Raw genomic sequence first — 57,671 nt, forward strand, 5'->3', positions numbered from 1 at the left:
CCGACGGCACCCTTCGGACCCGGTGACACCACCCCCCAGGTCATCCCGTCGACAGGGGGACACAGTCATACCGGGCCCGGAGGCCAGCGGCCCTCTTGCAGGACCGCGAAAAAGATAACGGGGGCGGGGTCGCTCCGGTGGTTCGGCGGGAGGGGTTCGGCTGTGGTGGTGGGGCCGGGCGAAGGCGGTTCGGTGCGGGCGGTTCGGCGGTGGGGCCCGTTCAACTGGGCTGCGGAACAGGCCGGTTGAGGACAGCTCGGGGGGCCGGTCCGATCGGACATAGAACGTGGGATGTCCCTCGCGCGGAACGTATAGCCGGTGGGATGGGACGCCAAGAGGCGCGCGACCGGTGGAGTGAGGGGCGGCGCGGGGTGGGGTGAGGGTGTGCGGGGTGGGGCGCGTGTGATGTGCCGTGAGCGCGGCGTGCGGTGTGGGGCGGGCGGTCAGCGCTCGCCGGGGGTGACGAGGCCGGACTCGTAGGCCACGATGACGAGTTGGGCCCGGTCGCGGGCGCCGAGCTTGCCCATGATGCGGCTGACATGGGTCTTGGCGGTGAGCGGACTGAGGCCCAGCGCCTCGGCGATGCCGGTGTTGTTCAGGCCCCGGGCGACGAGGGTGAGCACCTGCCGTTCGCGCTCGGACAGCCCCTCCGGCCCGCCCGCCGCGCCCGTCGGCGCCTCGGGGGCGGAGAGGAAGCGCGCGATCAGCCGGGAGGTCGGTCCGGGCGAGAGCAGCGCCTCCCCGGCGGCCACCGTCCTGATGGCGTCCAGGAGTTCGGCCGGCCGGGTGTCCTTGACCAGGAACCCGGAGGCCCCGGCGCGCAGCGCGTCCACGACATGCTCGTCGGTGTCGTACGTCGTCAGGACCAGCACCCGTACCGCGGCGAGGCTCGCGTCCGCCGCGATGATCCGGGTCGCCTCGATGCCGTCGAGCCCCGGCATCCGGATGTCCATCACGACCAGATCGGCCTTGGTGCCGCGGGCGAGTTCGACCGCCTCGGTGCCGGTACCGGCCTGCGCCACCACCTCCATGTCCGGCGCCGAGGCGACGAGCATGGCGAAGGCGGCGCGCACCAGGTGCTGGTCGTCGGCGAGCAGCACACGGATGGGGGTGGTCACGGTCCCTCCACGGGGAGTGCGGCCGGGGAGCGGCTCGGCGGCGTCGAGGCGGGGCGGCGGTCGGCGGCGTCGAGACGGTGCGGCGGGGCGGGGCGGCCCGCCGGGTCGGGGTGGCCGGACAGGACGGGGTGGGCGGACAGGACGGGGTGGCCGGACAGGACGAGGTGGCCCGGCGAGGCGGGGGCTCCCTGGCCCGGCCGGGTGGCGGGCGGGGTCATGGGGTGGCGTCCGCCGCGGGGAGGGGCAGGGCGGCGCGGACGGCGAAACCGCCCTCGCTCCGGGGTCCCGCGGTGAAGGCCCCGCCGACGCTGCGCGCCCTCTCGCGCATGCCCGTGAGCCCGAACCCCCTCCCCTTGCGGGCCAGTTGACCGCCCCGGCCGTCGTCGGAGACCGCCACATGCAGGGTGCCGTCCGCGGAGTGCAGCTCCACCCGCACCGAGGGGCCGGGCCCCGCGTGCCGTACCGCGTTGGTGAGCGCCTCCTGCACGATCCGGTAGGCGGTGGCGCCCACCGAGGGCGGGACCCCGTCGGCCCGTACCGACACCTCGACGGTGGCGCCCGCCGTACGCGCCGCACGGGCGAGGTCGGCGACCCCGTCGAGACCCGGCACCGGGCCGCGGCCACCGCCCGGATCCGAGCGGCGCAGCACCTCCAGGGTGGTCCGCAGCTCCCCGCGGGCGGTGCGGCAGGTCTCGGCGATGTCCTCCAGGGCGCCGACCACGGCCTTGCGGTCCAGGCGCGCGGGGTCGGCCTCCAGGACGTGGGCGGCGACCGAGGTCTGCACGCCGATCAGGGTGATGCTGTGGGCGAGCAGGTCGTGCAGGTCGCGGGCGATGCGCAGCCGCTCCTCGGCGACGCGGCGCCGGGCCTCCTCCTCGCGGGTGCGCTCGGCCCGTTCGGCGCGCTGCACGAGCGAGGCGACGTACTGCCGGTAGACCCGGACGTCGATGCCGAGGAAGAGCATGGCGAGGATCCAGCCCGAGATGCGCAGCAGTTGCAGGCCCTCGTGGGCGTTGTTCGCGCTGACGACCGCCACCACCAGGGTGAGCACGCCGAGGGCGACGAAGAGGGTGCGCAGCGGCCTGCCGGTGACGGCGACCGTGTAGAGGATCACGCAGGTCTGGAACATCGAGGCCGCGTGGGAGTTGTCCATCGCGTGGTACGGCGCCACGCAGGCGACCAGCCCGGCCACCGCGAGCACCGGCCGCTGCCGCCGGACCGCGATCAGCAGGGCACTGGCGAGGAGCAGCACCCAGCCGAGCGCGTCCGGGCGGCGTCCCGAGTCGCCCAGCGTGCCGAGCAGGACGGAGAGCACACAGGCCGCCAGCGCGAGGAGGCAGTCGTTGCGCAGCCGGTGCGGGGCGCTCATCGGCTCCCGGGTGGCGACGGCGAGGATCCGCTCGGTCAGCCGCGGCCCGGCGCCCGGTGCCTTCGGGGGATCGTCCACGACGTCCGCATGGTCCACATCGTCCACGGGGTCATCTTCCGTCAGAGGGTTCGTCCGGTTCGGGGCGGGGGTTCGTCCGGTTCGGTCCCGGGGTTCGTCCGGTTCGGTACTGGGTTGCAGCGGGTGGGTTTCGTGGTTCCAGCGGGTGGGTCCGCGGCTCCCGTAGGCGGTAGGTGGGTCCGTGCTTCCAGCGGGTGCGGGGCGTACGGGAGTTGAGGAGGTCGCGGGAGGTGGGAGGGCCGTCCCCGGGCGGTCGGTGGCGCACCCCGGGACGGCCCGGCGGCGGGTCAGCCGCCTGCCGGGACGGCCCGGGGAGTCGTCGTACGGATCACCGGGCCGACGGTACGGATCGCCGGGCCGAGGCGCGGACCAGCGGGCCGCCGCACGGACCAGCGGGCCGAGGCTCGGGATCAGCGGGCCGCCGCGCCCGCGGTCTCGGGTTCGCGGGGCGGGTCCGCCTGCCGGGGCGGCTTCGAGAGGGCGCCCGGCCACCAGAGCTTCCGGCCGAGCAGCAGGCTCGCCGAGGTCACCAGATAGGTGCGCACCAGGAAGGTGTCGAGCAGCACGCCGACCGCGATCACGAAGCCGAGTTCGACCAGTTGCACCATCGGCATGCTGGTGAGCACGGCGAAGGTCGCGGCGAGCACCAGGCCCGCGGAGGCGATGACGGCCCCGGTGGTGCGCAGCGCGGTGAGCGCGGCGGCGGCGGGTTCGGCGCCGCCCAGCGACTCCTCCCGCATCCGGTGCATCAGGAAGATCCCGTAGTCCACCCCGAGCGCGACCAGGAAGACGAAGGAGAGCAGGCCGAGCCCCGGATCGGTGCCGCCGAAGCCGAACAGCGGCCCGAAGACGAGCCCCGCGATGCCGAGCGAGGCGCCCCAGACACCGACCACCGCGACGGTCAGCAGCACCGGGGCGACCAGCGAGCGCAGCAGCACCGTCAGGATCAGCAGCACGGAGAGGAGGACGAGCGGGACGACGATGCGGGTGTCCCTGGCGTTGGTCTCCGTCAGGTCGATCTGCTCGGCGCTCGGGCCGCCGACATAGGAGCCGTCGAGGGTGTCCCGCAGCCGTTCGATGGTCCTGGTCTCGGCCGGGCTCTGCGGCGCGCCCTCGGCGACCACGGAGATCTCGGTCCACCCCTGGCCCGCCCGGGTCGTCCTGGCGGTGTCGACGCCCTCGGTGGCGCGGATCTCGCGCAGTGAGCGCTCAGCCCGCCCGCTCGGGGTGAGCACGGTGACGGGCTGGGTGCTGTGCTCGGGGTAGGCCTCGGCGAGCGTCCGCATCGCGGTGACCGCCTGCGGCCGTTCGGTGAAGGAGTCCTCCTGCTTGAGCTCGCCGGGAAGTGCGAAGGCGCCGAGGGCGAGCGCGCCGAGCAGGGCGCCCCCGGTGGCCAGCACGGCGAGCGGGCGCCGCCCGGCCGAGGAGCCCATCGCGGCGAAGAGGCCGCGCCGCTCCTTCGGCCGGCTGCCGAAGGCGGGCACCAGCGGCCAGAACACCCGGCGGCCGAGCAGGACAAGGAGCGCGGGCAGCAGCGTCACCATCGCGACCAGCGCGCAGAGCACCCCGACGGTGCCGAGCGGGCCCATGCCGCGGCTGCTGTTGAGGTCCGCGGCGAGCAGGCAGAGCAGCCCCGCCGCCACGGTGCCGGAGGAGGCGAGCACGGCGGGTCCGCAGCCGCGCAGGGCCGCCCGCATCGCCTCCTGAGGGCGCTCGAAGCGGCGCAGTTCCTCGCGGTAGCGGGAGACGAGCAGCAGGGCGTAGTCGGTACCGGCGCCGAAGACGAGGATCGTCATCACGCCCGAACTCTGACCGCTGATCGGGGTGCCGAGGAACTGGTGGAGGCCGTAGGCGACCGCCATCGACAGGAAGTCCGCGATTCCGGCGACGACCAGCGGGACCAGCCAGAGGAAGGGGCTGCGGTAGATGAGGATGAGCAGCAGCGCGACGACGGCGACCGTGGTGTAGAGCAGCGGGCCGCCCAGGGAGGTGTAGACCTCGGCGGCGTCGGTCGCCAGCGCCCCCGGGCCGCTGACGTCGACGCTCAGCCCGTCACCGCCCTCGGTGATCTTCCGCACCCCGTGGACGAAGTCGTCGCGCGCCTCCTCGTCCGTACCCGGCGCGGTACTGCCGACCGGGTACATCAGCGTGGCGCCGTCCTTCGACGGCACCGGCCCGGGCCTGCCGGTCAGCTCGAAGGTCTCCGCGATCCGCTCGACCTGCCCGGCGGCCCGATCCCGGTCGGCCGCGGTCAGTCCGCCCTCGCGGTGGTAGACGAGCACCAGCCGGGTGGTCTCGCCGCCGGGCAGCCGGTCCTGCATCTCGGCCACCTGCGTCGAGTCGGCGCTCGCGGGCAGGTAGTCGACGGCACGGTCGCGCTGCACGTCGGCCAGCTTGCCGCCGAAGGGCCCGAGCACGGCCAGCGCGGCCACCCACAGGCCGAGGACCACCCAGGGCACGGCCCGGCGTCGTGAACTGTTCTTCGCGGCCCCCATGGTGCGGGCCTCCCTCCACCCTGGCGGACTCGGACCCGTCCAGCCTCCCGGCCCCCGCACGCCGATTCCTCGGGCTTGAGAGCGAGTACGGGCGTACTACGGGGGTGGGCCGAAGGGCGCCGGTACTCCCTGGGGAGTAAGGCGGGAGGGGAACGGCGACGGGTGCCGGGGCGGCGGCGCGTGCCGCGTCCACCACGGGTGCCGGGGCGGCGGCGCGTGCCGCGTCCGCCGCGGGCGCGGGGGCGAAGGCGCCGGGTCAGGACGGGGTGCGGGCGGCGGTGAGCAGTCGTTCGACCTCGTCGGTGGTGATGGTCAGCGACTTGCCCACGGCACCGAGCACATCGCGCTCGGCCGGGGTGTACGGCCCGTCCGCGAGGGCGATCCGGGCGCCTTCGAGGAGGATCGACTCCCGGCCCGGCGCGGCGAGGAAGGGCGTCAACGGGGCCAGCGCCTCGTGGAGTTCCACCGAGAGGCTCGCGCAGCCGTCGTCGCAGCCCCGGCTCATCGCGCCGGTCTCGGCGGTGAGCGCCTCGACGAGTGCGGTGAGCTGCAGGGCCGTGCAGTTCTCCACCCCGGCGTCGTTCAGGGCCCGAACGGCGGCCTCCAGGGCGGGAGTCGAGGTCCCCCCGGCGGCGAGTGTGGACAGGGTGACGGTGTGCACGGCGTCCCGCAGCATGGCCGTCAGCCGGTGGGTCGTCGGATGGTCGAGCACCTCGGTACGGAACTGCTCCATGCACGCCGCGCACTCGATCACCGGACCGCTGCGCCCCCGCGGCAGCGTCGGGATGCCCAGCACGGCGATGAAGCGGCGGCCCGTCCGGCGCTGATAGTTCCGGTCCCCGCCGCAGCCGGGACAGAAGAACTCGCCGTCACCCACCGTATTCCAGACGGTGTGCGTCCCGACGAGGCGAGAGATCAGCTCGGCAGGGGCTCGTCCCCGTCCTGGCAGCACGTCCACCTCCGTAACACCGCGAACACGCTCCCTTGCGCTCCGCTGCGACGCGCCGACTCCGCCCGGCGGATGATCCGCATGCCGAGATGACGCGCTGGCGTGATGTTAGCCACACCACCCAGTCGGCGTCAGCCCCTTGGGCCGAGAGCTGGCCGAGACCTGCCCGGCGGGCACCCCGTCCCCCGGGCGTCACAGGGACGCCCGGGGCCCCGAAGCCGCGGGTCAGCCGCCGTTCCGGGCCGCGCGGTTGACCGCGGAGACCACTGCCTTCAGGGAGGCGCGTGTCGTATTCGCGTCGATGCCGATACCCCAGAGCACCTTGTCGCCGATCGCGCACTCGATGTACGAGGCGGCCAGCGCCGAAGCGCCCTCGCTCATCGTGTGCTCCTGGTAGTCCAGCAGCCGTACGTCGATGCCGATCGACTGCAGTGCGTCGAAGAAGGCGGAGATCGGACCGTTGCCCGTACCGCTCAGCACCGTGTGCGCGCCGTCGACCTCGGCCTCGACGGTCAGGGTGTCGGCACCGCCGCCGCTCGTGCCGCTGGTGGCCTGGCCGCCGTCGCGTACCTGGATGCGGCCCCAGGGGTTGTCCGGGTTGGGCAGGTACTCGTCCTGGAAGACGGACCAGATGGCCCCCGGGGTGACCTCGCCGCCCTCGGCGTCCGTCTTCGCCTGGATGATCCGGGAGAACTCGATCTGCATCCGCCGGGGCAGGTCCAGATGGTGGTCGTTCTTGAGGACGTAGGCCACACCGCCCTTGCCGGACTGCGAGTTGACCCGGATCACGGCCTCGTAGGAACGCCCCACGTCCTTCGGGTCGATCGGCAGGTAGGGGACCGCCCACTCGATGTCGTCGACCGTCCTGCCCGCCGCCGCGGCGCGGCGCTCCATCGCCTCGAAGCCCTTCTTGATGGCGTCCTGGTGGGAGCCGGAGAAGGCGGTGTAGACGAGGTCGCCCGCGTAGGGGTGGCGCGGGTGCACCTCCATCTGCGTGCAGTACTCGGCGGCGCGGCGGATCTCGTCGATGTCGGAGAAGTCGATCTGCGGGTCCACGCCCTGCGAGAACAGGTTCATGCCCAGGGTGACCAGGTCGACGTTGCCGGTCCGCTCGCCCTGGCCGAACAGGCAGCCCTCGACGCGGTCGGCGCCCGCCATCACCGCGAGTTCGGCGGCGGCCACCGCGGTGCCCCGGTCGTTGTGGGGGTGCGCCGAGAGGCAGACGAACTCACGCCGGCTCAGATTGCGCGACATCCACTCGAAGCGGTCCGCGTGCGTGGAGGGCGTCGAACGCTCCACGGTGGCGGGCAGGTTGAGGATGATCTCGCGGCCCGCCTCGGGCTGCCAGACGTCCATCACCCCCTCGCAGACCTCCAGCGCGAAGTCCAGCTCGGTGTCGGTGAAGATCTCGGGGCTGTACTGGTACCCGAACTCGGTCCGCTCGTCGAGCAGCTTCTCCGCGTACTCCATGACCAGCCGCGTCCCGTCCACGGCGATCTGCCGGACCTGGTCCCGGGAGCCCCGGAAAACCACCTCGCGCCAGACCGGAGCGGTGGCGTTGTACAGGTGCACCGTCGCCCGGCGCGCGCCCTTCAGCGATTCCACGGTGCGCTCGATGAGTTCCTCGCGCGCCTGCGTCAGGACCGAGATCGTCACGTCCTCGGGGATCGCCTCGTCCTCGATGACGGAGCGGACGAAGTCGAAGTCCGTCTGCCCGGAGGAGGGGAAGCCGACCTCGATCTCCTTGTAGCCCATGCGTACGAGCAGATCGAACATCTCCCGCTTGCGTACGGGCGACATGGGGTCGATCAGCGCCTGGTTGCCGTCGCGCAGATCGGTGGACAGCCAGCGCGGGGCCTTGGTGATGCGCCGCTCGGGCCAGGTTCGGTCGGCGATGTCCACGGCCTCGTAACCGCGGTACTTGTGGATCGGCATCGCGGTGGGCTGCTGGAAGTGGTGCGCGGTGGTGAGCGGCGTACGACGACCGACGGGCTGGTCAGCGGGGTTCGACATGATGCGTGGGGCTCCTCATTGGTCCACAGGGGGCCGGCCGACGGGTCGTAGCGCAACACCGAACTCCGCGGGGAGGGGGTCGGCCTCGACTACAGGCCCTCGCCGCGGCAGCTAAGGAGAAGCAGCCCAAAACGCATGATGGCTGCACTGTAACCGAACGGTGCCGCCGCAAGGCGATGCGTTTCAGTATGCGGGACTGCCGCCACGTAAAGGCCATCGCGTGAGTTATCACTCCATTTCGCCAATCTTCTTCGCTTCTGGTGACTGAACCACCACTCACTGTCACAGTCCTTGTATGAACACTCACCGCGACATCACGCCCGTCTTCTGCACGATCGTCCCGCCGCACCTGCTGGACGCCCTCTCCCGGCACAGCAACGCGACCCTCGCCGACGTCGCCCGCCGCACCCTCGAACGCGACACCCTGGAGCGCACCCGCCGGAGCCTCACCGTGGCCGCCGGCCCCCAGGCGACGGCCGCTCCAGCCGCCGAGGCCGACCCGCCCGACCAGCCCGAACGCTCCATCCACGACGCCGCCCACGGCACCGCCCTGCCCGGCCGCAAGGTCCGCGGTGAGGGACAGCAGCCCGTGAAGGACGCCTCCGTCAACCGCGCGTACTCGGGTCTCGGCGCCACCTTCGAGCTGTACCTCAAGGCCTACCACCGCTCCTCCATCGACGGCCGCGGCCTCCCCCTCGTCGCCACGGTCCACTACGACCGCGAGTACAACAACGCCTTCTGGAACGGCGACCAGATGGTCTTCGGCGACGGTGACGGGGAGATCTTCCTGGACTTCACCCTCCCTCTCGACGTCATCGGCCACGAGCTGACGCACGGCGTCACCCAGCACACGGCGAACCTCACCTACGCCGACCAGCCCGGCGCCCTCAACGAGTCCATCTCGGATGTCTTCGGCTCACTGATCAAGCAGTACGCCCTGGGCCAGACCGCCTCGGAGGCCGACTGGCTCATCGGCGCCGGGCTGCTCGCCCCCGGGGTGAGCGGCAAGGCACTCCGCTCGATGAAGGCCCCGGGCACCGCCTACGACGACGATGTCCTCGGCAAGGACCCCCAGCCCGGCAGCATGAAGGACTACGTCCGCACGGAGGACGACAACGGCGGCGTCCACATCAACTCCGGCATCCCCAACCGCGCCTTCTACCTCCTGGCCGAGGCACTGGGCGGCAACGCCTGGGAGCGGGCCGGGCAGATCTGGTACGACGTCCTCACCGGCGGCGATCTGGCCTCCGACGCGGACTTCACCGCCTTCGCCCGCCTGACCGCCTCCGCCGCGCAGACGCGCTACGGCGGCGGCGCGGAGCAGGAAGCCGTCCTCAAGGCCTGGTCGCAGGTGGGGGTATCCACCGGCTGAGCCATCGGCCTCCCTCCGCTCCGGCGCATCCTCCTCCCGCCGGGGCACTGCTCCCCCGGGGCCGTTCCGCCGCGCGAACGGCCCCGGGCGGGCGGTTCGGGTTCAGGTTCGGGACGGGCGGCCCCGGGGCAGGTGCCGGACGCTCCGCGAAGGCGCGGCCGGAGCTGGGAAATATGGCGGACAGGAAGCGGCGGAAGAGATTGGGGGTAGAACACCTTCCATGCGCATTCAGGTAAAACGCACAGGGGGGTTCGCGGCCATCGTGCGCGAGGCCCAGGTCGACACCGGGGATCTCCCGGACGCCGAGGAGTGGAAGGCCCTGGCGGACGAAGCGCTGGCCGCCTCCGGAGAGAGTCCCTCGGCGGGGGTCCCGGACGGTTTCCACTACGCCCTGACCATCGGCGACCGCACCGTCCACTGCGCCGACCCCGGCCTCACCGAGGCCCAGCGGAAGCTGATCTCGCGGGTGTTGAAGGAGGGGGCCTGACCACCGCGGCTCAGCCCGTCTCTCTGCGGATCCCCTGCGCGGCCGTCGCAGGATCCGCGGAGGCCACCACGGGCCCGTCTTGCGTCTGACTCTTGCCATGAACTTCAGCATCTGTTGTGCCTCTCCTCTTCGCAGGGTTCGTGGCCGGTGTCCGGCCGGTGGTGTCGGCGGGGACTTCCCTCGCCGGTGTCTTCCTGGGACGTGAGCGTCACCTCGACCCTCCGCCCCGGTCCCGCTCCTCCCCCGTGCCCGGCTCGGCGCCCGTCCGCGGGAGCCGGGAAAGGGGAGGGATTGCGGGTTGCCACGGCCCCGGTCAACTCCGCTGTCGGGAGCGGTGCTTCCGTGGTCGTGGTGCCAGACTCACCCGCTCACCGCGGAAGTGGGAGAGGACTCCCGATCCTGGGATCGGCAGTCCCTGGATAACTCTCCGTGCCCGGGTGATGCTGTCCTCGTGAACCGACTCGATCGACCTCAGCTCGCAGACTTCCTGCGCCGCGGACGTGCCCGTCTCACGCCCGCGGCCGTGGGGATGGAAGCGGGCGGACGGCGCCGCACCCCGGGGCTGCGCCGTGAGGAGGTGGCGCAACTGGCCGGGATGTCCGTCGACTACTACATCCGCCTGGAACAGCGCCGCGGGCCCCGTCCCTCGCGGCAACTGCTCACCTCGCTCTCCCGCGCCCTGCGGCTGACGGAAGAGGAGCGTGACCATCTCTTCCATCTCGCGGGCGAGCAGCCGCCACGCCCCGGCCACACCGATCTGCATGTCCGCCCGGGACTGCTGCTGATACTCGACCGGTTGCACGACACACCCGCGCAGATCGTCACCGACTACGGAGAGGTGCTGGCCCAGAACCACATGGCCGCCGCGCTCACCGGCGACATCACGCAGCGCCCCGCCGAGGACCGCAATCTGGTCCGGCACTTCTTCACCGACCCGGAAGCACGGCAACTGATCCCGGAGGGAGACCGAGCAGACCGCGCTCGTACCCATGTCGCCTGCCTGCGGGCGGTCACCGCGGCGAGACCGGACGACCCCGGGCCCGGGCGGCTGGTCGCCGAACTACGCAAGAAGAGCGAGGAGTTCCGAAGACTCTGGCAGTCCCATGAGGTCGCGGCGCGGCACACCGCGAGCAAGCGGTTCCAGCATCCGATGGTCGGCCTCTTGGAGCTGGACTGCGAGGTCCTGCTCAGCCAGGGCGGCGACCAGCAGTTGATCGTCCACACCGCGCGCCCGGGAACCGAGTCCTACGAAAAGCTCGAACTGCTGCGAGTGGTGGGCTGCCAGGACATGGACGCCGACCTGCTGGAGTCGTCGGCGCCCTGGGACGAGGAGTACGCGGCGTACGAGGACTTCGAGGAGGACGCGGGGTACGAGTGGGTGCGGGCCGCGAGAAGCACCGTCCCGGAGCTGGGAGAGGACGCGGAAGGCAGCAGCCCGACACAGGAGCAGAGGGAACGACAGCAGGGCGAGCGGGGGCAAGGCGAACGGGGGCAGCGCGTCCCGGCGCAGGCCGAGCCTCGGGAAAGGAGGAGTCACATAGCCGCGGACGGATGAAGCGCAGGGATGAGCGGCGGTCCGTCGACCCGTTCGGGGATCAGAAGCCGAGTCGCCTCAGCTGCTTGGGATCGCGCTGCCAGTCCTTGGCCACCTTCACATGGAGGTCCAGGAAGACGGGGGTGCCGAGCAGGGCCTCGATCTGCTTGCGGGACTTCACGCCGACATCCTTCAGGCGCTTTCCCTTCGGGCCGATGACGATGCCCTTCTGGCTCGGGCGCTCGATGAAGAGGTTGGCGTGGATGTCCAGCAGGGGCTTGTCGGCCGGCCGGTCCTCGCGCGGGAGCATCTCCTCCACGACGACGGCGATGGAGTGCGGCAGTTCGTCGCGCACGCCCTCCAGAGCGGCCTCGCGGATGAGTTCCGCCACCATGACCTGCTCGGGCTCGTCGGTGAGGTCGCCCTCGGGGTAGAGGGTCGGCCCCTCGGGGAGCAAGGGCACCAGCAGATCGGCGAGAAGGGAGACCTGCTGACCCCCGACCGCGGAGACGGGGATGATCTCCGCCCACTCGAAGCCGAGTTCCTTGCCGAGCTGGTCCACGGCGATGAGCTGCTCGGCGAGGGCCTTGGGGTCGACGAGGTCCGTCTTGGTGACGACCGCGACCTTCGGGGTGCGCTTGATCCCGGCCAGTTCCTTGGCGATGAAGCGGTCACCGGGGCCGAGCTTCTGGTCGGCGGGAAGGCAGAAGCCGATCACGTCGACCTCGGCCCAGGTGGTGCGGACCACGTCGTTCAGGCGCTCGCCCAGCAGCGTACGGGGCTTGTGCAGGCCGGGGGTGTCCACCAGGACGAGCTGGGCGTCCGGACGGTGCACGATCCCGCGCACGGTGTGCCGGGTGGTCTGCGGACGATTGGAGGTGATGGCGATCTTCTGACCGACAAGAGCGTTCGTCAGGGTGGACTTGCCCGCGTTGGGGCGTCCCACAAAGCAGGCGAAGCCGGACCGGTGGGGGGAATCGGACGGCTCGGTGGGGTCGCTGTGAACGCTCATGGCGACCATTGTCCCTGATCCCGGGAGCCGGTCCGACCTGTGAGATTGCGGAAACGCTGACGCAATGCGAAACACGGCGGAAACACCGATGTGTGCGGAGCGAAATGCGGGGCGGTGACTCTCTCAGTCTCCCCGACCCTCAGGAGACCGACAGTGAAGACCGTGCACCTGGCCGCAGGCCTCGACAGCGGCGACACCGCCTGGCTGCTCGCGGCCACGGCGCTGGTCCTGCTGATGACCCCCGGCCTGGCCCTCTTCTACGGCGGGATGGTCCGTACCAAGAGCGTGCTCAACATGCTCCTGATGAGCTTCGTCTCGATCGCGCTCGTCACCGTGGTCTGGCTGCTCGCGGGCTATTCGCTGGTCTTCGGTGACGATGCCTTCGGGGGGCTGATCGGTGATCTCGGCCACCTCGGCATGGCCCACATCGGGCCGGACGACGTGTCCGGGACGGTGCCGACGATGCTGTTCAGCACCTTCCAGCTGACCTTCGCGATCATCACCGCGGCGCTGATCAGCGGGGCGGTGGCGCACCGGACGAAGTTCGCGGCCTGGCTGGTGTTCGTGCCGGTGTGGGCGCTGCTCGTATACGTTCCGGTGGCGCACTGGGTCTGGGGGCCGGGCGGCTGGATCTCGGGGCGTCTTGGTGCGCTCGACTTCGCGGGCGGCCTTGTCGTGGAGATCGCCTCGGGGGCTTCGGGGCTGGCGCTCGCCCTGGTGCTCGGTCCGCGGATCGGCTTCCGGAAGGACGCCATGCGTCCCCACAACCTGCCCCTGGTCATGCTGGGCGCGGGACTTCTGTGGTTCGGGTGGCTCGGCTTCAACGGCGGTTCGGCGCTCGGGGCCAACGGCCTGGCGGCCGCCTCGCTGCTCAACACCCTCGTCGCCGGCTGCACCGGGCTGCTCGGCTGGCTCGCCGTCGAGCAGGTGCGGGACGGCCATCCGACCACCTTCGGTGCCGCCTCGGGTGCCGTGGCCGGACTGGTGGCGATCACCCCGGCCTGCGGGACGGTGGGCATCCTCGGCGGGGCCGTGGTGGGGCTCGCCGCGGGCGTGGTGTGCTCGTACGCCGTGGCCTGGAAGTTCCGCTTCGGGTACGACGATTCGCTGGACGTGGTGGGTGTGCACTTCGTCGGCGGGGTGGTGGGCACCCTGCTGATCGGGCTGTTCGCGACCGAGGCGATGACCGGCGGCGCGGAAGGGCTCTTCTACGGCGGCGGTCTCGGGCAGTTGGGCAGGCAGGCGGTGGCGGTCGTGGTGGTGGCCGCGTACACCTTCGGGGTGACCTTCCTCCTCGGCAAGGCGATCGACCGGCTGATGGGCTTCCGGGCCTCCGCCGAGGAGGAGATGACCGGACTCGACCAGACCGTGCACGCGGAGACCGCCTACGATCACGGCGTGCTGGGCCACGGTGCCCCGCACAACTCCCCGGCGGTCACGAAGGACAGGAGCCCGTCCGCATGAAGCTCATCACGGCGATCGTCAAGCCCTTCCGCCTCGACGAGGTGAAGAGCGCCCTCCAGGAACTCGGCGTGCACGGAATGACCGTGACCGAGGCGAGCGGTTACGGACGTCAGGGCGGGCACACCGAGGTGTACCGGGGAGCGGAGTACAAGGTCGACCTGGTACCGAAGGTCCGTATCGAGATCGTGGTCGAGGACGCGGACACGGAGGCCTCGGTGGACGCGATCGTGCGCGCCGCGCAGACGGGACGCATCGGAGACGGCAAGGTCTGGGTCGTGCCGGTCGACTCCGTGGTCCGGGTGCGCACGGGCGAACGCGGCCCGGACGCCCTCTGATCCGCCGCCCTCCAGCCTGCCCGCCCTCTGGCCTGCCCGGCGACTGGTCTGCCCGCTGAGTCCCGGCCGACGCCCCGCAGGACGGTCAACCCGCGGTGACCACGTCCCTGACCTCGCCGTCGGTGCCGGCGACCAGCACGGGAGTGTCGGCGCCGCCCAGGTCGCGTACCGCGGCACGGTCGGCGTCCGCGGCGGCCGGTGCCTCGGTGACCACGGCCGCCGCCTCCAGCGAGGTGGCACCGGAGGCGACCGCCATGGCCACCGCCGTCTGCAGGGCGCTGAGTTGCAGGGAGTCCAGGGACACGGTCCCGGCGACATAGGTGCGGCCGGTCTCGTCGCGTACCGCCGCGCCCTCGGGCACGCCGTTGCGGGCTCTGGCCGAGCGGGCCAGGGTGACGATCTTGCGGTCCTCGGGGTCGAGCGCGGTGCTGTCGGTCATGTGCCGAAGCATACGAAGCGGCGGGAACGGCTCGCGCGGCGGCCGGCCGACGAGGTGAACGCTCGTATCGCAGGCCCTACGAGCCGAGGAACTCCCGGGCTCCGCGCAGGCGGGTGCGCAGGTGGGACTGGGTGGCGCGGCTGTCGAGGCGGACGTCGAGGGCGCCGGGGAGCGCGGAGTCGGCGCGGCGGGCGGAGGGGAGCCGGGAGGGGTCGAGTCCCTCGCGGCGGGCGAGGAGTACGCCGAGGTCGTGGCGGCTCAAGGCGTCTGCCCCGGCGAGGTGGAACATCCCGGACGCCTCGGACACGGTGAGTTCGCGCAGGGCGGCGGCCAGATCCGTGACGTGCACCGGGCAGCGGATGTCGTCGGTGAACAGGGCACCCGAGCGTGGATCGGCGGCCAGGGCACGGACCCGGCGCTCGGGTGCGGAGCGGCCGTGGCCGACGATCAACGAGGTGCGCGCGACGGCGGCGTCCGGGACGAGGAGTCGCACGGCGGTCTCGGCGGCCGCCTTCGCCGCGCCGTACGGGGTGACCGGATCGGGGAGGCAGCTCTCGTCGTAGTGGACCCGGGAGCCGGAGAAGACGGCGTCGCTGGAGACGTGGACCAGGCGGCAGGCGTGTTCCGCCGCGGCCAGGGCCACCCGTACCGATCCGTCCGCGGTGACCGCCCAATCGGCTTGGCCGCTCGTGACGTTGAGGACGGCGTCCGGGGCCACCTCGGTGAGCAGTGCGTCGAGACCACCGGGGAGGCGGAGGTCGAGCCGGTGCCAGGAGGCGCCGGGGATTTCGCGGGGGCGGGAGTGGTAGGTCGCGGCGGTCCGCCAGCCCGCGGCGAGGGTCTGGCCCACCAGTTCCGTTCCGAGGAAACCGCTGCCGCCGATGATCAGGACTCTCATGGGTCCCCACCGTAGGTCGATCGGTGGGCCGGTCGGCGGGGCCGCTCAGGGGAAACCGAACGGCCGGGCCCGTCAGGGCGGTCGGCCGGGCTCCTCAAGGGGGAACAGCCCGGCCCGTCAAGGCCGGTCGAGTCGCAGCCGCTCCGCGCGCGGCAGTTTGGCCACCACCAAGTCGTAGGAGTCCTCGATGAGTTCGCGGAGCTGGCGGTCGGGAAGCGGTCCGACCGTCACCGTGTTCCAGTGCCGCTTGTTGAGGTGGTAGCCGGGGACGATCTCGGGGTGGCGCTCGCGCAGCCGTACGGCCTCTTCCGGATCGCACTTCAGGGAGATGGTCAGCGGCTCCGCGTCCAGGGCGCTGAGCGCGAAGACCTTGCCGAGCACCTTGAAGACCGAGGTCTCCGGGTTGAACGGGAACTCCTCGGCCACCGCGTTGAAGGAGAGGCAGAAGGCGCGCAGTTCGGCGGGGTTCATGTGCTGGACTCCTCGGTCGCGGGGACCGTCTCGACGGCGACCGGCTCCACCAGTACGGTCACGATCTTGTTCCGGCGCCCGGCCGCCGCCTCCGCGGTCAGCCGCAGGGCCCGGCCGTCGGGCAGGTCGACCACCGCGCTCGCCCCGGCGATCGGCACCCGGCCGAGGGCCTTGGCGAGCAGGCCGCCGACGGTCTCGACGTCCTCGTCGTCGTAGGCCTCCAGGCCGTACAGCTCGCCGAGGTCGCCGATGTCGAGGCGGGCGGTGACCCGGTGGCGGTCCTCGCCCAGCTCCTCCACGGGCGGCAGTTCGCGGTCGTACTCGTCGGTGATCTCGCCGACGATCTCCTCCAGGATGTCCTCGATGGTGACGATGCCCGCGGTGCCGCCGTACTCGTCGATGACGACGGCGACGTGGTTGCGCTCCTGCTGCATCTCGCGCAGGAGGTCGCCCGCGTTCTTGGTGTCGGGGACGAAGGAGGCCGAACGCATCGCGGTGGAGACCAGCTCGGACTCGGCCTCCCGGTTGATGTGGGTGCGGCGGGCCAGGTCCTTGAGGTAGACGACGCCGACGATGTCGTCCTCGCTCTCGCCGGTCACCGGCATCCGCGAGAAGCCGGAGCGCAGGGCGAGGGTGAGCGCCTGGCGGATGGTGCGGTAGCGCTCGACGACGACGAGGTCGGTGCGCGGCACCATCACCTCGCGCACCAGGGTGTCCCCCAGCTCGAAGACGGAGTGCACCATCCGGCGCTCCTCGTCCTCGATCAGGGACTCCTTCTCCGCGAGGTCGACCAGGGCGCGCAGCTCCGCCTCGGAGGCGAACGGGCCGCGCCGGAAGCCCTTTCCGGGGGTCAGGGCGTTGCCGATGAGGATCAGCAGGGGCGGGATGGGGCCCATGATCCGGGCCAGCGGCAGCAGGATGTACGCCGCCGCGGTGGCCGTGTTCAGCGGGTGCTGGCGGCCGATGGTGCGCGGGGAGACGCCGACGGCGACATAGCTGACGAGCACCATGACCCCGATGGCGAGCAGCAGCGCCTGCCAGGTCTTGTCGAACTCCTCCAGACAGGCGTACGTGACGAGCGCCGCGGCGGCCATCTCGCAGGCCACCCGGACGAGGAGGGCGACGTTGAGGTAGCGGGTGGGGTCGGCGGCGACCTGGGCGAGCTTGGCGCTGCCCCGCCTGCCGACGCGAGCCGCCTCCTCCGCGCGGAAGCTGGAGATGCGGGCGAGCCCGGCCTCGGCGCAGGCGGCGAGCCAGGCGACGACGACCAGGAGGACCGCGCCGAAGATCAGCTGGGTGTTCATGGCCTCAGGAAACGGTCGGGGCGGGCGAGGGACCGGTCAGGCCCCGGTCGGCCCGCCAGCCGTCGACGATGGCCGCCTGCAGGGAGAACATCTCCGCCTTCTCGTCGGGGACTTCGTGGTCGTAGCCCAGCAGGTGCAGCACCCCGTGGACGGTCAGGAGCTGGAGCTCCTCGTCCATGGAGTGCTGCGTCGGGGCCTCCTCGCCCTGCCGGGTCGCGACCTCCGGGCAGAGCACGATGTCGCCGAGGAGTCCCTGCGGGGGCTCGTCCTCGTCCTTGGCGGGCGGGCGCAGCTCGTCCATCGGGAAGGACATGACATCGGTGGGTCCCGGCAGGTCCATCCACTGCAGGTGCAGCTGCTCCATCGCCTCGGCGTCGACCACGATGACCGACAGCTCGGACAGCGGGTGGATGCGCATCCTCGCGAGGGCGTAGCGGGCGATGTCGAGCACCGCCTGTTCGTCCACCTCGGTGCCGGACTCGTTGTTGACGTCGATCGACATTGCCGCCTGGTCTACTTCCCGTCGCGCCGGGTGTGCGTGCCGCCCGGCGTGCTCGTCTCGCTGTCGTACTTCTCGTACGCGTCGACGATACGGCCCACCAGGCGGTGCCGGACGACGTCGTGCGAGGTGAGGCGGGAGAAGTGGACGTCGTCGACGCCTTCGAGGATGTCCTGGACCTGGCGCAGGCCGCTCTTGGTGCCGCTCGGCAGGTCGATCTGGGTGACGTCACCGGTGATGACGATCTTCGATTCGAAGCCGAGCCGGGTCAGGAACATCTTCATCTGCTCGGGGTTGGTGTTCTGGGCCTCGTCGAGAATGATGAAGGCGTCGTTGAGCGTGCGTCCGCGCATGTACGCGAGCGGGGCGACCTCGATGGTGCCCGCGGCCATCAGCCGGGGGATGGAGTCGGGGTCGAGCATGTCGTGCAGGGCGTCGTAGAGAGGGCGCAGATACGGGTCGATCTTCTCGTAGAGGGTGCCCGGCAGGAAGCCGAGGCGCTCGCCGGCCTCGACCGCGGGGCGGGTCAGGATGATGCGGTTGACCTGCTTGGACTGCAGGGCCTGCACCGCCTTGGCCATCGCCAGGTAGGTCTTGCCGGTGCCCGCGGGGCCGATGCCGAAGACGACGGTGTGCTTGTCGATGGCGTCGACGTACCGCTTCTGGTTGAGCGTCTTGGGGCGGATGGTGCGCCCGCGCGAGGAGAGGATGTTCTGGGTGAGCACCTCGGCGGGGGTCTCCTGGGCCTCGCCCGCCTCGCCGTTCTCGCTCGCCCTGAGCATGGCGATCGAGCGTTCCACCGCGTCCTCCGTCATCGGCTGCCCGGTGCGGAGCACCAGCATCATCTCGTCGAACAGGCGCTGCACCAGGGCGACTTCCTGGGCCTCGCCGACAGCGCTGATCTCATTGCCGCGGACGTGGATGTCCGTGGCGGGGAAGGAGTCCTCGATCACGCGCAGAAGGGAGTCCCCGGATCCGAGCACCGTGACCATGGGGTGCTTCGCGGGGACGGTGAACTGGGCTCGTGCCTGTCCCCGCGCGGGGTCGTGAGCTGTGGGTGACTGGGTCATGGGCCGGCTCTGTAGGCCTGCTCATCCTCCTCGGTGCCGGGCTCGCGCCCGCCTGACAAGGTCGTGTGCTGCTGTTCCCAGCCTACGACGGGCCACCGACAACGCCGAGGGCTTTTCGCGCGCCCGCCCGTGAACCGGCCGGGTGTGCGAGGGCCCGCGCACGCTCCGTGGCCGCCCCCCCATACGTCCGGGCACGTCCGGCCGCACAGCCGATACGCCTCAGTCGCCCGGCCGGAAGCCGATGGTGGGGACGGCCCGGCGCAGCGGCCAGGGCCGGGAGCCGCCGGTCGCGGCGGGCAGCAGCTCCTCCAGGAAGGCGTAGTGCTCCAGGACGCCCGGGTAGCGCGTGCCGCGCGAGCGCACATGGCGCCACCAGGCGGCGACCTCCGCCCAGCCCGGCGCCGAGAGCGAGCCGCCGAACTCCTGCACCGAAAGGGCCGCGGTCAGCCCGGCGAAGGCGAGCCGGTCGGCGAGCGGCCAGCCCGCGAGGGTGCCGGTGACGAACCCGGCGACGAAGACGTCCCCGGCGCCGGTCGGGTCGAGCGCCTCCACCGCGAGGGCGGGCACCCGGGCGGTCTCCCCGGTGCCCGCGTCCACCGCGTAGGCGCCCTCCGCGCCGAGGGTGACCACGGCGAGCGGGACGCGTTCGGCGAGCAGATGGGCGGCGGCCTCCGGGGAGTCGGCGCGGGTGTAGCGCACCGCCTCCTCGGCGTTGGGCAGGAAGGCCTCGCAGTGCTCCAGGTCGGTGAGCGCGTCCAGGTCCCAGCGCCCCGAGTCGTCCCAGCCGACGTCCGCGAAGACCCGGGTGCCGTGCCGGGCGGCCTCCGCGATCCACGGGGCGGGGGCGCCGTCCGCGAGCGCGGCGACGGCGGCCCTGGCGCGGGGCGGGCAGCGCGGGGCGGGCTCCCCGGGCGGGGGCTCGTGGCCGTGCGAGACCATGGTGCGCTCGCCCTCGTAGGCCATGGAGACGGTGACCGGCGAGTGCCAGCCGCGCACCCGCCGGGAGGGGCCGAGGTCGATCCGCTCGCCCTGGGCGAGGGCGTCCCAGCAGTATTCGCCGTAGTGGTCGTCGCCGAAGGCCGCGGCGAGGGTGGTGCGCAGGCCGAGCCGGGCGAGCGCGGTCGCCATGTTGGCCACGCCGCCGGGGCTGGAGCCCATGCCGCCCGCCCAGGACTCGGTGCCCCGCACGGGGGCGCTGGCCAGGCCGGTGAAGATGATGTCCAGGAAGACGGTGCCGGTCAGATAGACGTCGCAGGGCGGGTCCTGGGGCGTCCGCAGACCGGCGAGCGGATCGAGACCGCCCGGTGCGGGCGGCCGGCCCTTGTCCTGCGTCGTCACGGTGTGCTCCCCCTGATGGTCCGGGTCCGCACAGTGTGCCTGATAGGCGGCGTGGGCCGGCCGGCACGGGCCCGGGTATCTTCCGCGGCATGAGGCTCACGATTCTCGGCGGCGGCGGTTTCCGCGTCCCTCTGGTCTACCGGGCGCTGGCGGGCAGCGAGGTGTCCGGGGTGACCCTGTACGACACCGACCCCGGGCGGATCGCGGTGATCCGCTCGGTCCTCGGCGAGCTGCCCGCCGGGCCGCCGGTGCGGGTGGCCCGGGACCTCGACGAGGCGGTGCGCGGCGCCGACTTCGTCTTCTCCGCGATGCGGGTGGGCGGCACCGCGGGCCGGGTGCGCGACGAGGCGGTGCCGCTGGCCGAGGGCGTCCTCGGGCAGGAGACGGTGGGTGCGGGCGGCATCCTGTACGGGCTGCGCACCATCCCGGTCGCGCTGCGGGTCGCGGAGCGGGTGGCCGCGCTCGCGCCCGGGGCCTGGGTCATCAACTTCACCAACCCGGCGGGCATGGTCACCCAGGCGATGGCCTCGGTGCTCGGTCCGCGCGTGATCGGCATCTGCGATTCGCCGGTGGGCCTGGTCCGGCGCGCGGCACGGGCCGCGGGCGCCGACCCGGACACGGTGGCGTACGACTACGTGGGCCTCAACCACCTGGGCTGGCTGCGCTCGCTGCGGGACGCGGCGGGGCGCGAGCTGCTGCCCGGTCTGCTCGCGGACTCCGCGGCCCTCGGCTCCTTCGAGGAGGGCCGCCTGTTCGGCGCCGAGTGGCTGCGCGCGCTGGGCTCGCTGCCCAACGAGTACCTGCACTACTACTACTTCCGGCGCGAGACGCTGGCCGCGGTGCGCGCGGCCGGGGAGACCCGCGGCGCCTTCCTGGAGCGCCAGCAGGGCGAGTTCTTCGACCGGGCCGCGCGTGAGCCGGACCGCGCCCACGCCCTGTGGGAGGCGACCCGGCGCGGCCGCGAGGAGACCTACCTCGCCGAGAGCCGGGCCGCGAGCGGCGGCTGGCAGCGCGACAGCTGCGATCTGGACGGCGGCGGCTACGACCAGGTGGCGCTGGCGCTGATGCGGGCCATCGCCCAGGACCGCGGGACCCGGCTGATCCTCAATGTGCGCAACGGCGCCACGGTGCCCGCGCTCGACCCGGAGGCGATCATCGAGACGGTCTGCGAGGTGGGCGCGGACGGGGCGCGCCCGCTGCCCTCGGCCGCGCTCGGCCCGGCCGAACTCGGGCTGATGCTCCAGCTCAAGGCGGTGGAGACAGCGACGGTGGAGGCCGCCCTCTTCAAGGACCGCGAGGCGGCGCTGCGTGCCCTCGCCCTGCATCCCCTGGTGGACTCCCCGGCGGTGGCGGCCCGGATCCTGGAGCGCGCGGCAGAACGCCCCTGAGCTGCGCTTTCCCACCGATCCTGACCGGGATCACGGGTCCCGGCGGGCGACCGGGGCGCGCTACGCGGAGCGGGGCGCGTGTCCGGACGCCAGGCGCATATGCCGCCGCGGGGCGTACGCGGCGGCGCACGGCGGGAGCACCGCGCCGGTCAGCAGGCGGCGACCTGCACGGACTCCGCGGTACGGAGCGGGCCGCCCGGCAGCGTGAAACCGCGGGACCGGCCACCCCTGCCCCATACGGACCGCGACCATCTGGCCGAACAATGCCCCCGTCGCGATCCCCGGCGGACGGCGACCGGACTGGGGCGGACCATCCCGCCGAGGCACGCTCATACACCCTCTGAACTGGGAAAATCCTCTACACCCAGCCACCCTCGCAGCGGGGGAATCCCGCATTTCCGGGCCGCAAACCTGATGTGACGCAGATCACACAGCATCGATCGCTTCGCCACTCTGCGTGATTGATAGAACTTTGGCCCGCGGTCCCGTCAGCCGACGCCACCGCACCCCATCCCCCACCCCCACTCCGCATTCTCCGTTCCGCACCATCCCTCTCGCTTCACGCTCGACCCTCTCCGCGCCGTCGCGCGCCCTTCGCGCCCCCCGCACCCCTCCACCCCGCCCTCCATCCGCACGCCCAGGGAACGCCCGTGTCCTCCCGCCGCACCACCTGGCCCCTCATCGCCCTCTTCGCCTCCGGCTACCTCGCCTCGTATCTGCTGCCCGGCATCGTCACCAGACTGATCGACGGCCTCGGCCTCGCGCCGACCCAGGCCGGGCTCATCGGCAGCGCGCTGCTGCTCAGCTCCGCGAGTGCCGGTTTCGTACTGGCCTCGCGCATCGAGCGCCTCGGCCCGGCCCGGCTGGCCCGCGCGGGACTGCTGCTGTGCGCGGGCGGATACGGTGCCGCCTGCCTGAGCCAGGGGCTGCCGCTGGTGGTCGCCGGGTCGATGGCGGGCGGCCTCGGCTCGGGCACCGCCATCACGGTGGCCGCCTCCCGGATCGCCGGGCTCGGGGATCCGCACCGCGCCTCCACCACCGGGCTGCTCTGCGTCTCCGCGCTGGCCGGGAGCGTCTTCCTGACCATCCCCTATCTGGGCGGCGGCCACGGGCTGCCCTTCGGCGCCCTCGCGGTGAGCGCGCTGCTCACCCTGCCCGTCACGGGACGGCTCGGCGGCCCGGCACCGGCCGCGGACAGCGCACCGGCGGCCGCGGGCCCGCTGCCCTACCGCCGCTCGGGCATGGTCCTCGCCGGGGCGATGCTCTGCTGGTCGATGGCCCAGAACTCGCTCTGGGGCGTGAGCGGGCGGATCGGGCTCGACCAGGCGGGCATGAGCGAGGTCGCCGTGGGTGCCGTCTTCGCGGCGGCCCTCGGCGCCGGTCTGCTGGGCGTCCTCGGCGCGGGCGCGCTCGGCACCCGCCTCGGCCGGGCGCTGCCGATGGGCGCGGGCACCGCACTGATCGGCTGCTGCATAGTGGTCACCGCCTGCTCGACGACCCCCGCGGCCTTCGCCTCGGGCCAGATCACCTGGAACGTCCTCTACCCGGCCGTCCTCTCCTATCTGATCGGGGTGGCCGCCTCCCTGGACACCCGGGGCCGCTGGGCGGTCCTCGCCGGTTCGGCCTCCGCGCTCGGCACCGCCTTCGGCCCCGTGGTGGGCAGCGGGCTCTCCGCGCTCGCCGGGTACCGGGGCATGGGACTGCTGCTCTGCGCGGGCCTGTTCGTCCTCGCCGCTCCGATGACCGCCGTCACGCTGCACACCGCGGGCCGCCCCCTGCTGCCGGGCGCGCGGCGCCGTCGCACCACCCGGGCCCCGTACGCGACCACGGCCGCGGCGGCGGTCCCGGCCGGGCTCGCCGAGCGGGACGTGCGGGAGATCCCGGCCCCGGCCCCCTGGCACGAACCGGGTCCGGGCGCGCTCGACCCCGCGGGCGACGAGTCGGGCACCGGCGAGGCGGTCCCGGCAGGGCGCTGAGCGGCAGCGGGCGGGGGCCCGTCGCCGTCGGGAGTGCGGCACAGCTGAGGGAGCCTCTCTCCAGTTGTGCGCAAAAAACGTAGATCTCGTGGTCATGCACTCGCGGATGCGCGACAATCTGCGCACATCTGGCTGTGCCACGGGAGTCCAGGGGGGACGATGGCCGTCGACGAGCAGAGGATCGCCCGATTCCTCAACCGGAGCGAACTGCGTACGAAGATCGCGAACGTGCTGCGCGGTGCCGGTTTCAAGATCGTGTGGGTGAACGAAGAGGCCGAAGGGAAACGCTGGTCTCTCTTCCTGAAACTCCCCCAGCGCCTGCGAGATCTTTTCGGAACCGCGCGGGAGGTCCTGGTGTGGGTGGTGGAATCCCCCGAGTTCCAGGCCAGAACCGTGACGCAGGCGGAGCGCATCATCAGCGAGGAGCGGCCCCGGCTCTGCGAGGACTTCGCCATCGTCGTCACCCTGGACTCCGACACGATGCGCCATGTGTCGGAGACGGCCGAAACCCTGGACACCCTCTTCCTCGGATTCGACGCGGAGACCTTCTCCGCCTGCGCTCCGTACGGGCCGTCCGACTTCATCGAGGCCATGCAGCGCCGACTCTACGTCCGGGATCTCTACGATCTGCCGTCCGCCGTCACCCGGGCCGAGGACTTCTTCGGCCGCCGCGGAATGGTCAGCGAGATCGCGACCAGTCTGCGGCGCGGAGGCCGGCACGTGGGACTGTTCGGCTTACGCAAGATCGGCAAGACGTCCATGCTCTACAAGCTGCGGTCCACCCTGCAGACGAACGGGGACTCCTATATCGGGCATGTGGACGTCGAGAGGATCGACGCCATCGAGCCCTCGGCGGAGAATCTCCTGTGGAGCCTCGGGGAGTCGATCTACGATTCCCACCGCCATATCCGCAACATCACCACGCTCCAGCTCTTCGGCAAGTACAAACTCTTCTCCTCGATCCCGGAAAAGGGCGCGGTCTTCGAGCTGTTCGACCATGACATCAGGGAGATCATCGAGAAGACACGCCGCTCGATCATCATGATGCTCGACGAGGTCGAGCTGCTCTCGCCGTCCACTCCGGGATCCGAGTGGGGTTCTTCCTTCGTACGGATCTGGCGGCTGCTGCGCGGACTGGATCAGCAATTCCCCAACAGGCTGAGCTACTTCGTCACCGGGACCAACCCCAGCGCCTTCGAGGTGAGCAATATCGGTGGGCGCGAGAACCCGGTCTACAACTACTTCAAGGTGCAGTACCTGCGCCCGCTCGCCAAGGACGAGGTGGAGAGTCTCCTCGTCACCCTCGGGAACAAGATGGGCCTCAAGTGGGAGAGCGCGGCGCTGGAGAGGCTGGCCAGCGCGACCGGCGGACACCCGGCCCTGGTCAGATCCCTGGCCTCGATCATCCACTCCGCCCGGCCCCCGGAGGGCGACGTCAAATTCAGTGTCACGCAGGCGGATGTCGCCTCCGCCATCGACAGATTCCTCGTGGAGAAGAGTTCGCTGCTCAGCCAGATCGTGGCGATCCTGGAGGAGCAGTACAAGGACGAGTACTACCTCCTGGAACTCCTGGCACGCGGCAGGATCGGAGAGTTCCGGGAGTGCGTGACGGCGTTCCCCAAGGACACCGCCCATTTGGTGGGGTACGGAATCTGCGTGAATCCCGAGAGCTGCACGAGTCTGGAGATCGAGATCCTGCAGACCTTTCTGCAGAAGCAGAAGGAGGGGAGAGCCGCCGAGTCGTCGAGCAGACATCTGTCCCCCGGCGACCGGGTCGACGGCTATGAGGTCATCTCCTCCATAGGCGCCCCGGGCGGATTCGCGAAGGTCTACGAGGCCCGCACCTCCGCCGACGGCGAGCGGGTCGCGCTCAAGGTGTTCGACAACGGCCTGCTCAGCGCTCTGCAACGAGAGGTCGAGCCCCTCCAGGAGATCGACCACCCCAACGTCGTACGCGTCCTCGACCACGGGAAGAGCGGCGAGGGGGCCGTCTACATGGTGATGGAACTGCTGAGCGGCAAGCCGCTGCGGCACTTCTGCACCAGGTCCACCAGGGCCGGCGAGGCGGAGTGCATGAAGTGGCTCGGCGACATCCTGTCGGCGATGCGGGCATTCCACCCGAACGATCTCCTCGTGGAACAGCTCCGGCGGCACACCGAGATCAGCGCCCATGACCTCATGCGTCTCGAAGAGGCACGTCATGGATTCATCCACCGGGACATCAAGCCGGAGAATGTCATCATCTCGGAACGCGGTGCGGTGCTGATCGATTTCAATATCTCGGTGCGGGCCTCGGAGCAGATCCTCACGCGCAGCGCCACCCCGGGCTATCTTCCGCCGGACGGTCTGGGTATCGCCTGGGATGTCGATGTCGACCTCTATCAGCTCGGAGTCACCATGCTGCAGGCCGCACTCGGTTCCGAATACTTCGAGGGGGCGGCGGAAGATCTGCGCCTGGCGGCCAAGGAGGAGTTGTCGGTCAACCTGGCGAAAATCCTGCTGCGTATGACGAATCCGGTACGCGAGAGCCGGTACGCCAGTGCCACTCAGGCGTGGATGGAAGTCAGCAGGCAGCCGCTGTGACCTGGCGCGGGCGCACGCCGGCAAGCACACGTACGGCCGGGCGGGGCGGCGGCGCCCCGGTCTTCACCGCCGCTTCGGCAGCGGCACCCGCATCAGGTCGGCGGCGACGGTGAGTTCGCCCGTGAAGCCCGCGCGGCGGGCCTCCGCGCCGAAGGCCTCCGGGTCCGGGTAGCGCTGGCTGAAGTGGGTGAGCACCAGATGGCGCACGCCCGCGTCCCGGGCCGCCCTCGCGGCCTGGGCGGCGGTCAGATGCCCGTATTCGGTGGCGAGTCGCTCGTCCTCCTCCAGGAAGGTCGACTCAATGACGAGCAGGTCGCAGCCCTCGGCGAGGACGGCGACGGCGGGGCACAGCCGGGTGTCCATGACGAAGGCGAAGCGCTGGCCGCGCCGGGGTTCGCTGACCTCGTCGAGGTGGACGCCGCGCAGGCTGCCCTCCCGCTGGAGCCGGCTGATGTCGGCGCCCCGGATGCCGCGTTCGGCGAGGGCGGCGGGCAGCATCCGGCGGCCGTCCGGTTCGACGAGCCGGTAGCCGTAGGCCTCGACCGGATGCGAGAGGCGGTGCGCGTGCAGGGTGTACGCGCCGGTGGCGGCGAGCGGCCCGTCGGCGGCGACGGGGGCCTCGGTGAGCGCGACGGTCTCGCGGTAGGCGGTGGCGTGCCGGAGCCGGTCGAAGTAGCGCTGGCCGCTCTTCGGGTAGTGGGCGGTGATCTCGTGCGGCACCCGGTCGAGGTTGATGCGCTGGATCACCCCGGCGAGCCCCAGCGAGTGGTCGCCGTGGAAATGCGTGACGCACAGCCGGTTGAGGTCGTGCGCGGCGACCGAGGCACGCAGCAGCTGCCGCTGGGTGCCCTCGCCGGGGTCGAAGAGCAGGCCCTCGCCGTCCCACAGCAGGACGTAGCCGTTGTGGTTGCGCTGCCGTGTCGGGACCTGGCTCGCGGTGCCGAGGACCACCAATTCACGTACGGACACGGGGAGTTCGATCCTTCTGCTGCGGTCAGGGCCGGGGGTGTCTCAGCCGGGCGGCCACTGCAGTCCGCGCCCGGCCAGCACATGGGCGTGGGCGTGGAAGACGGTCTGGCCGGCACCGGATCCGGTGTTGAAGACGATGCGGTAGCCGCTGTCGGTGACCTTCTCGTCCTCGGCGACGTTGCGGGCCTCGGTCAGCACGTCGGCGGCGGCCTGCGGGTCGGCGGCGGCGAGCGCGGCGGCGTCCGGGTAGTGGGCCCGCGGGATGACCAGGACGTGCGTCGGGGCCTGCGGGTTGATGTCGCGGAAGGCGACGGTGTTCTCGGTCTCGCGTACCACCGTCGCCGGGACCTCGCCCGCGACGATCTTGCAGAACAGGCAGTCGGCCTGCGGTTCGCCCGACATCCGGGTACTCCCTCACCCTCGGCTGATCGTTGCCCGGGAATCGTAGCCGCCGCCCGGGGCCGGTCCGCCCTCCGGGCGTGGCGGACCGGCCCCGGGGCCGCGCGTTCAGTCCAGCGGGGGCAGCTCGGGCGCGGTCTTCGCCGGGTTCTGCTCCAGGGCGGCGAGGGCGATCCGGACGGCCTCGTCGAGCTGCGGGTCGCGGCCCGCGACATGGTCCTGTGGCGCCATGACGACCTCGACGTCCGGGTCCACGCCGTAGTTCTCCACCTGCCAGCCCGAACCCTCCACCCAGAAGGCGTACTTGGGCTGGGTGACCAGGGTGCCGTCGACCAGGTGGTAGCGGCTGTCGATGCCGATGACGCCGCCCCAGGTGCGGGTGCCGACGACCGGGCCGATGCCGAGCGCCTTGATCGCCGCGTTGACGATGTCGCCGTCGGAGCCGGAGTGCTCGTTGGCGACGGCGACCACGGGCCCGCGCGGGGCGTCGGCGGGATAGCTCTGCGGGCGGCGGCCGCGCGGCAGATCCCAGCCGACCACCCGGCGGGCGATCTTCTCGACCACCAGCTGCGAGGTGTGCCCGCCGCGGTTCTCCCGCACGTCGAGGATCAGCCCCTCGCGGGCCACCTCGACCCGCAGGTCCCGGTGGATCTGCGCCCAGCCCGGGGCCTGCATGTCCGGTACGTGGAGGTAGCCGAGCCGCCCGCCGGAGAGCTCGTGGACACGGGCGCGGCGGCCCGCGACCCAGTCGTGGTAGCGCAGCGGCTCCTCGTCGTGCAGCGGGACGACGACCGCGTGCCGCGGGTCGCCGCCGTCGGCGGGGCCGACCATCAGCTCGACCGGCTTGCCCGCGGTGCCCACCAGGAGCGGCCCGGGACCGGTGACCGGGTCGACCGGGCGGCCCGCGACGGCGAGCAGCCGGTCGCCGGGGCGGACCGCGACGCCGGGCGCCGCGAGCGGGGCGTACGCGCGGGGGTCGGAGGTCTCCGAGGGCAGGATGCGGTCGATGCGCCAACTGCCGTCCTCGTGGCGGGAGATGTCCGCGCCGAGCAGTCCCTGCCTGCGCTCGCCGCTGCCGCCGCCGAAGGGGCTGACGACATAGGCGTGCGAGGTGCCGAACTCGCCGTTCACCTCGTAGAGCAGGTCGACGAGGTCGTCGTGGGTGGCGACCCGGTCCAGGACCGGGCGGTAGCGGTCCAGGACGGCGTCCAGGTCGAGGCCGCCGAGGTCGGGGCGCCAGAAGTGGTCGCGCATCAGCCGGGCCGCCTCCTCGTACATCTGCCGCCATTCGGCGGCCGGTTCGAGGGTCTGGCGGATACGGGAGAGGTCGACGGTGAGGTGGGCGTCGCCGTCGTCCTCGTGCGGGGCGCGGCGGTCGCTGGGCACCACCTTCAGCTTGCCGTCGCTCCACAGCAGGATCCGCTTGCCGTCGCCGGAGACCGCGAAGCGGTCGACGTCCAGGGCGAGGTGCTCCACCCGCTGCTGGGCGAGGTCGTAGCGCTCCAGCTCGGTCTTGGGGTCCGGGTCCTCGGGGTTCGCGCGGGCGTTGCCGAGGACGCCGTGGACCGGGTGGTGCAGCCAGAGCAGTCCCTCGTGGGCCGCCTTCAGCGAGGAGTAGCGGGCCGCCTCGACGGGGAAGGGCACGATCCGGTCGGCGAGCCCGTCGAGGTCGATCCGGGTGACCGGGGAGCCCTCGCCCTCCGGGGTCTCCTCCTTGTCGGGCGCCTGGAAGGGGCGGCCGTGGCGCTGCGGCCCGAAGGGCGAGGGGGTCGCGGCGGAGAGCGTGATCAGGTGCGGGCGGCTGCCGCCGACGAAGGCGAGGTCGAAGACGTGCTCGTCGTAGACCGGGTCGAAGGAGCGCGCCGAGAGGAAGGCGAGGTGCTTGCCGTCCTCGGTGAAGGCGGGCGAGTAGTCGCAGAAGCGCAGCGGGGTGGCCTCGGTGACCGACAGGTCGGCGGTGTTGGCGAGCTTCAGCTGCCGCAGCGGCTCGGGGCCGGGGTGCGACCAGGCGAGCCAGGCGGAGTCCGGGGAGAAGACGAGGCCGCTCGCCTCGCCGTCCTCGGTGCGGTCCACCTCGCGCACCTCGCCGCTCTCCCGCTCCACGAGGAGCACCCGGCCGTCGTGCGAGGCGACGGCGGCGCGGCTGCCGTCGGGCGCCACGGTCAGGGCGAGGACCCGGCCGAGCCTGCCCGCAGCGAGCCTGCGGGGCGTGGCGCCGGGGGCGGCACCGGTGGCGGGCGCGAACTCCAGGGCGTCCTCGCCCTCCGCGTCGGTCACCCAGACCACGTACTCCTCGCCCTCGGCGCGGAAGGCGCGCGGCAGCCGGGCGCGGACGCCTGGTTCGGCGGCGAGGGCGCGGGCCGGTCCCGAGCGGTGGGTGACCCAGTGCACCGCGCCGCGCACCGTGAGGGCGCTGCCGCGGCCGGTGTGGTCGGGCGCCCCGGCGCCGAACCAGGCGGCGGCGCTGACCGGACGGGGCTGCATGTCGGTGCGCTGGCCGCCGAGCCGGAGGTCCAGGCGGCGCGGGGCGGCGCCGTCGAGGTCGTCCAGGAGCCAGAGTTCACCGGCGCTCGCGTAGACGACGCGGCTGCCGTCGGTGGCGGCGTGGCGGGCGTAGAAGCCGCCACTGCCGTCCTCGGCCGGACCGAGGGGGCTGTGCCGGCGCAGGTCCTCGCCGTCGGGCAGCGAGGAGTAGAGCGCGCCGGTGCCCTCGTGGTCGCTGAGGAAGGCGATCCGGGCCGGGCCCTCGGCGGGGACCGTCCACAGCGGGTACTCGATGTTCCCGTCGAGCCCCGCGTGCAGCCGGGCGAAGTCACCGGAGCCGTCCTCGGCGGCGATCCACAGCTTGCCCGCGGTGCCGCCCCGGTAGCGCTTCCAGTACGCGGCCTCCCGGCCCATCGGCACCGAGAGCAGCAGCGCCCGGCCCTCGGGCCCGAAGGCGAGGTCGCCGACCGGTCCATAGGGCAGGGTCTCGGCGGGGCCGCCGTCGAGGGGGACGGCGTGGGCCCAGGAGCGCCGCAGGGAGGCCCGGCCGTGGGTGGTCACCGCGAGGACCCGGCCGTCCGGTGTCCAGCCCCGCACGCCGGTGCGCGCGCTGCCCCAGTAGGTGAGCCGCTTGGCGGGCCCGCCGTCGAGGGGCGCGGTGAAGATCTCCGGGGCGCCGTCCCGGGTGGAGGTCCAGGCGACCTGGGTGCCGTCGGGGGATATCCGCGGATGGTGCACGGGCATGTTGTCCGCGCTCACCCGCCAGGCGCGGCCGCCGTCGAGCGGGGCCGCCCAGACGTCGTCCTCGGCGGTGAACACGAGGAACTCGCCGTGCAGATGCGGGAAGCGGAGGTACGCAGGCTGGGTCACACCAGCACCCTAAGCAGCACGAGCGGTACTTGGTGACCCTTTTCGATCACTTGGTCCGGCCCACCGGCGCACACCGGGGCGCACGGGGCCAAGGGGTCGCTCGGGGCAGCGGCCGCACCGCCGGGGCGGGCGGTGCGGCCGCGGAGGTCTATCCCTGGAGGAGCAGCCACTCCTGGAGTTCGACCAGGTTGCCCTCGGGGTCCTTGAGGTGGGCCACCCGCATCCGGTCGGTGAGCGGGGCCGGGCCCTGGAAGACGGCGGCGCCGCGGGCGGTGATCTGCTCGCAGTAGTCGTCGAGGTCGTCGACCCGCAGCACGACCAGCGAGCGGTGGCCGTTGACCGACTCCCCCAGCTCCCCGATGATCTCGGCCATCGCCGTACGGTCCTGGAGCGCGATGCCCGCGGAGCCGGTCGCCGGGGAGAACTTCTCGTACGGGCCCTGCGGTGCGCCGGACTGCGGCTTGAGGCCGAGCACCTCCGCGTAGAAGCGGTAGCAGGCGGGGAAGTCGTTGACGAGCAGCCTGACCTGCGCGAGTTCCAAGGGGGTCTCCTTCGGGTGCGGCTCAGGACCAGCGGCCGGTGCGGCCGAGCAGCAGTGCGGCCGCCGCCGTACCGGCGGTCGACGTACGCAGCACGCTACGCCCGAGCCGGTACGGTTCGGCGCCGGCCTCGGCGAAGAGGGCGAGTTCCTCCGGACTGACACCGCCCTCGGGGCCCACCACGAGGACGATCCCGCCGCCGGTGGGCAGTTCGGCGGTGGCCAGGGCCCGGCTCGCCACCGCCGCGTCCTCGTGCAGGACGGCGGCGAGGTCGGCACCGGCGAGCAGGCCCGCGACCTGACGGGTGGTCATCGCCTCGGCGACCTCGGGGAAGCGGACCCGGCGGGACTGCTTCCCGGCCTCGCGTGCGGTGGCCCGCCACTTCCCGAGCGCCTTGAGGCCCCGCTCGCCCTTCCACTGGGTGATGCATCGGGAGGCGGCCCAGGGCACGATCGCGTCCACCCCGGTCTCGGTCATCGTCTCGACGGCCAGCTCGCCCCGGTCGCCCTTGGGCAGCGCCTGCACCACGGTCAGCCGCGGGCTCTCCGGCTCCTCCTGGCGCACCGGGCCCCGGCGCACGGTGAGCCGGTCCTTGCCCTCGGCGGCGAGCACCTCGCACTCGGCCCAGCGGCCGCGGCCGTCGGTGAGCACGAGCGGCTCGCCCGCGCGCAGCCGCTTCACGGAGACGGCGTGCCGCCCCTCGGGCCCGGTGAGCAGCAGGCGGCCCTCGTCGTCGGCGGTGAAGTCCTCGGTGAGGAAGACGGCGGCGGTCATGCCCCGGCCGCCAAGTCCTGCCGGGCGGCGGCGAGTTCGCCGAAGAGCACCTCGACGAGTTCGGCCGCGGGCAGCGGCCGGGCCAGCCGGTGGCCCTGCCCCGCCCACAGCGCCATGCCCTGCGGGTCCTGCGCCTTGGCGGCGGCCCGGCGCAGCGGCGAGGTCAGATAGTGCACCTGCGGATAAGCGGCGGGCGCGTACGGGCCGTGCTCGCGCAGGAAGCGGTTGACCAGGCCCCTGGCCGGGCGGCCGGAGAAGGCGCGGGTCAGCTCGGTGCGCGGGAACAGCGGGTCGGTCAGGGCGTCCTTGTGGAGCTGCGGCGCCCCCGACTCGGGGGTGGCGAGGAAGGCCGTGCCGAGCTGCGCGCTCTGCGCTCCGGCCGCGAGGACCCCGGCGATCTGCGCCCCGCGCATCAGTCCGCCCGCGGCCACCAGCGGCAGCCGGACCGCCTCGCGGACCTGGGCGATCAGGGCGAGCAGTCCGGTGCCGGTGTGGTCCAGCTCCGGGTCGTCGCGGTGGGTGCCCTGGTGGCCGCCCGCCTCCACGCCCTGCACGCACACCGCGTCGGCGCCGCCGGCCTCGGCCGCGCGGGCCTCCTCGGCGGTGGTGACGGTCACCAGGGTGCGGGTGCCGACGCGGGCGAAGGACTCCACGACCTCGGCGGTGGGGCAGCCGAAGGTGAAGGAGACCAGCGGCACCGGGTCGTCGAGGAGGATGGCGAGCTTGGCCTCGTAGCCGTCGTCGGTCTTGGTGTCCGGGTCGCCGAGCGGGGTCTCGTACCAGGCGGACTCGCCCCAGAGCTGGTTGCGGTAGACCCCGACCGCCGCCATGTCGGTCAGCGGCCGCTGCGGCATGAAGAGGTTGACGCCGAAGAAGCGGCCGGTCAGCGAGCGGAGCTGTTTGATCTCCTCGTACATGCCGTCCGCGGTCTTGTATCCGGCGGCGAGGAAACCGAGGCCGCCGGCCTCGCTGACCGCGGCGGCGAGCCGGGGCGGCGAACCGCCTCCGGCCATGGGCGCCTGCACGATCGGGTACGCAGAAAGATCGCTCAGAGCCAAGGACATGGAACGCATGGTGCCATGTTCCTGCTACCGGTCAGAAACCAGTGCCGGGGTGCGCACGGGGTCCACCGGCACGCCGCGCGGGGCGGGCCGGTGGACCTTGGCTCAGCGCCCGTTGAAGGCGTCCTTCAGGCGGGAGAAAAGGCCCTGCTGGCCGGGCTGGAACTGGCCCGTGGGGCGCTCCTCGCCGCGCAGCTTGGCCAGTTCGCGCAGCAGGCGCTCCTGCTCCGGGTCGAGCTTGCCGGGGGTGGTGACCTCGACGTGCACGATCAGGTCGCCCCGGCCGCCGCCGCGCAGATGTGTGACGCCCCGGCCGTGCAGCGGGACCGACTGGCCGGACTGGGTGCCGGGCCGGATGTCGATCTCCTCCACTCCGTCCAGGGTCTCCAGGGGCACCTTGGTGCCGAGGGCCGCCGCGGTCATCGGGATGGTGACCGTGCAGTGCAGGTCGTCGCCGCGGCGCTGGAAGACCGAGTGCGGCAGTTCGTGGATCTCCACGTAGAGGTCGCCCGCGGGGCCGCCGCCGGGGCCGACCTCGCCCTCGCCCGCGAGCTGGATGCGGGTGCCGTTGTCCACACCGGCCGGGATCTTCACCGTCAGGGTGCGCCGGGAGCGGATACGGCCGTCGCCCGCGCACTCGGGGCAGGGGGTGGGGACCACGGTGCCGAAGCCCTGGCACTGCGGGCAGGGGCGCGAGGTCATGACCTGGCCCAGGAAGGACCGGGTGACCTGGGAGACCTCACCGCGGCCGCGGCACATGTCGCAGGTCTGCGCGCTGGTGCCGGGGGCCGCGCCCTCGCCGCTGCACGTGGTGCAGACGACGGCGGTGTCGACCTGGAGGTCCTTGGTGGTGCCGAAGGCGGCCTCGCCCAGCTCGACCTCCAGGCGGATCATGGCGTCCTGGCCGCGCCGGGTGCGCGAGCGGGGCCCGCGCTGGGAGGCGGTGCCGAAGAAGGCGTCCATGATGTCGGAGAAGTTGCCGAAGCCGCCGGCACCGAATCCGCCCGCGCCGCCGCCCGCCTGGGACAGCGGGTCGCCGCCGAGGTCGTAGACCTGCTTCTTCTGCGGGTCCGAGAGCACCTCGTAGGCGGCGTTGATCTCCTTGAACCGCTCCTGGGTCTTCGGATCCGGATTGACGTCCGGGTGCAGCTCGCGGGCGAGTCTGCGGAACGCCTTCTTGATCTCGTCCTGGGAAGCGTCGCGGCGCACGCCGAGTACGGCGTAGTAGTCCGTGGCCACTTACGACTCCGCCAGGATCTGTCCGACGTAACGTGCCACTGCGCGTACTGCTCCCATCGTTCCCGGATAGTCCATGCGGGTCGGTCCGACCACGCCGAGCTTGGCGACTGCCTCGCCGCCCGAACCGTAGCCGACCGAGACCACGGACGTGGAGTTGAGTCCCTCGTGGGCGTTCTCGTGCCCGATGCGTACGGTCATGCCCGAATCGGTCGCCTCACCGAGGAGTTTGAGCAGGACGACCTGCTCCTCCAGGGCTTCGAGGACCGGCCGGATGGTGAGAGGAAAGTCATGCCCGAAGCGGGTGAGATTGGCGGTGCCGCCGATCATCAGACGTTCCTCGGTCTCCTCGACGAGGGTTTCGAGGAGGGTGGACAGCACGGTCGTGACCGTGCCCCGGTCCTCGTTCTCGAAGGCCTCCGGCAGGTCCTGGACGAGCTGCGGCACATCCGCGAAGCGCCGTCCGGCGACCCTGCTGTTGAGCCGGGCCCGCAGATCGGCGAGCGAGCTCTCGCCGAAGGGCGCCGGGCAGTCGATCATGCGCTGCTCGACCCGCCCGGTGTCCGTGATCAGGACGAGCATCAGCCGGGCCGGCGCCAGCGCGAGCAGCTCGACATGGCGCACCGTGGAGCGGGTCAGCGAGGGGTACTGCACCACCGCGACCTGCCGGGTCAGCTGCGCGAGCAGCCGCACGGTACGGCCCACGACGTCGTCGAGGTCGACGGCGCCGTCGAGGAAGTTCTGGATGGCGCGCCGCTCGGGCAGCGTCATCGGTTTCACCCCGGCGAGCTTGTCGACGAAGAGCCGGTAGCCCTTGTCGGTGGGGATCCGCCCGGCGCTGGTGTGCGGCTGCGCGATGAAGCCCTCGTCCTCCAGGGCGGCCATGTCGTTGCGCACGGTCGCCGGGGAGACCCCGAGACTGTGCCGCTCGGTGAGCGCCTTGGAGCCGACGGGCTCCTCGGTGCCGACGTAGTCCTGGACGATGGCGCGCAGCACTTCGAGCCTGCGTTCGCTCAGCATCGCGTCCACCTCCAGTTCCCGGTCACGGCCCGCCCGACGCTCCCCTTGGCACTCCGGGCAGCAGAGTGCCAGCACGCGGCCCAGTGTACGGCCGGTGGGTACGGCCACGGCAAGAGCTGCCGCACGGTCCTGCCCCACCTCGGCCCGCTGTTCCTCCCCTTTACCGCCTCTTACCGCCCTCGCCGCCCCTCGGCCGCTGCCGCCGCGTGCACCGCCCCGGTCTCCCGCGCGCCCCGGAAGAAGCGGATGGCTGTACTTTCGCATGCCGGGAGCGCTCTCCGGCGCCCCTGTGGAAAACCCGCCATCCCCCTGGAGGGAACGTGCCCGAGGGCAGGAGATCCGCCACCGGCGACGGTACGGAAGGTGCGCGCCGATGACGCCCGAGCGGCCGGCGCCGGACCACGTACCGGACTGGGCGGCGCAGGGCTGGGAGGACCTCGGTGAGGGCTGCGGGCGGGTGCGGCTGCCCGGCTGGGACTGCACCGCGGGCCTGGTCACCGGCGGGGAGGGCGCCCTGATGGTCGACGCCGGGTCGGGGCTGCGGGAGGGCGCGGCGCTGCGGGCGGCGGCCCGGGAACTGCTCGGGCCGGGCCGCCGGGTCGGTCATCTCGCCCTGACGCACCCGCACTTCGACCATGTCCTCGGCGCCCCGGTCTTCTCCGGCGCCGAGGTGTACGCCGCGGTCGGCTTCGGCCGCGCCCTCGACCGCGGGCGGGAGGCGCTGTGCGCGGACGCGGTGCGGCACGGCGCGGACGCCTCCGCCGCGGCCGAGGCGAGCGAACTGCTGCGGCCCGCGCACCACGAGGTCTCCGGCACCCGCGCCCTGGACCTCGGCGGGCGCCAGGTCCTCCTCGCCGATCTGGGCCCCGCGCACAGCCCGTACGACCTGGTGGTCCTCGTGCCCGGCCCGGTGCCGGTGGTGTTCTGCGGGGACCTGGTGGAGGAGTCCGGACCGCCGCAGGCGGGGCCCGACGCGGTGCCGGGGCGCTGGCCCGCCGCCCTGGACCGGCTGCTCGCACTCGGCGGGGAGGACGCCCGGTACGTACCGGGCCACGGGGCCGTGGTGGACGCCGCGTTCGTTCGCCGTCAGCGTGATCAACTGGCCGGATCTGTCGGCGTGTCGTGACCTGGCGTAGACCTGCTGTTCCTATCGTCAGCCGAATGCGCCCGTACTCGCCGGACCTGACTCCGCCCTGGAAGAAGAAGCAGCCCGCCCCGGAGGTGGCCGCGGAGCCGGGCCTCGTGGTGGAGGAGCCGGCGACCGGCTTCTGCGGGGCGGTGATCGGCTGCGAGGCGGGCACGGTCACCCTGGAGGACCGCTTCGGCAAGCACCGCGTCTTCCCGCTGGAGCCGCGCGGTTTCCTCCTGGAGGGGCGGGTCGTGACCCTGGTGCGTCCGTCCGCCGCTCCGGCGCGGTCCGGCCGTACGGCCTCCGGTTCGGTGGCGGTGCCCGGGGCGCGGGCGCGGGTGGCGCGCGCCGGGCGGATCTATGTGGAGGGCCGCCACGACGCCGAGCTGGTGGAGCGGGTCTGGGGTGACGACCTGCGGATCGAGGGCGTGGTCGTGGAGTACCTGGAGGGGATCGACGATCTGCCCTCCCTGGTCGCCGAGTTCGGCCCCGGCCCCGATGCCCGGCTCGGGGTGCTGGTCGACCATCTGGTGCCCGGCTCGAAGGAGTCACGGATCGCCGCCGAGGTGACCAGTGCGCACGCGCTGGTGGTCGGCCACCCCTATATCGACGTCTGGGAGGCCGTGAAGCCGTCCTCGGTCGGCATCGCCGCCTGGCCGCGGGTCCCGCGCGGACAGGACTGGAAGACAGGCGTCTGCCGGGCGCTCGGCTGGCCCGAGAACACCGGCGCGGCCTGGCAGCGGATCCTCGGCTCGGTACGCAGCTACCGGGACCTGGAGCCGCAACTCCTCGGCCGGGTCGAGGAGTTGATCGACTTCGTGACCGCGCCGCAGTAGGGCGGGGCGGTCCTGCGGCCCGGGTCGGCGGGTCGGCGGTGCCGTAGCTCGGCGGGTCGGCGGGTCGGCGGGTCGGCGGGTCGGCGGGTCGGCGGGTCGGCGGGTCAGTCCACCAGGTCGCGGACCACCGCGTCGGCGAGGAGGCGGCCGCGCAGGGTCAGCACCGCCGAGCCCTCGGCGTAGGGCGCCTCCTGGAGCAGCCCGTCCGCGAGGGCGCGGGCGGCGGCCGCCGCGCCCGCCGGGCGCAGCAGGTCGAGCGGGCAGCCCTCGCGCAGCCGCAGTTCGAGGAGGATGCGCTCGACCCGGCGGTCCTCCTCGCTCAGCAGCTCCCGCCCGGCACCGGGTGAGCGGCCCTGGGCCAGGGCGGCCGCGTAGGCGCCGGGGTGTTTGGCGTTCCACCAGCGGACCCCGCCGACGTGGCTGTGCGCGCCGGGGCCCGCGCCCCACCAGTCGGCGCCGCGCCAGTACAGCTCGTTGTGCAGGCAGCGGGCTTCCGGGCGGCCCCCGGCGGCCCAGTTGGAGACCTCGTACCAGCGGTATCCCGCGGCGGCGAGCACCTCGTCGGCGATCAGATAGCGGTCGGCGTGGACGTCGTCGTCGGTCATCGGGACCTCGCCGCGGCGGATCCGGCGGGCGAGCTGGGTGCCCTCCTCCACGATCAGGGCGTAGGCGGATATGTGGTCGGGGCCCGCGCCGATCGCCGCGTCCAGGGAGGCCCGCCAGTCCTCGTCGGACTCGCCGGGGGTGCCGTAGATCAGGTCGAGGTTGACGTGCTCGAAGCCCGCGGCGCGGGCCTCCGCCACACAGGCCTCGGGGCGGCCGGGCGTGTGGGTGCGGTCGAGGACGTCCAGGACATGGCGGCGGGCGCTCTGCATGCCGAAGGAGATCCGGTTGAAGCCGCCCTCGCGCAGGGCCTGAAGATAGGCGGGGCCGACCGACTCCGGGTTGGCCTCGGTGGTGATCTCCGCGTCCTCGGCGAGGCCGAACTCCTCGCGTATCGCGGTGAGCATCCGCACCAGGTCGGCCGCGGCGAGCAGGGTCGGGGTGCCGCCGCCGACGAAGACGGTGCGCACCCGGCGCGGATCGTCGCCGAGGACCTTGCGGGCGAGGCGGACCTCCTCGGTGAGGGTGGCGGCGTAGTTGTCCCGGGAGGCGAGCACGCCGCCGCTGCCGCGCAGCTCGGTGGCGGTGTAGGTGTTGAAGTCGCAGTAGCCGCAGCGGGTGGCGCAGTACGGCACGTGCAGATAGAACCCGAGGGGGCGTCCGGCGGCCCCGGTCAGGGCGTGGCCGGGCAGAGCGCCGTCCTCGGGAACGGGCTCACCGTCGGGAAGTGCGGAAGGCATGCCCCCCATTGTCCCGTACCGCGCGGGGTGGCCCGTCCGCCTGTGGACAACGGGCGGCGGGCACGCTTGTGGACAACCGGCGACCGCGGTCTGTGGACAACGCCGGGTCCCCGGATGTGCACAACGAGGCGCCCGCCGATGTGGACAACGGAAGGTCCGCGGATGTGGACAAGCAGCGGCCCGCGGATGTGGACAAGCGGCGGCCCGCCGATGTGCACAACGGCCGATCCCGCACTCGCGCGCACCGGGCGCAGACGGCAGACGGCAGACAGCGCACACGGCGAAGGGCGGCCGGGTCTCCCCCGCCGCCCCTCGCTCGTGCGGTCCGGCCGCGCGGGCTCAGGCCTCGCGCGCCCCCGCGTACATCTCGTCGATGAGGTGCTTGTACTCGCGCTCGACGACCGGCCGCTTGAGCTTGAGGCTCGGGGTCAGCTCGCCGTGCTCCACGTCCAGGTCGCGGGGCAGCAGCTTGAACTTCTTGATCGTCTGCCAGCGCTGGAGGCCCTCGTTGAGCTGCTTCACATAGCCCTCGACCATCTCCAGCGTCGCGGGGGCGGCGACCACCTCGGCGTAGGACTTGCCCCCGAGACCGTTCTCGGCGGCCCAGTCGAGCAGCGGGGGCTCCTCCAGGGCGATCAGGGCGGTGCAGTAGTTGCGGTCCGCGCCGTGCACCAGGATGTTCGAGACGTACGGGCACAGGGCCTTGAACTGGCCCTCCACCTCGGCGGGCGCCACGTACTTGCCGCCCGAGGTCTTGATCAGGTCCTTCTTGCGGTCGGTGATGCGCAGATAGCCGTCGGCGGACAGCTCACCGATGTCGCCGGTGTGGAACCAGCCGTCCGACTCCAGGACCTCGGTGGTCTTCTCCGGCTGGCCGTGGTAGCCCTGCATGTTGTTGGGACCGCGCAGCAGGACCTCGCCGTCGTCGGCGATGCGGACCTCGTTGCCGGGCAGGGGCTTGCCGACGGTGCCGGTGCGGTAGGCCTCGCCGGGGTTGACGAAGGCGGGGCCGCTGGTCTCGGTGAGTCCGTAGCCCTCCAGGATGTGCACGCCGACGCCCGCGAAGAAGAAGCCGATCTCGGGGGCGAGCGCCGCGCCGCCGGAGATGCAGGCGCGCAGATTACCGCCGAAGGCTGCCCGGATCTTCTTGTAGACGAGGGCGTCGGCGATCTTGTGCTTCAGCTCCAGGCCGAGCGGGGCGCTGGCCTTGCCGGTGCGGCGGAAGTTGTCCTGGGTGACCTTGGCCCACTCGCGGGCGACCTCGGCGGCCCACAGGAAGATCTTGTACTTGGCGCCGCCCCCGGCCCGCGCCTTGGCCGCGACGCCGTTGTAGACCTTCTCGAAGACGCGCGGCACGGAGGCCATGTACGTCGGCTGCACGATCGGCAGGTTCTCGATGATCTTGTCGACCCGGCCGTCGACGACGGTGAGGTGCCCGGCCTCGACCTGCCCGGACAGCAGCGCCTTGCCGAAGACATGCGCGAGCGGCAGCCACAGGTACTGCACGTCCGCCTCGCTGAGCAGCTCCGTGCCCACCATGGCCTTGGCCATGTAGGACCAGCAGTCCTGCGTCAGCCGTACGCCCTTGGGGCGGCCGGTGGTGCCGGAGGTGTAGATCAGCGTGGCCAGCTGCTCGGCGCCGAGCGCGCCCACCCGCTCCTTGACGATCCCGGGCTGTTTCTCAAGCAGGGCCGTGCCGCGCGCCTCCAGTTCGGCGAGGCTGAGCACCCAGCCCTCGGGGTCGCCGGGCTCGGCGGTCAGGCCCTCGGTGTCGATGACCACGACGTGCACGAGACCGGGCAGCTCGGCGCGGGTGTCACGGGCCTTCTGCAGCTGCGTGACGTCCTCCGCGATCAGCACCTTGCTGGCGGAGTCGGAGAGGATGAAGGAGGCCTCGTCGGCGTTGGTCTGCGGGTAGAGCGTGGTGGTGGCCGCGCCCGCACAGAGGATCGCGAAGTCCGCGAGGATCCACTCGATCCGGGTGGAGGAGGCGAGGCCCACCCGCTCCTCCGCTTGCACCCCGAGGTCGACAAGCCCGGCGGCGATCCGCGAGACCCGCTCGGCGGTCTGCGCCCAGGTCAGCGACTCCCACTCGTCCGGCCCCTCACCCGACTTCGCCGGTACGGGATATCGGTAGGCCTCGGCGTCCGGCGTCGCCGCCACGCGATCCAGGAAGAGGTTCGCCACGGAGGGCGGCCGGTTTTCGATCAGGGTCTTTGTGTCGCTCACGACATCCTCCGGGGCCCGCGGGCTGCGCACGCCGTGCAGGTGCGGCTGACGGGTTCACTGGCTGGTTGCGGCTGCTTGCTTAACTCGCGAGTAACCATCGAGCAGTGGTCAGAGTATTCCGCGTTCGGCCGCCATGTAAGAGGGCACGGGGTGTCACTTCCTACAGATGGAGCGATGTGCGCGTGTGACAGATCACAGGCCACGGGCCTGCCGCGACACTGCGCGGCAGGCCCGTGGGGGTGTGCCTGGGGATGTCAGCTCTGATCGATTTCCGGACTATTTCTTGCCCTTGCTCTGACCGCCGCCGTCATCACTGGACAGGACCGCGATGAAGGCCTCCTGGGGCACCTCGACCGCGCCCACCATCTTCATCCGCTTCTTGCCCTCCTTCTGCTTCTCCAGCAGCTTCCGCTTACGGGAGATGTCACCGCCGTAGCACTTGGCGAGCACGTCCTTGCGGATGGCGCGGATGGTCTCGCGGGCGATGACCCGGGAGCCGATCGCGGCCTGCACCGGCACCTCGAAGTTCTGCCGCGGGATCAGTTCCTTCAGCTTGGCCACCAGCCGCACCCCGTAGGCGTACGCCTGGTCCTTGTGCGTGATCACCGAGAAGGCGTCGACCTTGTCGCCGTGCAGCAGGATGTCGACCTTGACCAGGTCCGCGGACTGCTCGCCGGTGGGCTCGTAGTCGAGGGAGGCGTACCCGCGGGTCTTGGACTTCAGGTGGTCGAAGAAGTCGAAGACGATCTCCGCGAGCGGCAGCGTGTAGCGGATCTCGACCCGGTCCTCGGAGAGGTAGTCCATGCCGAGCATGACGCCGCGCCGGGTCTGGCACAGCTCCATGATCGCGCCGATGAACTCACTGGGCGCGAGGACCGTCGCCCGCACCACCGGCTCGTACACCTCGGCGAGCTTGCCCTCGGGGAACTCACTCGGATTGGTGACCTGGTGCTCGGTGCCGTCCTCCATGAGCACGCGGTAGACCACGTTCGGGGCGGTGGCGATCAGGTCGAGCCCGAACTCCCGCTCCAGGCGCTCGCGGACCACGTCCAGGTGCAGCAGGCCGAGGAAGCCGACCCGGAAGCCGAAGCCCAGGGCGGCGGAGGTCTCCGGCTCGTAGACCAGCGCGGCGTCGTTCAGCTGGAGCTTGTCCAGCGCCTCGCGCAGCTCCGGATAGTCCGAGCCGTCGAGCGGATACAGACCCGAGAAGACCATCGGCTTCGGGTCCTTGTAACCGCCGAGCGCCTCCTCGGCGCCCTTGTGCAGCGAGGTGATGGTGTCACCCACCTTGGACTGCCGGACGTCCTTCACCCCGGTGATCAGATAACCCACCTCGCCGACGCCCAGACCGTCGGCGGGCAGCATCTCCGGGGAGTTGCTGCCGATCTCCAGCAGCTCATGGGTGGCGTTGGTGGACATCATCCGGATCCGCTCACGCTTGTTGAGCTGGCCGTCCACCACCCGGACGTAGGTGACCACGCCCCGGTACGAGTCGTAGACCGAGTCGAAGATCATCGCGCGGGCGGGCGCGTCGGCGACGCCGACCGGGGCCGGGATCTCCGCGACCACCTTGTTCAGCAGCTCCTCCACACCGAGGCCGGTCTTCGCGGAGACCTTCAGCACCTCGTCGGGCTCGCAGCCGATCAGGTTCGCCAGCTCCTCGGAGAACTTCTCCGGCTGCGCGGCGGGCAGGTCGATCTTGTTCAGGACCGGGATGATCTTGAGGTCGTTCTCCATCGCCAGATAGAGGTTGGCGAGGGTCTGCGCCTCGATGCCCTGCGCCGCGTCGACCAGGAGGACCGTGCCCTCGCAGGCCGCGAGCGAACGGGAGACCTCGTAGGTGAAGTCCACGTGACCCGGGGTGTCGATCATGTTCAGGATGTGGGTGCTGCCCTGCTGCGCGCCCTCCGTGGGCGCCCAGGGCAGCCGCACCGCCTGCGACTTGATCGTGATGCCGCGCTCTCGCTCGATGTCCATCCGGTCGAGGTACTGGGCACGCATCTGCCGCTGCTCGACCACGCCCGTCAGCTGGAGCATCCGGTCGGCGAGCGTGGACTTGCCGTGGTCGATGTGCGCGATGATGCAGAAATTGCGGATCAGAGCCGGGTCGGTACGGCTCGGCTCGGGCACATTCTTAGGTGTCGCGGGCACGCGGGGTCCTGATTCTTGAGGCGCCGGGCGTCGGGCTCGGAGGGCTCCACCGCCGGAATCCGCCCGCCCCGAGGGCCGGTTTCTCCGGTGTGCAGCGTCGATATGCAGGCTCCATGCTCCCATGGGTCGGGCACTGCGCACGGTTTGGGCCGCTCCGAGGGCGGCTGGTAGCCTGAGCAGCTGTGTCTCATGCCCTCTCGGCGCGAGGCACGGTGCGCGAGCAGAGCAGTACGGCGAACCGCACCCGCACCACCCAGTACGACGACGCCCGCAGCAGTACGGCGTCCGGCAAGAGGCCTCCGGGGGCTCTCCTCGAAGGCCAGACATTCTGAACCTGAAAAGGCTCTTTCGTGGCGAACATCAAGTCCCAGATCAAGCGGATCAAGACCAACGAGAAGGCGCGCCAGCGCAACAAGGCCGTCAAGTCCGCTCTCAAGACCTCGGTCCGCAAGGCTCGCGAGGCTGTTGCCGCGGGTGACGTCGAGAAGGCCACCGAGTACCAGCGCGTTGCCGCGCGCCAGCTCGACAAGGCCGTCTCCAAGGGCGTCATCCACAAGAACCAGGCCGCCAACAAGAAGTCGGCCCTGGCTTCCCAGGTCGCTTCCCTCAAGGGCTGACACCCCTCGGCCCCTCGCGGGCCGCACGGCTTCGGCCGAGCCTCAGGGCCCGGCTCGACGACGTGAACCGTCGGCGGGGACCCAGAGCGGGCCCTCTCATCCGCTCCCCGGCCGGCACCCCGGACTCGCACACCGAATCGCGTTCGCCACGCGGGTACGAGTCCTCCCAACGCAAGACCTGTGAAACCGAAGACCCCGGCACTGTCCTTTCCCCAAGGACGGTGGCGGGGTCTTCGGCTTGCCGGGGGGCGGCGAGATCGCTCGCCTGGTCGGTTATGCCTGCGGTGGCTGCGCCTGCGGCTGCGGCTGCGGCTGCGGCTGCGGCGGGGAGTACGGGGGCTGGGGGGCGGCCTGCCGGGGGTCGGGGTGGTGCTGGGGGTCGAGGTGGTGGGGATCGGGGTGCTGGGTGCCGAAGGTCATCGTGTGGTCGGTACCGGGCGGGGGCTGGTGGGGTGGCTGGTGCTGGGGGTACGGCTGGGATGACTGCGGCTGCGGGGGCTGGTGAGGCTGCGGGGTCTGCTGGTGTTGCGGGAACTGCTGGGGGTTTCCGTACGGCTGGGGCTGTCCCTGGTGCTGGGGGTATCCGTACGGCTGAGGTGGCTGGGCTTGCGGCTGGGGCGGCTGGGGCTGGTAGTGCGCGGGGGTCACCGGTATGCCCAGGGCCATCGTCTGCTGGGGTTCCGGGGTGGGCTGAGTTCCGGGGGCGGGCTGGGCGGCGGGCTGCGGACCGCCGTAGGAGGCGGGCTGGTCCGCGGGGTACGAAGCGTAGGGGCCCGTCGGCTGCGGGGCGTACGGGCCCGCGGGGTTCTGCGGGGATGCCGGGGGTTGCGGCTGGGCGTAGGCCCCGAAATGGGCTGGGGCTTGGGCCTGCTGGGCGTACGCGGTCGTGGGGTGCGGCTGGGCGTGGGGGCCGCCGGGAGCCGGCTGCGGGGGCTGGCCGTAGGGCCCCGGCGGGGGCTGCTGGGCGAAGGGGTTGCCGGTGGGCTGCGGGGCGGCGGCGAAGGGGTTGCCGCCCGCCGGATCGGCAGCGCCCGCGAACGGGTTGCCGTGGCCGGGCAGTTGACCCCCGGGCGGCAGATACCGCAGACGGCCGGACTCGTCGGTGACCGCGGTGAAGCCCGCGTCCCGCAGCCGCGCCGCGAACTTCGCGTTGCGTTTGCGGTTCACGAAGAAGCCGATGCCGAGGAGGGCCATCAGCAGGACCCACATGCCCACCACGAAGGGCGCCACGTCCCCGCCCGCCTGCACGGCGCCGATGACGCATCCGCCGGTCACGCCCAGCGCGGCGAACATCATCCGCTTCTCGGCGCTCTTGCCGGTCAGGTCGAAATTGAGGCGGGCCTTGAGCAGTTCCAGCGCCGCGGGCTCGGAGGGCGGCAGCGCGCCGTCGTTGCCCGCCTGCGGATACTGCGCCCAGGAGCGGCCCGCACGCTCCCTGCCCTGAGGCGTCATATCCGGCACGATCAGCATCTTGAGCGAGGTGTCCCGGCCGCCTCCGGTCCGTACATCCGCGTACTGGTAGCCGAACTGCTCGGCCAGAAAGGCGAGTCGGGCGAGCTTCTTCACGGAGGCCATCGCGCTGGTCAGCTCGACGGGCTCGCCGCTCGCCATCAGCGCGAACATCGTGCGTATCTGGCGTTTGCTCACGTCGCTGTCTCCCACCGGCTGCACGCCGTCGCTCGCTGCTCACTCGTTTCCCGCAGCACTCAGCAAACGCCCCGTCGCGGGAGATCGTCAACCGCCTCCTGCCCGGTCGAGGACACCCGGGCCAAGCCGGTTGTCCGCCAACGGCGTTGTGTCCGTGCAGGTGATCGTCCCGCGCCTGGGCACAGGGCGACGGAACAGCCGGAGGAGGAATCCGCCGGCTGAGCGCGATCGCCGGACAATCTCCGGACAACGGGGAGGCCTACGGCTCGGGGCGTACGGAGGAAACGAGTGGGCCGGGGGCGCGGGAGGAGGCAGTCCGGCCGGGCGCAGGGGCAGTCGGGCGGAGAGGGAGCGAGCGGGCGCGGCGGAGAGAGGCGGCCCCGGCGGCTGAAGAGCGGGTCAGGGGCGGCGGCTTCTGGCCGCGCGGGCGATGGTGACGACCGCCTTCTCCAGGGCGTACCCGGGGTCGTCTCCGCCGCCCTTCACCCCCGCGTCGGCCTCGGCCACCGCGCGGAGCGCCACCGAGACACCCTCGGGGGTCCAGCCGCGCATCTGCTGCCGGACCCGGTCGATCTTCCAGGGCGGCATGCCCAGTTCACGGGCGAGGTCGGCGGGGCGGCCGCCGCGGGCGGAGGACAGCTTGCCGATGGCGCGGACGCCCTGGGCCAGCGCGCTGGTGAGCAGGACCGGGGCCACCCCCGTGGACAGGGACCAGCGCAGCGCCTCCAGCGCCTCGGCCGCCCTGCCCTCCACGGCACGGTCCGCCACCGTGAAACTGGAGGCCTCGGCCCGCCCGGTGTAGTACCGCCCGACCACCGCCTCGTCGATGGTGCCCTCGACATCGGCCACCAACTGGGCCACCGCTGAGGCGAGTTCACGCAGATCACTGCCGATGGAGTCCACCAGGGCCTGACACGCCTCCGGCGCCGCGGAACGCCCCTGCGCCCGGAACTCACCCCGTACGAAGGCGAGCCGGTCCGCGGGCTTGGTCATCTTCGGGCAGGCCACCTCGCGCGCCGCCGCCTTGCGCGCGGCGTCGAGCAGGGCCTTGCCTTTGGCGCCCCCCGCGTGCAGCAGCACCAGGGTGATCTCCTCGACCGGTGCCCCGAGGTAGGCCTTGACGTCCTTCACGGTGTCGGCGGCGAGGTCCTGTGCGTTCCGCACCACCACGACCTTGCGCTCGGCGAAGAGGGAAGGACTGGTCAGCTCGGCGAGGGTGCCGGGCTGCAGACGGTCCGGGGTGAGGTCCCGTACGTCGGTGTCGGCGTCCACAGCGCGGGCGGCAGCCACCACCTGCTGCACGGCACGGTCGAGCAGCAGCTCCTCCTGTCCCACGGCGAGCGTGAGAGGGGCGAGCGGATCGTCGTTCTCGTTCTTCCTGGCCATCGCGCCAAGCATCCCACGCCCCACTGACAGCCGGGCCGGGCCGGGTGCCGGGGTGGCGGTGGCGGTGGCGGTGGCGGTGGCGGTGGCGGTGGCGGTGGGCAGCCTAGGGATCCTCGCGCCAGCCTTCCCACTCGGCGGCGAAACGGTCCAGTTCCGCAGCGTCGAGGCGCCGGTCCGGATCCTCGACGGGGACCAGCCACTGGGCGTCCTCGGCGTCGTCCTCCCCGGCGAGCGCGTCCCGCACCGGACGCGGCTGCTCGGTGACCCCGAACCTGGCCATCAGCTCGACGGCGACCTCGTCCGCCGCATCCCGGTCGGGCAGTACCAGCACATGTCTCACATCGCTCACCCGGTCATGATCCTCGATCCGGGGGCCGGGGCTCCACCTTCTTGCTTGGTGGGTGTGCTTACCCGGAGGGCAGGGGGCTCGGCTTGGGGAGTCACCCCTCGCCTGCCAGGCTGCCGCGGCTACCGCGCCTCGGTGGCCGCCCTGAGGCCCTCGCCTCCCGTTCCCATCACCGCCAGGGCGCCGTCCTGGTCCGTGCGCAGCACCTGCGTGCCCAGGGACCGCAGTGCCATCACCGTGTGCGGGGACGGATGCCCGTACGGATTGCCCTCGCCCGCGGAGATCAGGGCGAGCCGCGGGCGGGCTCTGCGCAGCAGTTCGGGGTCCTGGAAGGCGGAACCGTGGTGGGCGACCTTCAGTACGTCCACCGCGGTGACCAGGCCCCCGGCAGGGCTCGCCAACAAGGCCTGCTGTGCGGGCGGTTCGAGGTCGCCGAGCAGGAGCAGCCGGAGGCCCCGAGATCTGACGAGCAGGGTGACGCTGGCGTCGTTGGCCCCCTCCTGGGCCGGTGCGGGAGGCGGCCAGAGCACCTGCCAGTCGAGGTCACCGGTGCGCCGGCGCTCCCCGGCCAGGGCCTGCCCTACGGGAACGCCGTGCTCCTTCGCCGTCCGGTGCACGAACTCCGCCTGCTCGTAAGGGTCCTGCAGCCCCGTCGTCTCGATCGCGCCGACCGCACGTCCCCGTAGGACTCCCGGCAGGCCCGCCACGTGGTCGGCGTGGAAGTGGGTCAGGAGCACCAGCCGGATGCTCCGGATACCGAGGAGGCGCAGGCAGCGGTCGGCCAGGGCGGGATCGGGGCCGGTGTCGATCACCACCGCGGAGCCGTCGCCTACGGCCAGCACTCCGGCGTCTCCCTGGCCGACGTCGCACATCACGAACCGCCACCCCGGCGGCGGCCAGCCGGTGAACACCCGGGTCAGTGATGGTGGTTGGAGCACGGCGAGTATCAGCCCGAGGACGCAGGCGACGCAGGCCCAGGGGTGCCGGACGAGTCTGCGTCCGGCGACCGCGAGGCACACGGTGAGCAGGGCGAGCAGGAGTCCGCCGCGCCAGCCGCCCGGCCAGTCGACGCCGTTGCCGGGCAGTCCCGCACCCGTGCGTGCCACACGCACGATCCAGCCGACCGGCCAGCTCGCGCACCAGGCCAGCCCTTTGGCAAGGGGCATCGCGAAGGGTGCCGTGAGGAGCACCCCGAAGCCGAGCACCGTGGCCGGGGCCACCGCGAGTTCCGCGAGCAGATTGCAGGGTACGGCGACCAGGCTCACCCGGGCGGCCATGAGCACCACGACCGGGGCGCAGACCGCCTGTGCGGCGAGTGCGGCGGCCAGCGCCTCGGCACCCCGCGGGGGCATCCCGCGCCGCTGGAGCGCGGTGCTCCACCGGGGCGCGAGGACGAGGAGTGCCCCGGTGGCGAGTACGGAGAGCACAAAGCCGTAGCTGCGCGCCAGCCAGGGGTCGTACAGGACGAGCAGTACGACGGCCGCGGCCAGCGCCGGGAGCAGTGATCTGCGGCGTCCGGTGGCGAGGGCCACCAGGGCGAGGCTGCCGCAGGTCGCCGCGCGCAGCACGCTCGGCTCGGGTCGGCAGACCAGGACGAAGGCGAGGGTCAGCGTCCCGCCGAGCAGTGCGGTCGCCCGCAGGCCGATGCCGAACCGTGGGGCGAGACCCCGGCGTTCGGCGCGGTGCGCGCTGCCCGGCGGGCCGATCAGCAGAGCGAGCAGAATGGTGAAGTTCGCTCCGCTCACCGCGAGAACGTGGGTGAGGTCGGTGGCCTGGAAGGCGTCGTACAGCTCCGGTGTCATGCGGGAGGTGTCGCCGACCACGAGTCCCGGCAGCACCGCGCGCGCCTCGGGCGACAGCGAGTCGGTGGCCTCCCGCAGCCCCGCGCGCATCCGTCCGGCGAACCGTTGCGCCGCGGTCGGCCCCCGGACCACGGTCGGCTGTTCCCCGCGGGTGACCCGGGCGACCGCCGCGATCCGGTCGCCGTCGCGGTAGGGCGGGGCCAGTCGTACCGGGACCCTGATCACGGTGGACGGGAGCAGCCTCAGCCACGGCGAGGGGGACTCCGCTGCGGCTGGCGCGGCGCCCTGCGCGCTGGTCCGGGGACCGTACGGCGGCCCGGTGCTCTCCACCGCCCCCATCCGATGCCGCTCCCCGGGGTCCGGTGCGTCCTCGGCCAGGAGGAGCACCGGAGCACGGGTGCGGGTGACCGCGCCGTCGGCGGTGGTGAGGCGGAGCGCCTGGGCCTCCAGTACGACGGAGGTGGGGAGTTGGCGTTCGCCGGTGACGCGGGGGCGGGTGCGGCGGGGGTCGGTGAGGACCTTCAGCTCGACCGTGGCGTGGGCGGACCGGCGGGCGAGGTCGGGGACCGGCCCGCGGTGCACATCCGCCGCGTGCAGCGCAGCCGAAGCCGCCGAGGCCGTGACGCACAGCAGGACGGCGCCCGCGGTGTAGCGGCCCCAGATCCTCGGCGCCCGGGCCCTCCCCCCTGCTCCGTCGCCTGTCCTTGCCCTCTCCCCTGGGCCTGACTGGCCCTTCCGTCCGGGGCCTTCCGGGGCCTCCCGAGCCTCCGAGGTCTCCAGCGACTCCGGCGGCTCCGCTGGCCCCGCCGACTCCGGCGACTCCGGCGACTCCGGCGACTCCGGCGACTCCGGCGAGCGGGGCCTGCACTTCGCGTAGACCAGGAGCAAGGCGGCGAGTACCGCTCCGGTGACGGTGATCGTCATCGCGGTAGGCCAGGACGCACCGGTCACGTACGCCGCGGTTGCCCAGACGGCCAGGGCGGGCGGCAGCAACCGGAGGTCGATGGGGCCCTCTTGGCGGGGATCGGATGCCCCGAGTCGGCTCGGGGCTCGCCGGTGGATGCCTGGGCGCTGACTGTTCTCCGCAGGCCGTTCGGTCGCCGACCGCGGACCGCGCTCCTCCAATTCTCGGGCAGGGTCGATGAGTTGGACGGCCTCCTCACCGGGAGCAGACAGGTGTGGGCGGATGCTGATGTCCGGCGACGGTCCCGGCGGTCCCCCGCTGTCGCTTCCCGCGGCCGCACGCCTTGTGGTGGTCATGGCTGGACCAGGTCGCGGAGGTCGGCGAAGCGGCCATCGCCGATGCCCTTCACCTGACGGAGTTCGTCGACGGACCGGAAGCCGCCGTGCTGGGTGCGGTAGTCGATGATGTGCTGGGCCAGGACGGGGCCGACACCCGGGAGGGCGTCCAGTTGCTCCACGGTGGCCATGTTGAGCGGCACCGGCGTACCCGCCGCCGCTCCGGACTGTCCGGCGCCGGACGGTGCCGCCCCGACTGCACCGCCGCTCGGGGTACCGGCACCGGTCCCGTTGGTCCCGCCGTTCCCGAGGGCGCCCTCCGACGAGGCCTCGCCGACGAGTAGTTGCTCCCCGTCCATCAGCACCCGGGCCTTGTTGAGCCGCGTGATGTCCGTTCCCGGGCGGACTCCTCCGGCCCTGCGCAGGGCGTCGGCCACCCGTGATCCTCTCGGAAGGCGTTGCAGACCGGGTCTCCGTACCTTCCCGCCGACGTCCACATAGATCTCCCCGCCCGTCGCGGGGCTTGCCCCGGTCGCCGGTGCGGTTCCCGCGGTGCCGGGTTCCGCGCCCCGGGACGGGGACACCGTGCGCACGACGTCGGGTGGCCGTACGGACTGGGTGCGACCGGACCAGAAATGCTGGAGCGCGAAACCGGCGGCCAGGACCAGCACCGCGGCGAGAGCGATCACGCTGCGGCGTTCCAGGCCGCACCGGGTCTGGAGCCAGAGAGGCAGTCGCTCGCGCAGTGCCGGAAAGGCCCGCTCGCGCCAGGAGACCGAGGCCGAGGGAACGCCGGGCAGTTCACGGGTGGCGGGGTCGATGTCCTCGGGTTCGGCGTCCTCGGGTTCGGTGCCCTCGCCGTCCCGGTGCCGGGGCTTTCCGTCCGCCGTACGAGCCGGGCCGGGGGCGATCTCGGCACCAGCGCCGGAGCCTGGGCCCGGGGTAGCACGACCAGGGGAAGCACCGCCGGGACGGCGACCGGCCTCGGCCTCCACCTCGGCTTCGGCACCCCGACCGAGACGGGGCTCAGAACGCGGATCGGGATAGGGATCAGGACGCGGACCGGAAGCGGCAGTCAGGCCCGTACGGAAGGCGATCCGGAGGTCCCGGGCAGACCCGGCAGTGGACGTTCCACCGGATCTGTCGCCGCCGACGAGTCCAGTCCCGGCACCACGTACCGCACCCCTCCCGGCCCCGGGATCCCGTACAGCCGCACGCCTCGGCGGCACCTCCACGGGAACCGCCACCGGATCCACGGTCGGAGCCGCGACCGGATCCCCCACCCGGGCCGCCACCGCATCTGCCGCCTGGCTCGCCACCGGATCCGCCGCCGAGCCCGCCCGCGCGGAAGGCGAACCCGCTCGGCGAGGCCGCATCTTCACTGTCGGCGGGTCTTCCCAAAGGGCGTGCTGCGGCTGCCGACTTGATGGCTTCCGCTGCTCGCTCCGGGCCCATGACGGTACGGGCCAGTCGAGGATTTCCCGCGTGGACTCCCGACCGGGGGCCAGCGCATCACTCCCGCCGTCGCCGCCCCGAGTGGCCAGCCCTGTGACACCGCCCTTGGGCTTCTCGAAGAGTGCCTGGGCGCGTTGGTTCACCTGTGGTGTCGGGGATTTGGCCCGGCGGCCGGTGGGGGCGCGATGGCGTGGTCTGCCGCGTACGTCCCCGGCGGGAGGGCGTCCGGGTCCCGTGCCCGCGGGCGCGGTGGTGCCACGGGGCCGGGCTCCCGGGCGGTGGGGCCTCCTGGTGACGATCCTGCGCGGGAGGTCGTCGTCCGGGACCGTGGAAGCAGGGCTCGGTGGCGCGGGGGAGGTGGGCGTGGCCGGTGTACGGGCGAAGGGAGCCGCGCCGAGGAACCGTGGCGACGGGGCCGCCCGGACAGCGACCGCCCTGCTTCCCGAACCCGTGAACACCGTGTCCGTCGGCCCCCGCAGCCCTGCCCTTACCTCAGCCTCTGCGCCTGCGCCCGCTCCAGCTCCAGCTCCAGCTCCAGCTCCAGCCGTCGAGCCTGCCCCGGAATCTGTTGCCGTCGCCTGAGTCGCCCGAGTCGTCTGCCGCGCCCGTGGCGCGGTCGTCGTGGAATGTGTCCGAAGTGCCATGGCGGGGACGTTAAGCGGATCGCCCGGATCGCGATGATCTTGGTCAAATGCGGTGGACAACCTGCCGGTTGTGGATAACTCGCTCACCCGTCACGGCGAACCGGAACCACCAAGGATGACGTTTCCCCTGAGCCACCCGCCCGGAAGCGGCCGGCCCACCCCGCCGCGGATCAGTCCCGCGGCCTGCCGTCCCACCGCCAGGCCGTGAGGCGGGCCCGGCCGGGCAGTTCGCCGCGCCCGGTGGCCCAGAGCAGCGTGGCCCAGGGGTCCGTGCCGCCAGGGGTGTCCGGCCAGAGGCGGTCGAGGACGGCCCGGCAGAGTCCGGCGGGCGGGGTCCAGTCGAGGGCGAGGCCCTGGGCGAGGTCGTGCAGGTGGACGAGTACCTCCACGAGGCCCATGGCGGCGAAGCCTTCGGGATCCGAGACGCCGTAGACGTGGAAGGCGCGCACGGTGGGCGGCTTCGTGCGGACCAGGGCGCTCAGCATCGCGGCGCTCGCCTGGAGCACCTGGAGGAGCCCGGCCGGGCCCGCGGCGCGGTCGGCGCGGATGAGGTTGGCGGGGCCGCCGGGGCGCTCCTCCTCCCAGCGGAAGGGCACGGGGCCGTTCAACGGGGTGGTGGCGGGGCCGATTTGGGCCGCGTAGAAGAAGAGGTCGTCGCTGAGGTGCTCGACGGTCTCCCAGCAGGACCAGTCGAGGGTCCCGGCCTTGGCGTCCCAGTCCGGGGAGTCCAGGGCGGCGCGGAGGGTGGTGACCGCGAGGTCCACGGCGAGGTCGAGGTCGTCGGCGGTGACGGGACGGCGGTCCGGGGCGGTGGCTGCGGCTTCGGCAATGGCCGTGGCTTCGGCTGTGACTGCGGCCTCGGCTGCGGCTTCGGCCGTGGGCGCGTCGGGCGTACGGGAATCGGGCATCCGCGACGGTAACCCGTGCCCCGGTGGCGCCGCCTCCGAATTGGCGGCCGCCCATCCGAGCCGGCGTACCGCCCGCCGCGGGCCCATCCACGGGGCCACGGCGGATGCCCGGACGCGTTCAGCGCGAGGAGACGACGACCCCCAGCAGGCCCGGCCCGGTGTGCGCGCCGATCACCGCGCCCACCTCGCTCACGTGCAACTCGCCGAGTCCGGGGACCCGTTCCCGCAGGCGGGCCGCGAGGGTGGCGGCGCGTTCGGGGGCGGCGAGGTGGTGGACGGCGATGTCCACGGGATTCCGGCCGGTGCGTTCGGTGACGATCTCCTCCAGGCGGGCGAGGGCGCGGGAGGCGGTGCGGACCTTCTCCAGGCTCTCGATACGGCCCTCGTGGAGTTGGAGCAGCGGTTTCACGGCGAGGGCGGAGCCGAAGAGGGCCTGCGCGGCGCCGATCCGGCCGCCCCGGCGGAGGTAATCCAGGGTGTCCACGTAGAAGTACGCGGAGGTCACCTCGGCGCGGGCGCGGGCGGCGGCCACGGCGTCCTCGGCGCTGCCGCCGGACTCGGCGGTCTCGGCGGCGGCGAGCGCGCAGAAGCCGAGGGCCATGGCGACCATGCCGGTGTCGACCACCTCCACGGGCACCGGTGCCTCGCGGGCGGCGAGCACGGCGGCGTCGTAGGTGCCGGAGAACTCGGAGGAGAGGTGGAGGGAGACGATGCCGTCCGCACCCTGCTCGGCGAGGGCCCGGTAGGTCTCGGCGAACTGGCGCGGGCTGGGCCGCGAGGTGGTGACCGACCTGCGCTTCTGCAGGGCTTCCGCCAGGGAGCGGGCCGAGATCTCGGTGCCCTCTTCGAGTGCCTGGTCGCCGAGGACGACGGTCAGGGGGACGGAGGTGATGCCGTGACGCTCCATCGCGGGCTGCGGCAGATAGGCCGTGGAATCCGTAACGATCGCGACATGGCGGGACATGGCCTGGACATTACCTGGGGCGCGGGGGTGGCGGCAGCCCGGGCTCGGCCAAGCGCCGGTGGTTCAGGTGGTGTTCTCGGGGCGGGACTTCCGCTCCCACGGGTACGGGGCCTGCGGCGGCGCCGGTTCGGTGAGGGCGGGGCGCTCCCGGGGGGAGTCCTCCGGCGGGGTCGGTGCGCTGGGGGCGCGCGTCGCGCCGGACCCGGGCGGCTCGCTCCGGGCCGCCGGATCCGGCCACTCGGCGGGCTGAGGGGTGCCGGGCGCCTCGGGGACGGGTGCCCAGTGGCGCAGGGCGCCGGCCTCGACGTCGATCTGGGCGCTCAGACTGTCCAGCTCGTCCTCGGTGAAGCGGCGGGCGCGGTCGCGGGCCGCCCAGCGCAGGGAGTCCGCGGAGGCGGTGATGCGTTCGGTGCGGCGGCGGAGCTCGGGTATGCGCTGGGCGAGGACGGCCTTGTCGGGCTCGGACTCCAGGTGCCGCAGGGTGGCGTCGAGTTCCTGGCCGTGGGTGCTGAGCCGGGCGAACAGGGCGAGTGATTCGCTCAGGCCGGCGTCCTCGGCGGCGCCCGCGCGCAGGGCCTCCTGGGTGGCGCGCATCGAGGTGCGCAGGGAAAGGCGGAGCTGGGCCAGCTCACCGGCGGGGCCCGGCTGGGCGTAGGACTTGGCGCGCAGCGTGGTGTCCTCGACGGTGCGCCGGGCCTGGGTGAGGGTGCGGTCGACGCCGCGCTTGGCCGCGCCGACGGCCTTCACCGTGGCGTACACACCGAGTGCCACGAACAGCACGAAGAGCAGCACCACGACGGTGACCACGACCTCCATGGCGCTCCCTCCTGCCTCTGCGTACGGTGTCCGTCCGCGTTTCGGGCTCGCCGTACCGGCGGCACGGGCCCGCCCGCACTCTCCACCGTAAACGGAGACGGCGGGCGGGAGGTTCCTGAGCGGACCCCGAGGCTCCCCCTAGGGGGTGTCCCGGACCCGCCCCGTACCGGGTCCGCGGCATCGCGGCGGACCCGGCGGGGAACGGCCCTCAGGCGGGAACGATGTTGACCAGCTTCGGCGCGCGGACGATGACCTTGCGGATTCCGGCGCCGTCCAGGGCGGCCCGGACCCTGTCGTCCGCCAGGGCCGCCTGCTCCAGGTCCGCGTCGGAGACGGACGGGGAGACCTCCAGGCGGGCCTTGACCTTGCCCTTGATCTGGACGACGCAGGTGACGGTCTCGTCGACCACGTACGCGGGGTCGGCGACGGGGAAGTCGCGGTGCACCACGGAGTCCTCGTGGCCCAGCCGGTGCCACAGTTCCTCGGCGATGTGCGGGGCCAGCGGGGCGATCATCAGGACCAGGTGCTCGGCGACCGTGCGGGGCACCGCGCCCGCGTTCTTGGTGACGTGGTTGTTCAGCTCGGTGATCTTGGCGATGGCGGTGTTGAAGCGCAGCCCGGCCAGGTCCTGCCGGACGCCGTCGACCGCCTTGTGCAGGGCGCGCAGCGTGTCGCCGTCCCTCTCCGGGTCCAGCTCCCGGTCGACGACGGTGACCTCGCCGCTCTGCTCGTCGACGACATTGCGCCACAGCCGCTGCAGCAGCCGGTACTGGCCGACGACCGCGCGGGTGTCCCAGGGCCGCGAGACGTCCAGCGGGCCCATCGCCATCTCGTACAGGCGCAGGGTGTCCGCGCCGTACTCGGCGCAGATCTCGTCCGGGGTGACGGCGTTCTTCAGGGACTTGCCCATCTTGCCCAGCAGCCGGGAGACCTTGTCGCCCTGGTGGTAGTAGGCGCCGTCGCGCTCCTCGACCTCGGCGGCCGGGACGGCGATGCCGCGGCTGTCCCGGTAGACGTAGGCCTGGATCATGCCCTGGTTGAACAGCTTGTGGAAGGGCTCGGCGGAGGAGATGTGCCCCAGGTCGAACAGGACCTTGGACCAGAAGCGCGCGTACAGCAGGTGCAGTACGGCGTGTTCGGCGCCGCCGACGTACAGGTCGACGCCGCCGGTCGGCATGGACTCGCGCGGGCCCATCCAGTACCGCTCGACCTCGGGGTCGACCAGCTTCTCGGTGTTGTGCGGGTCCAGGTAGCGCAGCTCGTACCAGCAGGAACCGGCCCAGTTGGGCATGGTGTTGGTCTCGCGGCGGTACGGGCGCGGGCCCCGGCCGTCGCCCAGGTCCAGGGTGACGTGGACCCAGTCGTCGTTGCGGGACAGCGGGGTCTCGGGCTGGGTGTCGGCGTCGTCCGGGTCGAAGGTGCGCGGGGAGTAGTCGTCGACCTCGGGCAGTTCCAGCGGCAGCATCGACTCGGGCAGGGCGTGGGCGACGCCGTCCTCGTCGTAGACGATCGGGAAGGGCTCGCCCCAGTAGCGCTGGCGGCTGAACAGCCAGTCCCGCAGGCGGAAGTTGACGGTGCCCTTGCCGATGCCGGTGCGCTCCAGCCATTCGGTGGTGCGCGCCTTGGCCTCGGTGACGCCCAGGCCGTTCAGGTCGACGCCCTCGCCCGCGGAGTTGGTCAGGACGGCCTCGTACGAGCTGAAGGCGTCGGCCCACTCGGCGGGGTCGGTGCCGCGTCCGTCGGTGGGCTCGACAACGCAGCGCATGGGCAGTTCGAAGGCGCGGGCGAAGGCGAAGTCGCGGCTGTCGTGGGCGGGGACGGCCATGATCGCGCCGGTGCCGTAGCCCATCAGGACGTAGTCGGCGACGAAGACGGGGACCTGCTCGCCGCTGACCGGGTTGCGGGCGAAGGCGCCGGTGAAGACGCCGGTCTTCTCCTTGGCGTCGGCCTGCCGCTCGACGTCGGACTTGGCGGCGGCCTGCTTGCGGTAGGCGGCGACGGCCTCGGCGGGGGTGGCGTGGCCGCCGGTCCACACCTGGTGGGTGCCCTCGGGCCAGGCGGCCGGGACGATCCGGTCGACCAGCTCGTGCTCGGGGGCCAGCACCATGTAGGTGGCGCCGAACAGGGTGTCCTGACGGGTCGTGAAGACGGTGATGGCCTCCTCGCCGACGGGGAAGTCGACGCGGGCGCCCTCGGAGCGGCCGATCCAGTTGCGCTGCTGCAGCTTGATCGCCTCGGGCCAGTCCAGGCCGTCCAGGTCGTCCAGCAGGCGGTCGGCGTAGGCGGTGATGCGCATGTTCCACTGGCGCAGCTTGGCCTTGAAGACGGGGAAGTTGCCGCGTTCGGAGCGCCCGTCCGCGGTGACCTCCTCGTTGGCCAGTACGGTGCCCAGGCCCGGGCACCAGTTGACGGGTGCGTCGGAGGCGTAGGCCAGCCGGTACTCGCCCAGCAGGCTCGCGCGTTCGGCGGCGTCCAGCTCGTTCCAGGAGCGCCCTTCGCCGGGGACGGCGCGCTCACCACTGGCGAACTGGGCGATCAGCTCGTCGATGGGCCGGGCCTTGGCGGCCTCCTCGTCGTACCAGGAGTTGAAGATCTGCAGGAAGATCCACTGGGTC

44 protein-coding genes and 1 pseudogene (1 of these 45 running past the window's edge) are annotated in these 57,671 nt (G+C 72.4%); 11 read left to right on the forward strand and 34 right to left on the reverse strand.

Annotated features, from left to right (window positions below; all coding sequences use genetic code 11):
• Nucleotides 1-443: 443 nt before the first annotated feature.
• From HFV08_RS14680 to leuA, 6 genes are all read right to left on the reverse strand, one after another.
• On the reverse strand, nucleotides 444-1,055 hold the full coding sequence (locus HFV08_RS14680) for a response regulator (protein WP_246341776.1): 612 nt from the start codon (nucleotides 1,053-1,055) through the stop codon (nucleotides 444-446).
• 59 nt (nucleotides 1,056-1,114) lie between these two features.
• Nucleotides 1,115-1,336 (reverse strand): hypothetical protein, encoded by a 222-nt coding sequence (locus tag HFV08_RS14685; protein WP_168539627.1) that lies wholly within the window; start codon nucleotides 1,334-1,336, stop codon nucleotides 1,115-1,117.
• Nucleotides 1,333-2,583, reverse strand: coding sequence for a sensor histidine kinase (locus HFV08_RS14690; protein ID WP_312885641.1), 1,251 nt, complete (start codon nucleotides 2,581-2,583; stop codon nucleotides 1,333-1,335). Before HFV08_RS14690 ends, HFV08_RS14685 begins: the two co-directional genes overlap by 4 nt.
• A gap of 392 nt (nucleotides 2,584-2,975) precedes the next feature.
• On the reverse strand, nucleotides 2,976-5,060 hold the full coding sequence (locus HFV08_RS14695; protein ID WP_210430332.1) for an MMPL family transporter: 2,085 nt from the start codon (nucleotides 5,058-5,060) through the stop codon (nucleotides 2,976-2,978).
• Between the two features lie 256 nt (nucleotides 5,061-5,316).
• Nucleotides 5,317-6,012, reverse strand: a complete 696-nt coding sequence (locus HFV08_RS14700) for a tellurite resistance TerB family protein (RefSeq protein ID WP_168539629.1) — start codon at nucleotides 6,010-6,012, stop codon at nucleotides 5,317-5,319.
• A gap of 222 nt (nucleotides 6,013-6,234) precedes the next feature.
• Nucleotides 6,235-8,022, reverse strand: coding sequence for a 2-isopropylmalate synthase (gene leuA, locus HFV08_RS14705; protein ID WP_168539631.1), 1,788 nt, complete (start codon nucleotides 8,020-8,022; stop codon nucleotides 6,235-6,237).
• A 295-nt stretch (nucleotides 8,023-8,317) separates the two neighbouring features.
• On the opposite strand from leuA, the gene HFV08_RS14710 reads away from it, so the two are divergent.
• The 3 genes and pseudogenes from HFV08_RS14710 to HFV08_RS14720 form a co-directional block, all read left to right on the forward strand.
• Nucleotides 8,318-9,394, forward strand: coding sequence for a M4 family metallopeptidase (locus HFV08_RS14710; RefSeq protein ID WP_168539633.1), 1,077 nt, complete (start codon nucleotides 8,318-8,320; stop codon nucleotides 9,392-9,394).
• A gap of 220 nt (nucleotides 9,395-9,614) precedes the next feature.
• The gene (locus HFV08_RS14715) at nucleotides 9,615-9,881 is read left to right on the forward strand and encodes a protealysin inhibitor emfourin (RefSeq protein WP_168539635.1); all 267 of its coding nucleotides are present in this window, start codon (nucleotides 9,615-9,617) and stop codon (nucleotides 9,879-9,881) included.
• 451 nt (nucleotides 9,882-10,332) lie between these two features.
• Nucleotides 10,333-11,172: pseudogene (locus HFV08_RS14720) on the forward strand (helix-turn-helix transcriptional regulator); the annotation flags it as partial.
• 304 nt (nucleotides 11,173-11,476) lie between these two features.
• Here HFV08_RS14720 and era read toward each other — a convergent pair.
• Nucleotides 11,477-12,436, reverse strand: coding sequence for a GTPase Era (gene era / locus HFV08_RS14725; protein ID WP_040253753.1), 960 nt, complete (start codon nucleotides 12,434-12,436; stop codon nucleotides 11,477-11,479).
• A gap of 144 nt (nucleotides 12,437-12,580) precedes the next feature.
• Here era and HFV08_RS14730 point away from each other — a divergent pair, with 144 nt between their 5' ends.
• Together HFV08_RS14730 and HFV08_RS14735 are read left to right on the forward strand one after the other, a co-directional pair.
• Entirely contained in the window at nucleotides 12,581-13,891 is a 1,311-nt protein-coding gene (locus tag HFV08_RS14730; protein WP_168539637.1) for an ammonium transporter, read from the forward strand.
• The gene (locus HFV08_RS14735; RefSeq protein ID WP_168539639.1) at nucleotides 13,888-14,226 is read left to right on the forward strand and encodes a P-II family nitrogen regulator; all 339 of its coding nucleotides are present in this window, start codon (nucleotides 13,888-13,890) and stop codon (nucleotides 14,224-14,226) included. The genes HFV08_RS14730 and HFV08_RS14735 overlap by 4 nt, the downstream gene beginning before the upstream one ends.
• Nucleotides 14,227-14,311: 85 nt before the next feature.
• On the opposite strand, the gene HFV08_RS14740 is transcribed toward HFV08_RS14735, so the two are convergent.
• The 7 genes from HFV08_RS14740 to HFV08_RS14770 form a co-directional block, all read right to left on the reverse strand.
• Nucleotides 14,312-14,665, reverse strand: a complete 354-nt coding sequence (locus tag HFV08_RS14740; protein WP_168539641.1) for a cytidine deaminase-like protein — start codon at nucleotides 14,663-14,665, stop codon at nucleotides 14,312-14,314.
• A 76-nt stretch (nucleotides 14,666-14,741) separates the two neighbouring features.
• A complete protein-coding gene (locus HFV08_RS14745; RefSeq protein WP_168539643.1) occupies nucleotides 14,742-15,563 on the reverse strand; it encodes an SDR family oxidoreductase in 822 nt (273 codons plus the stop codon).
• Between the two features lie 117 nt (nucleotides 15,564-15,680).
• On the reverse strand, nucleotides 15,681-16,034 hold the full coding sequence (locus tag HFV08_RS14750) for an MmcQ/YjbR family DNA-binding protein (RefSeq protein ID WP_040253743.1): 354 nt from the start codon (nucleotides 16,032-16,034) through the stop codon (nucleotides 15,681-15,683).
• Nucleotides 16,031-17,338: a hemolysin family protein gene (locus HFV08_RS14755; RefSeq protein ID WP_040253740.1), complete on the reverse strand. Its 1,308-nt coding sequence runs from the start codon at nucleotides 17,336-17,338 to the stop codon at nucleotides 16,031-16,033. Before HFV08_RS14755 ends, HFV08_RS14750 begins: the two co-directional genes overlap by 4 nt.
• Nucleotides 17,339-17,342: 4 nt before the next feature.
• The gene (ybeY, locus tag HFV08_RS14760) at nucleotides 17,343-17,840 is read right to left on the reverse strand and encodes an rRNA maturation RNase YbeY (protein ID WP_168539645.1); all 498 of its coding nucleotides are present in this window, start codon (nucleotides 17,838-17,840) and stop codon (nucleotides 17,343-17,345) included.
• Between the two features lie 11 nt (nucleotides 17,841-17,851).
• Nucleotides 17,852-18,907 (reverse strand): PhoH family protein, encoded by a 1,056-nt coding sequence (locus tag HFV08_RS14765; protein WP_078845204.1) that lies wholly within the window; start codon nucleotides 18,905-18,907, stop codon nucleotides 17,852-17,854.
• Nucleotides 18,908-19,126: 219 nt separating this feature from the next.
• On the reverse strand, nucleotides 19,127-20,245 hold the full coding sequence (locus HFV08_RS14770; RefSeq protein WP_168539647.1) for a carbohydrate kinase family protein: 1,119 nt from the start codon (nucleotides 20,243-20,245) through the stop codon (nucleotides 19,127-19,129).
• An 89-nt stretch (nucleotides 20,246-20,334) separates the two neighbouring features.
• On the opposite strand from HFV08_RS14770, the gene HFV08_RS14775 reads away from it, so the two are divergent.
• The 3 genes from HFV08_RS14775 (at nucleotide 20,335) to HFV08_RS14785 (ending at nucleotide 26,192) form a co-directional block, all read left to right on the forward strand.
• A complete protein-coding gene (locus HFV08_RS14775; protein WP_168539649.1) occupies nucleotides 20,335-21,633 on the forward strand; it encodes a family 4 glycosyl hydrolase in 1,299 nt (432 codons plus the stop codon).
• 650 nt (nucleotides 21,634-22,283) lie between these two features.
• On the forward strand, nucleotides 22,284-23,609 hold the full coding sequence (locus HFV08_RS14780; RefSeq protein WP_210430333.1) for an MFS transporter: 1,326 nt from the start codon (nucleotides 22,284-22,286) through the stop codon (nucleotides 23,607-23,609).
• A gap of 159 nt (nucleotides 23,610-23,768) precedes the next feature.
• Complete coding sequence (locus tag HFV08_RS14785) at nucleotides 23,769-26,192, forward strand: serine/threonine-protein kinase (RefSeq protein WP_168539651.1); 2,424 nt, start codon at nucleotides 23,769-23,771, stop codon at nucleotides 26,190-26,192.
• A gap of 63 nt (nucleotides 26,193-26,255) precedes the next feature.
• Here HFV08_RS14785 and HFV08_RS14790 read toward each other — a convergent pair whose 3' ends face one another.
• The 8 genes from HFV08_RS14790 to hrcA all read right to left on the reverse strand — a co-directional run bounded on the left by HFV08_RS14790 (nucleotide 26,256) and on the right by hrcA (nucleotide 35,544).
• Nucleotides 26,256-27,161, reverse strand: a complete 906-nt coding sequence (locus HFV08_RS14790; protein WP_168539653.1) for a ribonuclease Z — start codon at nucleotides 27,159-27,161, stop codon at nucleotides 26,256-26,258.
• 42 nt (nucleotides 27,162-27,203) lie between these two features.
• Nucleotides 27,204-27,563, reverse strand: a complete 360-nt coding sequence (locus HFV08_RS14795) for a histidine triad nucleotide-binding protein (RefSeq protein ID WP_040253721.1) — start codon at nucleotides 27,561-27,563, stop codon at nucleotides 27,204-27,206.
• Nucleotides 27,564-27,668: 105 nt separating this feature from the next.
• Entirely contained in the window at nucleotides 27,669-30,914 is a 3,246-nt protein-coding gene (locus HFV08_RS14800; protein ID WP_168539654.1) for a S41 family peptidase, read from the reverse strand.
• A gap of 148 nt (nucleotides 30,915-31,062) precedes the next feature.
• The gene (locus tag HFV08_RS14805; RefSeq protein WP_168539655.1) at nucleotides 31,063-31,455 is read right to left on the reverse strand and encodes a VOC family protein; all 393 of its coding nucleotides are present in this window, start codon (nucleotides 31,453-31,455) and stop codon (nucleotides 31,063-31,065) included.
• A 22-nt stretch (nucleotides 31,456-31,477) separates the two neighbouring features.
• A complete protein-coding gene (locus HFV08_RS14810; protein ID WP_168539656.1) occupies nucleotides 31,478-32,227 on the reverse strand; it encodes a 16S rRNA (uracil(1498)-N(3))-methyltransferase in 750 nt (249 codons plus the stop codon).
• Nucleotides 32,224-33,291 carry a nitronate monooxygenase gene (locus HFV08_RS14815; protein ID WP_168539657.1) on the reverse strand — a complete coding sequence of 356 codons (1,068 nt, stop codon included), beginning with the start codon at nucleotides 33,289-33,291 and terminating at the stop codon, nucleotides 32,224-32,226. The genes HFV08_RS14810 and HFV08_RS14815 overlap by 4 nt, the downstream gene beginning before the upstream one ends.
• A 102-nt stretch (nucleotides 33,292-33,393) precedes the next feature.
• Complete coding sequence (dnaJ, locus tag HFV08_RS14820; RefSeq protein ID WP_168539658.1) at nucleotides 33,394-34,527, reverse strand: molecular chaperone DnaJ; 1,134 nt, start codon at nucleotides 34,525-34,527, stop codon at nucleotides 33,394-33,396.
• Nucleotides 34,528-35,544, reverse strand: a complete 1,017-nt coding sequence (hrcA, locus tag HFV08_RS14825) for a heat-inducible transcriptional repressor HrcA (RefSeq protein ID WP_168540013.1) — start codon at nucleotides 35,542-35,544, stop codon at nucleotides 34,528-34,530.
• A gap of 373 nt (nucleotides 35,545-35,917) precedes the next feature.
• Here hrcA and HFV08_RS14830 point away from each other — a divergent pair, with 373 nt between their 5' ends.
• Both HFV08_RS14830 and HFV08_RS14835 read left to right on the forward strand, forming a co-directional pair.
• Nucleotides 35,918-36,670: an MBL fold metallo-hydrolase gene (locus tag HFV08_RS14830; RefSeq protein ID WP_168539659.1), complete on the forward strand. Its 753-nt coding sequence runs from the start codon at nucleotides 35,918-35,920 to the stop codon at nucleotides 36,668-36,670.
• 35 nt (nucleotides 36,671-36,705) lie between these two features.
• Nucleotides 36,706-37,509 carry a DUF3097 domain-containing protein gene (locus HFV08_RS14835; protein ID WP_040253706.1) on the forward strand — a complete coding sequence of 268 codons (804 nt, stop codon included), beginning with the start codon at nucleotides 36,706-36,708 and terminating at the stop codon, nucleotides 37,507-37,509.
• Nucleotides 37,510-37,613: 104 nt separating this feature from the next.
• On the opposite strand, the gene hemW is transcribed toward HFV08_RS14835, so the two are convergent.
• From hemW to lepA, 3 genes are all read right to left on the reverse strand, one after another.
• A complete protein-coding gene (hemW, locus tag HFV08_RS14840; protein WP_210430334.1) occupies nucleotides 37,614-38,852 on the reverse strand; it encodes a radical SAM family heme chaperone HemW in 1,239 nt (412 codons plus the stop codon).
• A gap of 339 nt (nucleotides 38,853-39,191) precedes the next feature.
• Nucleotides 39,192-41,081: an AMP-dependent synthetase/ligase gene (locus HFV08_RS14845; RefSeq protein WP_168539661.1), complete on the reverse strand. Its 1,890-nt coding sequence runs from the start codon at nucleotides 41,079-41,081 to the stop codon at nucleotides 39,192-39,194.
• A gap of 276 nt (nucleotides 41,082-41,357) precedes the next feature.
• Nucleotides 41,358-43,232 carry a translation elongation factor 4 gene (gene lepA / locus HFV08_RS14850; RefSeq protein WP_168539663.1) on the reverse strand — a complete coding sequence of 625 codons (1,875 nt, stop codon included), beginning with the start codon at nucleotides 43,230-43,232 and terminating at the stop codon, nucleotides 41,358-41,360.
• 350 nt (nucleotides 43,233-43,582) lie between these two features.
• Here lepA and rpsT point away from each other — a divergent pair, with 350 nt between their 5' ends.
• Nucleotides 43,583-43,849: a 30S ribosomal protein S20 gene (gene rpsT / locus HFV08_RS14855; protein ID WP_040253695.1), complete on the forward strand. Its 267-nt coding sequence runs from the start codon at nucleotides 43,583-43,585 to the stop codon at nucleotides 43,847-43,849.
• 273 nt (nucleotides 43,850-44,122) lie between these two features.
• On the opposite strand, the gene HFV08_RS32355 is transcribed toward rpsT, so the two are convergent.
• The 9 genes from HFV08_RS32355 to leuS all read right to left on the reverse strand — a co-directional run.
• Nucleotides 44,123-45,496, reverse strand: a complete 1,374-nt coding sequence (locus HFV08_RS32355) for a hypothetical protein (protein ID WP_210430335.1) — start codon at nucleotides 45,494-45,496, stop codon at nucleotides 44,123-44,125.
• A gap of 399 nt (nucleotides 45,497-45,895) precedes the next feature.
• The gene (gene holA, locus HFV08_RS14865) at nucleotides 45,896-46,882 is read right to left on the reverse strand and encodes a DNA polymerase III subunit delta (RefSeq protein WP_210430336.1); all 987 of its coding nucleotides are present in this window, start codon (nucleotides 46,880-46,882) and stop codon (nucleotides 45,896-45,898) included.
• A 103-nt stretch (nucleotides 46,883-46,985) separates the two neighbouring features.
• Nucleotides 46,986-47,231: a hypothetical protein gene (locus HFV08_RS14870; RefSeq protein ID WP_168539666.1), complete on the reverse strand. Its 246-nt coding sequence runs from the start codon at nucleotides 47,229-47,231 to the stop codon at nucleotides 46,986-46,988.
• A 119-nt stretch (nucleotides 47,232-47,350) separates the two neighbouring features.
• The gene (locus HFV08_RS14875) at nucleotides 47,351-49,954 is read right to left on the reverse strand and encodes a ComEC/Rec2 family competence protein (RefSeq protein ID WP_281373481.1); all 2,604 of its coding nucleotides are present in this window, start codon (nucleotides 49,952-49,954) and stop codon (nucleotides 47,351-47,353) included.
• Nucleotides 49,955-50,286: 332 nt separating this feature from the next.
• A complete protein-coding gene (locus HFV08_RS14880; RefSeq protein ID WP_312885625.1) occupies nucleotides 50,287-51,264 on the reverse strand; it encodes a ComEA family DNA-binding protein in 978 nt (325 codons plus the stop codon).
• Between the two features lie 1,274 nt (nucleotides 51,265-52,538).
• Entirely contained in the window at nucleotides 52,539-53,276 is a 738-nt protein-coding gene (locus HFV08_RS14885; RefSeq protein ID WP_246341764.1) for a maleylpyruvate isomerase N-terminal domain-containing protein, read from the reverse strand.
• A 118-nt stretch (nucleotides 53,277-53,394) separates the two neighbouring features.
• Nucleotides 53,395-54,240: a DegV family protein gene (locus HFV08_RS14890; protein ID WP_168539668.1), complete on the reverse strand. Its 846-nt coding sequence runs from the start codon at nucleotides 54,238-54,240 to the stop codon at nucleotides 53,395-53,397.
• Nucleotides 54,241-54,303: 63 nt separating this feature from the next.
• Nucleotides 54,304-55,056, reverse strand: a complete 753-nt coding sequence (locus HFV08_RS14895) for a hypothetical protein (RefSeq protein WP_168539669.1) — start codon at nucleotides 55,054-55,056, stop codon at nucleotides 54,304-54,306.
• Between the two features lie 208 nt (nucleotides 55,057-55,264).
• On the reverse strand, nucleotides 55,265-57,671 hold the 3' portion of the coding sequence (leuS, locus tag HFV08_RS14900) for a leucine--tRNA ligase (protein ID WP_168539670.1). It continues 503 nt past the right edge of the window; only the last 2,407 of its 2,910 coding nucleotides appear in the window; its start codon lies off the right edge, out of view — the gene reads right to left on this strand; its stop codon occupies nucleotides 55,265-55,267.

It is taken from the genome of Streptomyces physcomitrii (assembly GCF_012273655.1).
GTDB lineage: Bacteria > Actinomycetota > Actinomycetes > Streptomycetales > Streptomycetaceae > Streptomyces > Streptomyces physcomitrii.

Excerpts from the sequence above, each read along its gene's own strand:
- HFV08_RS14680 (WP_246341776.1), bottom strand. The coding sequence starts at position 1,055 with ATGCTCGTCGCCTCGGCGCCGGACATGGAGGTGGTGGCGCAGGCCGGT.
- HFV08_RS14685 (WP_168539627.1), bottom strand. The coding sequence starts at position 1,336 with ATGACCCCGCCCGCCACCCGGCCGGGCCAGGGAGCCCCCGCCTCGCCG.
- HFV08_RS14695 (WP_210430332.1), bottom strand. The coding sequence starts at position 5,060 with ATGGGGGCCGCGAAGAACAGTTCACGACGCCGGGCCGTGCCCTGGGTG.
- leuA (WP_168539631.1), bottom strand. The coding sequence starts at position 8,022 with ATGTCGAACCCCGCTGACCAGCCCGTCGGTCGTCGTACGCCGCTCACC.
- HFV08_RS14710 (WP_168539633.1), top strand. The coding sequence starts at position 8,318 with ATGAACACTCACCGCGACATCACGCCCGTCTTCTGCACGATCGTCCCG.
- HFV08_RS14715 (WP_168539635.1), top strand. The coding sequence starts at position 9,615 with ATGCGCATTCAGGTAAAACGCACAGGGGGGTTCGCGGCCATCGTGCGC.
- era (WP_040253753.1), bottom strand. The coding sequence starts at position 12,436 with ATGGTCGCCATGAGCGTTCACAGCGACCCCACCGAGCCGTCCGATTCC.
- HFV08_RS14735 (WP_168539639.1), top strand. The coding sequence starts at position 13,888 with ATGAAGCTCATCACGGCGATCGTCAAGCCCTTCCGCCTCGACGAGGTG.
- HFV08_RS14740 (WP_168539641.1), bottom strand. The coding sequence starts at position 14,665 with ATGACCGACAGCACCGCGCTCGACCCCGAGGACCGCAAGATCGTCACC.
- HFV08_RS14745 (WP_168539643.1), bottom strand. The coding sequence starts at position 15,563 with ATGAGAGTCCTGATCATCGGCGGCAGCGGTTTCCTCGGAACGGAACTG.
- HFV08_RS14750 (WP_040253743.1), bottom strand. The coding sequence starts at position 16,034 with ATGAACCCCGCCGAACTGCGCGCCTTCTGCCTCTCCTTCAACGCGGTG.
- HFV08_RS14755 (WP_040253740.1), bottom strand. The coding sequence starts at position 17,338 with ATGAACACCCAGCTGATCTTCGGCGCGGTCCTCCTGGTCGTCGTCGCC.
- ybeY (WP_168539645.1), bottom strand. The coding sequence starts at position 17,840 with ATGTCGATCGACGTCAACAACGAGTCCGGCACCGAGGTGGACGAACAG.
- HFV08_RS14765 (WP_078845204.1), bottom strand. The coding sequence starts at position 18,907 with ATGACCCAGTCACCCACAGCTCACGACCCCGCGCGGGGACAGGCACGA.
- HFV08_RS14775 (WP_168539649.1), top strand. The coding sequence starts at position 20,335 with ATGAGGCTCACGATTCTCGGCGGCGGCGGTTTCCGCGTCCCTCTGGTC.
- HFV08_RS14785 (WP_168539651.1), top strand. The coding sequence starts at position 23,769 with ATGGCCGTCGACGAGCAGAGGATCGCCCGATTCCTCAACCGGAGCGAA.
- HFV08_RS14795 (WP_040253721.1), bottom strand. The coding sequence starts at position 27,563 with ATGTCGGGCGAACCGCAGGCCGACTGCCTGTTCTGCAAGATCGTCGCG.
- HFV08_RS14810 (WP_168539656.1), bottom strand. The coding sequence starts at position 32,227 with ATGACCGCCGCCGTCTTCCTCACCGAGGACTTCACCGCCGACGACGAG.
- HFV08_RS14815 (WP_168539657.1), bottom strand. The coding sequence starts at position 33,291 with ATGTCCTTGGCTCTGAGCGATCTTTCTGCGTACCCGATCGTGCAGGCG.
- hrcA (WP_168540013.1), bottom strand. The coding sequence starts at position 35,544 with ATGCTGAGCGAACGCAGGCTCGAAGTGCTGCGCGCCATCGTCCAGGAC.
- HFV08_RS14830 (WP_168539659.1), top strand. The coding sequence starts at position 35,918 with ATGACGCCCGAGCGGCCGGCGCCGGACCACGTACCGGACTGGGCGGCG.
- HFV08_RS14835 (WP_040253706.1), top strand. The coding sequence starts at position 36,706 with ATGCGCCCGTACTCGCCGGACCTGACTCCGCCCTGGAAGAAGAAGCAG.
- hemW (WP_210430334.1), bottom strand. The coding sequence starts at position 38,852 with ATGCCTTCCGCACTTCCCGACGGTGAGCCCGTTCCCGAGGACGGCGCT.
- holA (WP_210430336.1), bottom strand. The coding sequence starts at position 46,882 with ATGGCCAGGAAGAACGAGAACGACGATCCGCTCGCCCCTCTCACGCTC.
- HFV08_RS14875 (WP_281373481.1), bottom strand. The coding sequence starts at position 49,954 with ATGACGATCACCGTCACCGGAGCGGTACTCGCCGCCTTGCTCCTGGTC.
- HFV08_RS14885 (WP_246341764.1), bottom strand. The coding sequence starts at position 53,276 with ATGCCCGATTCCCGTACGCCCGACGCGCCCACGGCCGAAGCCGCAGCC.
- HFV08_RS14890 (WP_168539668.1), bottom strand. The coding sequence starts at position 54,240 with ATGTCCCGCCATGTCGCGATCGTTACGGATTCCACGGCCTATCTGCCG.
- HFV08_RS14895 (WP_168539669.1), bottom strand. The coding sequence starts at position 55,056 with ATGGAGGTCGTGGTCACCGTCGTGGTGCTGCTCTTCGTGCTGTTCGTG.